Origin of the sequence: Burkholderia sp. 9775_39, from assembly GCF_015712225.1 — a bacterium.
Lineage (GTDB): Bacteria > Pseudomonadota > Gammaproteobacteria > Burkholderiales > Burkholderiaceae > Burkholderia > Burkholderia cenocepacia.
On record NZ_JACCQC010000039.1, the window covers coordinates 1 to 55,609 of the forward strand.

Genomic DNA, 55,609 nt, shown 5'->3' on the forward strand with positions numbered 1-55,609 from the left:
TTGTAGAACGGCAGTTCCTGGATCTGGCGATACGCGGCGTCGGCGAGTTCCTTGCGGCCGTAGCCGACGTTCACGCACCACAGGCCGGCCATCCCGTCGATCACCTTGTTGCCGTCCGAGTCCCACAGATAGACGCCGTCGGCCTTCACGATCACGCGGCTGCCGGCACGATTGAGCGCGCCCATGTCCGAGAACGGATGGATGTGGTGCGCGGCGTCGAGCGCGCGAAAATCGGCGGTCGAGCGCGGCGAAAAAGCTTCGTTTCGATCGGTCATGTTTTCTCCGTCAAACAGCGCCGCACGCTTACACGTGCAGCAGCAGGTGCCTGCGTTCCCACGAGCTGATCACGCGGAAGAACGCTTCGTATTCGGTTTCCTTCAACGCCAGGTAAGCCTTCACGAACTTGTCGCCGAGAATGCCGGCGAGCGGCTCGCATGCGGCCATCAGCGAGATGCCCTCCTCGAGATTGCGCGGCAGCTGATACGGCAGGTCGTAGCCGTCCGACGCGATCGGCTCGGTCGGCGCAAGCTGTTGCGTCATGCCGAGATAGCCGGCGGCAAGCGTTGCCGCGAATGCCAGATACGGATTGCAGTCGACGCCCGGAATCCGGTTCTCGATGCGTCGCGCGACGGGGCTCGACTGCGGAATGCGAAAGCCCACCGTGCGGTTGTCGTAGCCCCACTGCACGTTGATCGGCGCGGCCATGAAGCGCGACAGGCGGCGGTACGAATTGATGTACGGCGCGAAGATCGGCATCAGCGCCGGCGTGTACTTCTGCAGTCCCGCCAGGTAGCTGTGGAACAGCGGCGACACGGCGCCGCCTTCGTCGGCGAACAAATTGCGCCCGGTGCGCGCATCGGCCAGGCTCTGGTGAATGTGCATCGCGGAGCCCGGCTCGCCTTCCATCGGCTTGGCCATGAACGTCGCGTACATGTTGTGACGCAGCGCGGCCTCGCGCACCGTGCGCTTGAACAGGAACACCTGGTCGGCGAGCGGCAGCGCGTCGCCGTGCACGAAGTTGATCTCCATTTGCGCGGCGCCGACTTCGTGAATCAGCGTCTCGATGTCGAGGCCCTGCATTTCGCAGTATTCGTAGATGTCCTCGAACAGCGGATCGAACTCGTTGACGGCCTCGATCGAATACGACTGGCGGCCGGTTTCCGCCCGCCCGGTGCGGCCGACGGGCGGACGCAGCGGCAGGTCGGGATCGGCGTTCATGTCGACCAGGTAGAACTCCAGCTCGGGCGCGACGACCGGCTTCCAGCCCTTCGCCTCGTACAGGTCGAGCACGCGGCGCAGCACGTAGCGCGGCGAGATCTCGACCGGCGAGCCGTCGAAGTGCACGCAGTCGTGGATCACCTGCGCGGTCGGGTCGACCGCCCACGGGATCAGGCAGATCGTCGACGGATCGGGCACGCACACCATGTCGGGATCGGTCACGCCGGTCAGCGTGCCGTCCTCCGGATAGTCGCCGGTGACGGTCTGCACCATCACGGCCTGCGGCAGGCGCATCGATTCGCCGGATTCGAACTTGTTGCGTGGAATGATCTTGCCGCGCGCGATGCCGGCCATGTCGGGAATGATGGCCTCGACTTCGGTGATGCGGTGCTGTCGCAGGAATTCGCTCAGTTCGGGTTGCATGATCGGCCTCGTTCAGTCGATGTCGGATGCGGCCGGCGACGGCATCGCGCCGCCGGTCGCATGAATGCGATGTGTCATGTGCGCGCGGCACGCCGCGCCGAATGCCGCGAAGATGTCGCGCGACAGCGGCTGCTCTGCGTAGCGCCATTCGGGATGCCACTGCACGCCCAGCGCGAACGCACGCGCGCCGCGCACGCTGACGGCCTCGATCAGCCCGTCGGGTGCGCTCGCTTCGACGGCGAGCCCCGCGCCCAGACGCGCGATGCCCTGGTCGTGCAGCGAGTTGACCGTCGCCTCGTGCGCACCGCGCGCGACCCGCTGCAGCAGACCGTCGGGCGCGAGTTGCACCACGTGCGCGGGACCGTACTGCCGCTCGAGCGGATCGGCCGGCCGTTCGCGATGATCGTCGAAGCCGGTCGTCGCGTGCAGCCGCTGATGCAGCGTGCCGCCGTACGCGACGTTCAGCTCCTGCATGCCGCGGCAGATCGCGAGCACCGGCACGCCCGCGTCGATCGCCGCGCGAATCAGCGGCAACGCGGTCGCATCGCGCGCCGGATCGTGCAGCGTGTCGGGCGCGCTCGCGGCGCCGCCGTAATGATGCGGTTCGACGTTCGAATAGCTGCCGGTCAACAGCAGCCCGTCGATTGCCGCGACGATCGCGTCGGCCGGCTGCCGCGCGCCGAGCGCAGGCAGCACGAACGCCAGCGCACCGGCGCCGTCGACGACGGCGGCGAGGTACTTCTCGCCCGCCGTGTGGTTTGGATGGGCGCCGCGCAGGATGCGGTCGGCGGTGACGGCTACGATCGGTCGTGCGCGCATCGGCGTCTCTCCGGTAATGGCGCGCGACATGCTTGCGCGCGCAACGAGGCGGGTTCGCGGGTACGCCGCACGCGCGTGCCATCCCGCCGCGCAGGCGCGATCCTGCCGCGCGGATGCCGCGGCAACAGGCGGTACGGCCCGGGACGGAAGCGGAAAGGGACGCTAGGGCAACAACGATGCGCTGCCGTCGCACTGCACCGCGCTGCACAGGTGCGCGGTCACGAGATTGAAGCGGCGCGGGCCGCGATGAGAAATGGCGAAGAAGCGAGGCTCGCGTAACGGGGCGGCGCGCGTGCCGCGATCAGCATGCCGGTTCGGCCCGGCCTGAGGCGGCGCGCCCGCCGACGGACTTCGGGTCCGGCGTATCGAAGGGCTGGCGGCTTTCACGATCGTACTCGACTGACTGATGGAGACAGGACACGTGTCGCAATGCCGCGTGGCGACACGTCAGCAAGATGTCTCGCAGCGGATTCGGCGTAGCACGGCCATCGTCGAGGGCCTCGCCGCCGGTGCGCGCGTGACGACTTCCTGACATTCAGCTTATATCACCTAAAAATTGCGTCAACTTTTCGGGGGCGGACGACGATATCGATCAGACGAAAAAAACGGCATCGATCGCGCGGATCGATGCCGTTTTGTGCGTTGCATCGGCTTGCCTGCTACGTGCCGGCGGGGCGGCACGCATCGTCGCGCCGCGCCGCCGCATGGACGCGGCCCGTGCTCAACGATGCGCGAGTACGGTTTCGACGAGCGTCTGCAATAGCGGCGCGATCCGTGCTGCACGCGCTTCGTCGTACGCGTACGGACGCGTCTCCTCCATGTAGGTGATCTGCGACAGTTCGAGTTGCACGGCCTCGACGCCGGTATCGGGCACGCCATAGTGTCGCGTGATGTAGCCGCCCTTGAAGCGCCCGTTCGCGACGGCCGTATAGCCGCCGTGCGCGAGCACGCGCGCGGCCAGTGCCTCCGCGAGGCCCGGCGCCGCACTCGCGCCGCTCGACGTGCCGAAGTTGAAGTCCGGCAGGCGGCCGTCGAAGAAACGCGGCACGTGCGAGCGGATCGAATGCGCTTCCCACACGAGCACGCGGCCGTGTTCGCCCTTCAGCCGCGCGATCTCGCGTTGCAGCGCGTCGTGATACGGCACCCAGTAGCGGTCGCGGCGACGCATGATCTCGTCGTTGCCGGGCAGCGCGTTCGCCGGATACAGCGGCGCCTTGTCGAACGTATCGACCGGCACGAGCCCCGTCGTGTCCTGCCCCGGATACAGGTTCTCGTTGTCGGGCGGACGGTTCAGGTCGACGACGTAACGCGCGTGCGACGGCACGAGGATCGACGCGCCGAGATCGGCCGCGAACCCGTACAGCCGCTCGAGATGCCAGTCGCAATCGTCGACGAAGCGCGCGTCGGGCGTCATCGTCGCGGCGATGTCGTCGGGGATGTGCGTACCTGCGTGCGGAATCGAGATCAGCAGCGGCAACGTGCCCTGCTTCAGCGTGAATACAGCCGGTTGTTCAGTCATGTCGCCTCACCGTAAGAGTCGGCCGGCGCACGCATGCGGCGTGCGCCGGTTGCCGCGCGTCAGCGCAGCAGTTGCGCCAGCGCGGCGCGGTAGTCGGCATACGCGGCGGCTTCGTCGCGATGGCGGCGGCCGCTCACGACGCGCTCGCCGCCCGTGTAGACGTCGAGCACCGGCGTCTCGCCGTGCTCGGCGAACACGATGCCCGACAGCCATGCCGCGCTGCCATGTTCGGCGATCGCCGGGTGATCGGGATCGAGCACGAGCCAGTCGGCGCGACAACCTTCGCGCAGCGCGCCGATGCGTCGCCCGCTCGCCTGCGCGCCGCCCGCGAGCGACGCATCGAACAGGCGATCGGCGACGTGCGCCTGCGTGTCGCTTGCCAGCACGTTGCGCGCGCGGTGCACGAGCCGCTGCCCGTATTCGAGCAGGCGCAGCTCCGAGCGCCAGTCGACCGACGCGTGGCTGTCCGAGCCGATGCCGATCACGCCGCCTTGCGCGAGATAGTCGACGGCCGGGAACACGCCGTCGCCGAGGTTCGCTTCGGTCGTCAGGCACAGCCCGGCGACCGCGCGGCGCTTCGCGAGCGCCGCCGTCTCGACCGCGTCGACGTGCGTCGCGTGCACGAGACACCAGCGCGCATCGACGTCGAAGCGATCGAGCAGCCATTGTACGGGGCGTGCGCCGTACGCGCGAACGCAGTCGTCGACTTCGGCCGTCTGCTCGGCGATATGGATATGCACCGGCGCATCGTCGGGCAATCCTTCGAGCAGCGCACGCAACCCGTTTTCGGATACCGCGCGCAGCGAATGCGGCGCGACGCCGTAGCGCAGCCCGCCATGCTCGGGCGCCGCGCGACGCATCGCATCGAGCAGTTCGAGCACGCCGTCGGGCGTGTTGATGAAGCGGCGCTGGTCGTCGCGCGGCGGCTTGTTGCCGAAGCCGGCGAACTGGTACGACACGGGCAGCATCGTGATGCCGACGCCGGCCGAGCGCGCGGCATCGATCACGCGCGTGCCGAGCTCCGCGATCTGCGGATAGCGCGAGCCGTCCTGCGCGTGATGCACGTAGTGGAATTCGCACACCGACGTGTAGCCGCACTTGAGCATCTCGACATACAGCCAGCGTGCAATCGCCGCGAGCGCGTCGGGCGTGATCTTCAGCGCGAAGCGGTACATCAGGTCGCGCCAGCTCCAGAAGCTGTCGGCGGGATTCGCGCGGTATTCGGTGAGCCCCGCCATCGCGCGCTGGAACGCGTGCGAATGCAGGTTCGGCATGCCGGGCAGCACCGGCCCGGCCGCGCGTGCGACGCCTGCCGGCGCGTCGGTGTCGGGCGTGACGTCGGTCAGCGTGCCGCTCGCGTCCCAGCGCAGCAGCACGTTGCGGCGCCAGCCATCGGGCAGGTAGGCATGGTCCGCGAACAACAGGGTGTCGGTCATTGCGAGTCCTTATCGACCGGTTCAGGCGCGTCAGCGTCTCGTCCGGTCCGGTGCCGCGGCCGGCAGGCGTGAGCGCGTCGCGCTTGCCCCTGCCTCGCGGCGATCGACCGGAGTGCGCCGTTGCGCCGGGTCCGGTCCCATGCAAAACGTCGGCCGGACCGGGTCCGTCACGACCCGGCCCGATCCGTCGCCAAACTTATCCGTTCATCCGGCGAAACACGGTCGTGCCGCCGCGTACGACCTGTTCGCACAGCGGCCGGCCGATCCAGTACGCCAGCTCGGCCAGCGAGCCGACCGACCAGACGGCGAAGTCGGCCTGGCGACCGACCTCGAGCGCGCCGTGGCGATCCGCGCGGCCGAGCGCCGCGGCCGCATGGCGCGTGACGCCCTGCAGCACCTCGGGCACCGTCATGCGGAACAGCGTGCAGCCCATGTTCAACGTCAGCAGCAGCGATTCGAGCGGCGACGTGCCCGGGTTGTGATCGGTCGCGAGCGCGATCGGCACGCCGTGCTTGCGCAGCAGCTCGATCGGCGGCAGTTGCGTTTCGCGGATGAAGTAGTACGCGCCGGGCAGCAGCACGGCGACCGTGCCGGCCGCCTTCATCGCCTCGATGCCGGCTTCGTCGAGAAATTCGAGGTGATCGGCGGACAGCGCGCGGTAACGCGCGGCGAGCGCCGTCCCGCCCGCATTCGACAGTTGCTCCGCATGCAGCTTCACCGGCAGCCCCCGTCGCGTCGCGGCCTCGAACACGCGCTCGGTTTGCGCGAGCGAAAAGCCGATGCGTTCGCAGAACACGTCGACCGCGTCGACGAGCCCTTCGTCGGCCAGCGTCGGCAGCATGCGGTCGCACACTTCGTCGATGTACGCATCCGCGCGCCCCGCATATTCGGGCGGCAATGCGTGCGCGCCGAGGAAGGTCGTATGGACGGTGACCGGGAAGCGTTCGCCGAGCTGGCGCGCGACGCGCAGCATCTTGCGCTCGCTCGCGAGGTCGAGCCCGTAGCCGGACTTGATCTCGATCGCGGTCACGCCTTCGGCGAGCAGCGGCTGCAGGCGCGCGGCGGCCTGCACGAACAGCGTCGTCTCGTCGGCCGCGCGCGTCGCGCGCACCGTCGACACGATCCCGCCGCCCTGCCGCGCGATTTCCTCGTAGCTGACGCCCGCGAGGCGCTGCGCGAACTCGTCGGCACGCGTGCCGCCGTACACGAGATGCGTATGGCAGTCGACGAGGCCCGGCGTCACCCACGCGCCGTGCAGGTCCTCGCGCCGCCAGTGCGCATAACCGTGCGGCAGCGCGGACAGCGCGCCGAGCCACGCGATCGTGCCGGTTTCGTCGACGGCGATCGCCGCGTCGTCGATCGTCTCGTCGGGATGGCCGTGCGGACACAGCCTCAGGTGATGCCAGACAGTCGGTTTCATGCGTTCAGTCTCGTTCGCCGACGGCAAGCGAGACGGCGAGCAGCGCGCCGCCTCCGCTCACGACGACGTCAAACGCACGCCGCGGCCCGTCGAGCCGCAACGTGTCCATGTCTTCCAGCGCGTAGTGCGTGCCGTCGAGGTCGACGCCCACCGCACCGGCCGCGCAAAACAGCAGCACGGTATCGGCCGGCGCAAGGCGGTGAGCCCCCGCGCGCCACACGTCGAGCGTGCCACGCGCGGCCGAACGGCGCGTCATCAGGTTGAAGTCGCGCGTCGCGCCGTCGTGCAGCGTCGCGTCGATCGCCGTCTCGCCCGCGAAATCCGCACGGGCCAGCGGTGCGTCGAGCACGTGCCGCGGGCCGCCCGCCTCGGCGAGCGTCATGCCCGCGCCGGACAGCAGCACGAGCGTGCGGTCGATCCCGTCGAAACGCGAGAACGGGCCGGCCGTGCCGACGTCCGCGACGCTCACGCGCCACGCGAACGCATCGAGTGCCGCGCCGGGCGGAAACGCGCCGATCTCGCGCGTCACGCCGCCGCCGTTCTTCCACGGCGACGCAACGAGATCCGCCGCGCGGATCATCGTTGCGTGCAGCGGCGCCTGGTCGAGCGCCGTCATGCTCAGCGGCCGAGCATCGGCAGCTTCAGGCCGGCTTCGCGAGCCGTCTGCTGCGCGAGTTCGTAGCCGGCATCCGCATGGCGCATCACACCCGTGGCCGGATCGTTCAGCAGCACGCGGCCGAGACGCTCGTGCGCGTCGGCGGTGCCGTCGGCGACGATCACGACGCCCGAGTGCTGCGAGAAGCCCATTCCGACGCCGCCGCCATGGTGCAGCGACACCCACGATGCACCGCCCGCGGTATTCAGCAGCGCGTTCAGCAGCGGCCAGTCGCTGACGGCGTCCGAACCGTCCTTCATCGATTCCGTCTCGCGGTTCGGGCTCGCGACCGAACCGGTGTCGAGGTGATCGCGGCCGATCACGATCGGCGCCTTCAGTTCGCCGTTCTTCACCATCTCGTTGAACGCCTGGCCGAGGCGGTAGCGATCCTTCACGCCGACCCAGCAGATCCGCGCCGGCAGGCCCTGGAACGCGATGCGCTCACGCGCCATGTCGAGCCAGTTGTGCAGGTGCGGATCGTCGGGGATCAGCTCCTTCACCTTCTGGTCGGTCTTGTAGATGTCTTCCGGATCGCCGGACAGCGCGACCCAGCGGAACGGGCCCTTGCCCTCGCAGAACAGCGGGCGGATGTACGCCGGCACGAAGCCCGGGAAGTCGAACGCGTTCTCGACGCCCATTTCCAGCGCCATCTGGCGGATGTTGTTGCCGTAGTCGAGCGTCGCCGCGCCGCGTTCCTGCAGCGCCAGCATCGCGCGCACCTGGACGGCCATCGACTGCTTCGCGACCTTCACGATGCTCTGCGGATCGACCTTCTGCGCTTCGCGCCATTGCGCGACGGTCCAGCCTTGCGGCAGGTAACCGTTGATCGGGTCGTGCGCGCTCGTCTGGTCGGTCACGCAGTCCGGCGTGATGCCGCGCTTGACGAGTTCCGGGAACACGTCGGCCGCGTTTCCGAGCAGGCCGATCGACACCGGCTTGCCGGTGCGCTTCGCTTCGTCGATCATGGCGAGCGCTTCGTCGAGCGTCGTCGCCTTCTTGTCGACGTAGCGGGTCTTCAGGCGGAAGTCGATGCGCGTCTCGTCGCATTCGACCGCGATCATCGAGAAGCCGGCCATCGTCGCGGCGAGCGGCTGCGCGCCGCCCATCCCGCCCAGGCCGCCCGTCAGGATCCAGCGGCCCGACGGATCGCCGTTGAAGTGCTGGTTCGCGACCGAGAAGAAGGTTTCATAGGTGCCCTGCACGATGCCCTGGCTGCCGATGTAGATCCAGCTGCCGGCCGTCATCTGGCCGTACATCATCAGGCCCTTGCGGTCGAGCTCGTGGAAGTGATCCCAGTTCGCCCAGTGCGGCACCAGGTTCGAGTTCGCGAGCAGCACGCGCGGCGCATCCTTGTGGGTGCGGAACACGCCGACCGGCTTGCCCGACTGGATCAGCAGCGTTTCGTTTTCCTCGAGATCCTTCAGCGACGCGAGGATCTGGTCGTAGCATTCCCAGTTGCGCGCAGCACGCCCGATGCCGCCGTACACGACGAGCGCATGCGGATGCTCGGCGACTTCCGGGTCGAGGTTGTTCTGGATCATCCGGTAGGCCGCTTCGGCCAGCCAGGTCTTGCAGGTCTTCTCGCTGCCGCGCGGCGCGCGGATCGTGCGCGTCGGATCGAGACGGGGATCGATGTGTTTCGGATGGTTCATGACGACTGCTCCCGAAGGAAAATGACTATCAAATAGGAATCAGAAATGCCCGGTGAAGCGATAACGGCTGCCGGGATGCCACAGATTCGCCACCGAGGCGACGACGCCCTGCGACCAGGTGCGCCGATGTAAAACCAGACACGGCTCGACGTCGTCCATCCGCAGCTGCTCGCGCCGCTCCGGCGCCGGGGCCGCCGCTTCGATCCGGTACTCGACGCGCTGCAGCGGCGCCGCGCGCATCAGGTACAGGTTCGGCGTCGTGTTCGTGAAATCCTGCTCGGCGTAATCCGGCGCGACCGCCGGATTCACCCATCGTTCTTCGAGCTGCACCGGCTCGTCGTTCTCGAAGTGCAGCACCTGCGAATGAAACAGCTTGGTGCGCACGGCCACCTGCATCTCGTCGGCGAGGGCATCGTCGGCGCGAATCGTGTCGAGCCCGAGCACGCTGGCGCGGTACGCATGCCCGCGCGCGCCGACTTCCTCGGAGATGCTGCGGATCGCGACCAGCGTCGACTCGTACTTCGGCCGCGCGACGTAGGTGCCCGCGCCCTTCATGCGCGTGAGCACCTGCTCGGCCGTCAACTCGCGCAGCGCGCGGTTGACGGTCATGCGCGCCACCTTGAACTCGCGCGCCAGCTCGTTCTCGGACGGCACCTGGTCGCCCTCCTCCCACTCGCCGGCATGGATGCGGGCCAGGATGAAATCCTTGATCTCCTGGTAGACCGGCGCACTCATCGGCTTACTGTTCCGATGCGAACGAGAACGGCGCGACCTTCGCGAACGCGCGCTCGCCGACCAGCTTCGCGATCACCGCGATGTCCGGTGCGAAGTAGTGGTCGAGTTCGTAGTGCGCGACCTGGCTGCGGATCGTCTCCATCACCGGCGCGAGCTTCGGGCTCGTGTGGTACGGCGCGCGCAGGTCGACGCCCTGCGCGGCGGCCAGCAGTTCGATCGCGAGGATGTGCTTCGTGTTGTCCGCGATGTCGGCGAGCTTGCGCGCGGCGAACGTCGCCATCGACACGTGGTCTTCCTGGTTCGCCGAGGTCGGCAACGAGTCGACCGACGCCGGGTGCGCGAGCGTCTTGTTTTCCGATGCGAGCGCGGCTGCCGTCACGTGAGCGATCATGAAGCCGGAGTTCACGCCGCCGTCCTTCACGAGGAACGGGGGCAGGCCCGACAGCGTCGCGTCGATCAGCAGCGCGATGCGGCGTTCGGCCAGCGCACCGATTTCCGATGCGGCGAGCGCGAGGTTGTCGGCCGCGAACGCGACGGGCTCCGCGTGGAAGTTGCCGCCCGACAGCACTTCGCCGGTGTCCGGGAAGATCAGCGGGTTGTCCGACACGGCATTCGCTTCGACCAGCAACACGTCGGCCGCATGACGCATCTGGTCCAGGCACGCGCCCATCACCTGCGGCTGGCAGCGCAGGCTGTACGGGTCCTGCACCTTGTCGCAGTCGCGGTGCGACTGGTTGATCGGCGAGCCTTCGAGCAGTTCGCGGTACGACGCGGCCGCGTCGATCTGGCCTTGATGGCCGCGCAGTTCGTGGATGCGTGCGTCGAACGGCTTCACCGACCCGGCTGCCGCGTCGACCGACAGCGCGCCGGCGACGAGCGCGGTGCGGTACAGGTCTTCGATCGCGAACATGTTGTCGAGCGCCAGCGCGGTCGATGCCTGCGTGCCGTTCAGGAGCGCCAGGCCTTCCTTCGCCTGCAGCGTCAGCGGCGCGAGGCCCGCGACGCGCAGGCCGTCGAGCGCACTCGCGCGCTCGCCGCGGATGAACACTTCGCCGACGCCGAGCAGCACGGCCGACATGTGCGCGAGCGGCGCGAGGTCGCCCGACGCGCCGACCGAGCCCTTCACCGGGATCAGCGGCAGCACGTCGGCGTTGAACAGCGTGATCAGCGCATCCATCACTTCACGGCGGATGCCCGAGTGGCCGCGGCCGAGGCTCGACAGCTTCAGCGCCATCAGCAGGCGCACCGACGAACGCGCCATCGGCTCGCCGACGCCGACCGCGTGCGACAGCACGAGGTTCTTCTGCAGCAGTTCGAGCTGGTCGTGCGGGATGTGGGTGCTGGCCAGGCGACCGAAGCCCGTGTTGATGCCGTAGGCCGGCTCGCCCTTCGCGGCGATGTCGGCGACGGCCTTCGCGCCGGCGTCGATCTTCGCAAAGCTCGCCGGATCGAGCTTCAGTTGCACGGATTCGCGTGCGATCTGGCGCAGTTGCGGGAGGGTCAGATGGCCGGGGGTCAACGTAATCATGTGAGCAATCCTGTCTAGACAAGTTCGGAATGGATTGAAGTGTAGCCACATCAACTTGTCTAGACAACCCGTTTTTCACCGAATTCGACTCGGGAGTTTCCCTGATGTCCGGCGCGGCCCGCCCGGCCGGCCGGCGACGCACGGGGGATTAACATGTGTTGCAATTATTTTGTTTTTGGCAACATACGGATCACCACTCGCCCCGGAGACCGTCATGCCCTTCCCGTCCCGCTTCGCCGCCCGCCTCGGCCGCTCCCTGCTCGTCGCCGCATGCGTGCTCGCGTGCGGCGCATCCGTCGCCGCGGAACCGCTGTCCGGCACGCTCGAGAAGATCCGGCAGGCCAACCTGATTTCGATCGGTCATCGCGAAACGTCGGTGCCGTTCTCCTACGTCGATGCGGGCGGCAAGGTCATCGGCTTCTCGCAGGACCTGTGCGAGCGCGTGATCGCCGCGGTGAAGGCGCGCACCGGCAAGCCCGACCTGCAGGTGCGCTTCATTCCGGTCACGTCGCAGAACCGCATTCCGCTCGTGCAGAACGGCACCGTCGATCTCGAATGCGGCGTGACGACCAACCTCGCCGCACGCCATGCGCAGGTCGCGTTCTCGACCACCTTCTTCGTCGCGACGACGCGCCTGCTCACCCGCACCACGTCGGGCATCCGCGACTTCCCCGATATGGCCGGCAAGACGGTCGTGACGAACCAGGGCACGACGTCCGAACGCCTGCTGCGCAAGATGAACGAGGAAAAGAAGATGAACATGCAGATCATCAGCGCGAAGGACTACGGCGAAGGGCGCCTGACGCTCGAATCGGGCCGCGCGGCCGCGTACATGATGGACGACGTGCTGCTCGCGGGCGTGCGCCAGCTCGCCGCGAAACCGGCCGACTGGCGGCTCGTCGGCACGCCGCAATCGTCGGAAGCCTACGGGTTCATGCTGCGCAAGGACGATCCGCAGTTCAAGGCGCTCGTCGACGGCGTGCTCGTGCAGTTGATGAAAAGCGGCGAGATCGACGCGCTGTACGACAAATGGTTCATGAAGCCGGTGCCGCCGAAGGGGCTGTCGTTCGACTTCCCGATGAGCGACGTGATCAAGGCGCGCTATGCGGCGCCGAACGACGCGCCGCTCGAGTAAGCGCCGCGCGTCGACCCCGGCTTACGCGCGCGTCCACGCGACGCATGCCGCGTAGCCGGGCGCCGCGTCGAGCCACGCCGCGTCGAACGCCGCGACGCCGGCAGCAGGCGCGGCCGGCTCGACGATCGTCGTCGCGGGCGTCGTGGCGTCGCGCGGCGGCACGACCGCGAACGCGCGCAGCCCGCCGACGATGCCGGTGCCGAGCGCCTTGAGCAGCGCCTCCTTCGCGGACCACACCCGCATGAATTCGCGCTCGCGCGTGCCGCCCGGCAGGCTGTCGAGATACGCGACCTCCGCGGGGGCGCACACTTCGCGCGTCAGCGCGCGCCAGTCGGCCGCGCGGTTGCAGCCCTCGATATCGACGCCGACGCGGCCTGCCGGCGCCCACGCGATCAGCGCATGATCGCCTGCGTGCGATACGTTGAAGTCGAGCGACGCGCGATGCGCGCGGTCCAGCAACGGCCGCCCCGATGCGTCGACGACGATCGCGACCGCTCGTGGTGCGATGCCGAGCGCCGCGCCGAGCACGTCGCGCAGTGCGGCGCGCGTCGCGGCGCTGCGTACCGCATCCTCGTGCCGCAGGAAGCGCGCGGCGCGTGCGCGCTCGTCGCCGCTCAGCGCCGCATACGCGGGCGACGCGAGCGGCACGCGCCAGTCGAAATCGACGCGCGCGATCCGCACGCCGGCGCGCGCCGCGGCGGGCGGCACGTCGAGTGCGTGCACGCGCCATGCGCGGGGCGCTTCAACGGGAGACGCGGAATCGGACGGAATGGACATCGGCGCGCGGCAGCCTGTGCTGTGAAACGAAACGTCCGATGTTAATCGATCGCGGCCGCCCGAGGCCGCCGCGACACGATCGGGAATTGAACGGGGGCGGCGTGACGCGTTCGTGTCTGCCCCCGATCACCCGTTCGCGGCCCTACCCGGCACGCCGCTCCCCGTCACTCGTCCACGCGAAGCCGGATGCAGCGCATGCACGGCGCCCGGCGCGTCGGCGGGCAGCACGCCGTGTTGCAGCCAGTACAGCGCGACGGGCCACAGCGTATCGGTGAAGCGGCTGTGGAAAAACGCGAAATGGCCGATCGCGTCGACGCCGATGTCGGCCGGCGCGATCCGCAGATGCGTGACGTTGCTGCCCGTGTAGTAGCCGACCAGCCGCTCGATCGCGTCGACCGTGCCGAACGCGTCGTCGTCGAGGCCGATCGCGAGCATCGGCGCCGACAGCCCCGCGAAGCGGGCCGGCAACGCGGCGCGGCTCGCGCCGCTGTCGTCGAGCTCGCGGCCGATGTAGCCGTCCTCGAAACGCGGCTGCGAACGCGCCCACGACAGCGCGATACCACGCGGCGTGTCCTCCATCCAGCCGAGCCGCTTCGCGGGCACGTAGCCGAACACGGTCGCGAGCGCCGGCATCGCGACATGCCACTTCCACCACATGCGGCGCCGCTCGGCCGGCAGGTAATCGCGCCAGTACGCATACTGCGCGCCGACGGTCACCGCATGCCGCACATGCACGTTCGATGGCGCGAGGCCGAGCACGCAGCCGCCGATGCTGTGCGCGACCACATCGAGCGGCTGGCCCGGAAACGCGTCGCGCGCGTAGTGCAGCGCGGCCTCGCAATCGAGCCGCCCCCAGTCGAGCCAGTTCGCGCGCAGCTTCGCAAGCTGCGCCGGGCGCGACCCGCCGATGCCGCGATAGTCGTAGACGAGCACGTCGCGCCCTTGCGCGAACAGCCAGGCCGCGAAGCGGAAGTAGTAGTCGCAGCGCACCGACGTCGCGCAATTGATCACCGTGACCGGCCGCACGGCGCCGCCGCCCCGATGGCGCCAGACGTGGCCGCGCAATGCGTAACCGTCGGCTGCGCGCAGCGTCACGGGCTCGGGCGGCAACGCCCCCGCCGCGCGACTGCCCTGCGCCGCCGCCCCGCCTGCTTCGTTCGAAATCGTCATCGTGTCTCCTGTCGACCTCAGTTAGCGCTTTGGCGCTTACTGAAGTCCCATGCATGGCTGTCGGTCCGAGTGAGCGCTTCAGCGCCGATTCGGACCCGATGCATCGCGGTCGGCCCGGTGGGCGCTTCGGCGCCTGCTCGGCCCCTTCATTCGCGATCAACCGGCCTCCATTGAACTTGACGCGTGCCGCGTTCTCAACCAATCTTGCTGCTCCGTTCGCATGAGTCACGCGCATGTCAACGCCACTCGTCCGTCTCCCGTCGCTCGATCTCGTCCGCGGTTTCGTCGCCGTCGGCCGCCGCATGAGCATCACGCTCGCCGCGCAGGACCTGTGCGTCACGCAGTCGGCGGTCAGCCGTCAGATCCATGCGCTCGAAGCGCATCTCGGCGTCGCGCTGCTGCAGCGCGGCTACCGGAAGATCGCGTTCACGCCGGAAGGCGAGCGACTGTTCCGCGTCGCCGATGCCGCGCTGCACGGCCTGCAGGACACCGTCGCGTCGCTCGCCGCCGCGCGCGAGCGTCAGCCCGTGACGATCACCGCCAGCATCGGCGTCACCGCGCTGTGGCTGCTGCCGCGGCTCGGGCGACTGCAGGCGCGGCTGCCCGGGATCGACCTGCGCGTCGCCGCGAACGACAAGGTACTCGATTTGCGCGCCGAAGGCATCGACCTCGGCATCCGCTACTGCCCGCGCGAGCGCGCGCCGGCCGGCGCGCTGCGCCTGTTCGACGAGATCGTCGTGCCGGTCGCGCACCCCGCGCTCGCCGCGCGGCCGGTCACGAGCGCGGCCGCGATCGCCGATCACGTGCTGCTCGAATTCGACGGGCCGCCGCAACCGCAACTGCAGTGGCACGCGCATCTGCATGCGGCCGGGCTCGACGACGCGCGCCCGAAAGGCGTGCTGCGCTTCAACCAGTACGACCAGGTGATCCAGGCCGCGATCGCCGGCCAGGGCATCGCGCTCGGCCGGCTCGCGCTGGTCGCGCCGATGCTCGCCGACGGCCGGCTCGCGGTGCTCGGGCCGCACACGCAGACGCTGTCGGAAACGTACGGCTACTGGCTGTTCCAGCACGATCCGGCCCCGCGCCGCGAAGTCGCCGACGTGCGCGACTGGATGCTCGCCGAAGCGGCCGAATGCGACGCGGCGATGCACGCGCACGATACGACGTCGGCCTGAGCCGGCCGCGCGGAGACCCGTGCGGACAGGCAAGCGCGCCCTCGCATTCCCGCTGCGCATGCGAACCTGACCGAATGATCGCTTGAGCGACGGCAGCCGCGATCGTCTAATCGGATCGAGCGCGGCCGTTTCGCCGCGCGCCTTCATCCGGAGACACGCATGACCCCGATCGAGCAGGAAGTCCGGCGCCGCTGGCTGCCCGTGCTGGCAGGCGGCCTGATCATGGGCGCCGCGCTCGGCATCCGTCACGTGCAGGGCCTGTTCCTTGCGCCCGTCTCGCTCGACCACGGCTGGTCGCGCGAAGCGTTCGGGCTGGCGCTGGCGCTGCAGAACCTGATCTGGGGCGTCGCGCAGCCGTTCACCGGGATGGTGGCCGACCGCTTCGGCTCGGTGCGCGTGATCGTCGCCGGCATGCTGCTGTACGCGGCCGGGCTCGTCACGATGGCGCACGCGGCCACGACCGGCCTGTTCACGGTCGGCGCCGGCCTCGTGATCGGCATCGCGCTGTCGGGCTCGGCGTTCGCGTCGATCTACGGCGCGCTGAGCCGCCTGTTTCCACCCGACCGGCGCGGCTGGGCGCTCGGTGTCGCCGGCGCGATCGGCGGGCTCGGCCAGTTCTGCATGGTGCCCGTCGCGCAGGCACTGATCGGCGGCATCGGCTGGCGCCACGCGTTCATCGCGCTGGCGCTCGTCGCCGCGCTGCTCGCGCCGCTCGCGGTGCTGCTGCGCGACCGGCCCGCGCAGGTGGCCAGCGCCGCCGCCGGCCCCGACCAGTCGATCGGCGAAGCCGTGCGCGAGGCGTTCGCGCATCGCGGCTTCTGGCTGCTGAACGCGGGCTTCTTCGCGTGCGGCTTCCAGCTCGCGTTCATCGCGACGCACCTGCCCGCGTACCTGCTCGACCACGGGCTGCCGGCGCGCCACGCGAGCGTCGCGCTCGCGCTGATCGCGCTGACCAACGTGGCCGGCACCTACGCGTGCGGCCATCTCGGCGGGCTGCTACGGCGCAAGTACGTGCTGTCGGTGCTGTATCTCGTGCGCGCGCTCGCGATGGCCGCGTTCGTCGCCGCGCCGCTGTCGCCCGCGAGCGTCTACGTGTTCGCGGCCGTGATGGGGTTCACATGGCTCGGCACGGTGCCGCTGACGAACGGCGTGATCTCGCAGGTGTTCGGCGTGCGCTACATCGCGACGCTGTTCGGCTTCGTGTTCTTCGGACACCAGCTCGGCAGCTTCTTCGGCGTGTGGCTCGGCGCGCTCGTGTACGACGCGACGCATTCGTACCTGCCGCTGTGGCTCGGCTCGATCGCGCTCGGCGTGCTCGCGGCGCTGCTGCACCTGCCGATCGACGACGCGCGCGTCGCCCGCCCGGCGTCGGGCCGCGCGGCATGGGCCTGATCCGTGCGGCGCTGACCGCCGGCACGCTCGCGTTCGTCGCGTGGTGCGGCGCGGCCTACTTCGGTTCCGACGTCGCCTACGCGCTGCTCGAGCACGTCGCGTTCTGCAGTTGAGGCGGCGAACCGCGGCGTACGGTCAGCGGCGCTTCGGCAACGCGGCCAGCGCGTCGAGCGCACGGGCACGCGCGGCCGCGTGTTCGACGAGCGGCGCCGGATAGTCGATGCCGAGCCGGATGCCGGCCGCTTCGAGCGCCAGCGGCGACGCTTCCCACGGCGCATGGATCGACGCATCGTCGAGGCCGGCAAGCTCGGGCACCCAGCGCCGTACGTACGCGCCGTCCGGATCGAACTTCTGCCCCTGCGCGACCGGATTGAAGATGCGGAAATACGGCGCGGCATCGGCACCGCAGCCAGCCACCCACTGCCAGCTCGCCGCGTTGTTCGCGGGATCGGCGTCGACCAGCGTATCGCGGAACCATGCTTCGCCCGCGCGCCAGTCGATCAGCAGGTGCTTGATCAGGAACGACGCGACGACCATCCGCACGCGGTTGTGCATCCAGCCGGTCGTCCACAGCTCGCGCAGGCCCGCATCGACGAGCGGGTAGCCGGTCCGGCCGCGCTGCCATGCACGTAACGCGGCGGGATCGTCGCGCCACGGCATCGCATCGAATTGCGCGCGGAAGTTGTCGGTCGCGAGCGTCGGGAAGTGATACAGCAGCGTGTAGCTGAATTCGCGCCAGCCGAGCTCGCTCAGGAACTTGTCGGCATCGGCCGCGTATGCCGCGCCGCCCGCGCTCGCCGCGCCCTGCACCGCATGCCACACCTGCCTGGGCGACACGTTGCCGAAGCGCAGGAACGGCGACAGCCGGCTCGTCGCCGGGCGGTCGGGACGGTCGCGCGCATCCGCATAGCCGGCGAGCGATGTCGTGAGAAACGCATCGAGCTGTGCATGCGCACCGGCTTCGTCGGGCGCCGGCCACGCATCGCGCAGTCCGCCGGCCCAGTCCGGCGCATGCGGACGCAACGCGAGCGCGTCGAGCGCCAGCGCGCGGTCGCGCACGGCCTTCGGCCACGAATGAAACACGATCTGCCCGGGTGCCGGCAGCGGCGCGGCGACCGCGCGATCGCGGCGCGCCGCGCGCCAGTACGCGGTGAATACCTGATACGGGCCGCCACTGCCCGTCAGCACCTCCCACGGCTCGTTCAGCAGGCTGCCGTTGCTGCTCTCGACCGCCACGCCGCGCGCCTTGAGCGACGTCTTCAGCGCCGCGTCGGCGTCGCGCTGCGGCTGCGCATAGCGGCGGTTCCAGTACACGGCCGCCGCGCCCGTGTCGCGAACGAGTCGCTCGATCTCGCGCTGCGCGTCGCCGCGCAACAGCAGCAGGCGCCCGCCATGCCGCGCGAGCGCGGCGTCGAGCCCCGCCAGCGACCCGTGCAGCCACCAGCGCGCCGCCCCGCCGAGCGCGGGCCCGGCGCCGGCGCCCGTGTCGTCGACGAAGACGCACACGAGCGGCCGGCCGGATTCGACCGCACGCGTCAGCGCGGGCTGATCGGTCACGCGCAGATCGTCGCGGAACCAGACGATCGCGGGAGCAACGGACGACTGGGCGGGCACGGGCACCTCGATGACGAAAGCGAAAAGAGATGCGTATTGTCGCGGCTGCGCGGCGCGGTGTCGACGCCGCCGACGGTCGGGCCAATCCTGCCGCCCCGCCGCGCCCGGTGAAACGCCTTAGTCCGTTCCGACGATTCTTCACCGTGCGCGCCGGCCTACGCTCGATGTCGGGTGCGCCGCGCGGCGCCGCACGTCGCCGGCCGCGACCGGCCCCGCCTGCTCCGCGCCGCACCCGTCGCGCGCGCCGGCCGATACCGGCGCGATTCCTTCCGACCGCTGCACCGCCTGAAGCCACGCGGGCGCGCAGCCTGATCCGATCCGCCGCCATGACCAAACCCTCGAATCTCGTCACCTCGATCACCGTCGACATCGATGCGCCGGCCGCCGTCGTCTGGGAAGTGCTGACCGACTTCCCGCGCTACGGCGAATGGAACACGTTCTGCATCGGCTTCGAAACGACCGGCAAACTCGGCGATTTCGTGCACATGCAGATTCGCATTCCGGGCACGGAGACCGTGATTCCCGTCGACGAAATCCTCGTCGCATACGAGCCCGAACGCCTGCTGTCGTGGGAGCAACGCCCGACCGACGACAACAAGGACGCCGCGCGCCGCGACCAGTACATCGACGCGACGGGCGCGGAGCGCTGCCGCTACTTCACGACCGACCAGTTCCTCGGCGTCAACGCGGACACGATCATGCAGCACCACGGCGCGTGGGTGAAACAGGGTTTCGATCAGTGCGCGCGCGACGTGAAGCGGCGCGCCGAAGCGCTGCATGCGGCACGCACGCGCAAAAGCAGCTGAGCGGGAGCGGTCGATGCCCGATCTGCACACGCTGTCCGATCATCACGACATCCGCGAGCGGGTCGTCCCGTATTCGAGCGCGATCGACTCGTGCGACTTCGATGCGCTCGACACGGTATTCACGCCCGACGCGGCGATCGACTGTCGCGCAATGGGCGGCATCGCCGGTCGCTATCCGGACGTGAAAGCGTGGCTGCGCACCGTGCTGCCGCGATTTCCGCGGTATCAGCATCTGGTCGGCAACCTGTCGATCCGGCTCGACGGCGACACCGCGCGCGGCCGCACGATCTGCTTCAATCCGATGGAAGTCGCGCTGCCGGACGGCGGCACGCAGGTGATGTTTCTCGGGCTGTGGTACGTCGACCGGTTCGTGCGTACCGCGCACGGCTCGCGCATCGCCGAGCGCGTCGAGGCGCGCTGCTACGGCCACAACGTGCCGGCCGCGCTCGCCGGGACGATCGGCTGATCCGGTCATGCTGCGCGCGCCGTGCGATGGCTGCGCGACGCGCGCAGCGTCGATGCATTGCTTCGATCGCGGCGTCAGTCGAGCCGGAACGCGGCCTCGAAACGCTCGGCGAATGCGTCGAACTCGGCTTCCGGCAGATGGTTGATGCCGCCCGCGCGCTTGCGCCCGCCGCCCGTCGCGAAACCGCGGCAGAACTCGTCCGCGCCGATCGGCCGGCCGTCGGGCACGCGCACGCTGACGACCAACCCGCCGTCCGCGCGCGGCGACAGCACCGCGAGCGCCGCATGCGGCGCATTGCGCATCCGCTCGTTCGCGAGCATGCCGGTCGCGCGCCGCGCCCACGGGTGGTCGGGCATCCGGACCAGCGTCGCGCCCGGCACCTCGCGCAGCGGCGCGAGTGCGCACGCGCGCGCCATGTCGTCGCGGTAGCCGTCGCGCAACGCGGCGAACACGGCCGTCTCGCGCACGAACTCGAGCGGATCGGTGCACGGCAGCATCGCGTCCGCGAGCGCCGCCGGATCGAAATGCAGATCGCCGACGCACTCGCCGTACGCGTTGTAGTTCAGGTAGAGCCCGAGCTCGGCCAGCACGCAACGCTCGGCTTCGTCGACGCCATGCTCGCGCGCGAGCGCGTCGCCGAGCGCCGGCAGTTCGTCGCCGAACGCCGCGACGATCGCCCAGCGCACGTACCGGCCGCCGAGATAGCGATTCACGATCGCGCTCGTGCAGACATCGGCTGCCGTGTCGATATGCGCGTCGAAGCGCGGATCGTCGGGCAGCGCGCCCGCGAAGTGATGGTCGAAATAACGGACCGTCGCGCCGTCACGCAGCAATCGCGCGCACGCGTCGCGGTTCTGGTCGTGCGATACGTCGAGCACGGTGACGAGGTCGCCCACGCGCGCGTCGATGCGCTCGAGCAGCCCGATGTCGCGCTTCACGCCGGTCACGAGCGTGCCGTGCACGCGTTCCGCGAGCCGCAGTTGCTGAAGCGCGCACAGGCCGTCCGCGTCGCCGTTGAACGCGAAGACGTGCCGCGCGTACTGGTTGTCCTGCATGATCCGTGGCTCCATCGTCAAGGCATGAACTCGCCGCCGTTCGCGTCGAGCGTCGCGCCCGTCACCGCGTTCGCGTAGTCGGACGCGAGGAACAGCGCCGCACGCGCGCAATCGTCGTCGGTCGGCAGCTTCGCGAGCGCGATGTTCGACGCGATCGGCGCAACGATCTGCGCCTCCGTCATCCCGTAGTCGGCGGCCGCCTGCCGGAAATAGGTCTGCGTCGGCACGCCCCACATCCAGCCCATGTGGATGCTGTTCGCGCGAATGCCGTGCACGCCGAGTTCGCGCGCCAGGTATTTTGCCGCAACCGCGAGCGCGCCCTTCGATACAGCGTAGCCGCCCTCCCCTGCAAACGGCTTGCGGGTCGCCTGCGTGTTGATCATCACGATCGCGCCGCGCTGCTGCCGCTTCATGTGCGGCACGACTTCCTGCGTGAGCGCCATCGTACCGAACACGTTGGTCTCGAACACCGCGCGCCAGCCGTCGAGGTCGGCTTGCTCCACCGGCTCCGGAAACGTCCCATGCACGAACGCGCTGTTCACGAGCGCGTCGATCCGGCCGAAGCGCTCGACGGCCCGCGTCGCGAGCTGCCGGCATTGTGCCCGATCGGTGATGTCGGTCTGCACCTTCAGCACCGCGCAATCGACATCGAGCGCACGGATTCGCGCGTCGGCGTCGTCGAGCTTTTCCATCGTGCGCGCCGCGACCACCACGCCGCGTGCGCCCTCGCGCGCGGCTTCGACCGCGAGCTTCACGCCGAGCCCCGGCCCGATTCCGGAAATCACGACGATCTTGTCCTTCAGCAACATGGGTTGTCTCCTGGTTGTCGTTCGTCTTGCGTACGCGGCCGTCAGACGGCGGCCTGCAGGTGCCGCGCGCGATACGCGGCGAAGTCGCGCGCGAGCTGCGCGTCGGTGAAGCCGAAGCGGGCGATCGAATAGTCGTGCGCGGCGCGCTTGTCGCGGCCGTTGCGCGCGATCCAGTCGGCCATCGCCGCACGCTGCCGCGCATCGACGGACATGCCGGCGAACGCATACACGGCGTGCGCCACCCCCAGCGGATTCGACACGGTGTCCTCGAACCGCACGTCGAGAAACCGGTGGGCTGGCAGCGCATCGCGCGCCGCCATCGCCGCACCGATCGCGCGCGCCATCCCCGCGTTCCACTGCGCGCCGACGGCGAGCGGATCGGGATCGTCCGCGTACAGTTGCCACAGCGTGTGCGCCATGCTCGCCATCGACGGAATCGTCTGCGCCGGATCGCGGTGCGTGAGCACGACCTGCGCACGCGGAAACACGCGGCACAGCACGTCGAGCGCATGCAGGTGCTGCGGCGTTTTCAGCAGCCAGCGCTCGGCCGGCGCGACGCCGCGCCGCGCCTTCTGCCACTGCAGGAACTGCAGCATCCGTTTCAGGTACGTGTAGACCGGCGTGAGATCCTGCCGCGCGAGCCAGGCCGTATAGCGCGGCACGTTCGCGTACGAATCCATCGCGCACACGAACGAATGCTCCATCAGCATGAATTCCTCGTCGGCGAGCATCGCGTCGAGCGGATGGATCGTCAGGATCTGCGGGATGCAGTCGATCATCGTCGCGACCTCGGCCTGCGCGCGCGCGATGCGCACGGCCGGCGCGTCGAGCGTCTCGCCGGCAAGCGGCGCCGGGTAGCGCGTTTCCCACCACGCGGCCGAATGAAAGCGCGGGTCGACGGCCAGTAGCCGCTGCAGCAGCGTCGTGCCCGTACGCGGCAGGCCGACGATCACGAGCGGATCGTCGATTGCAATGTCCGCGATCTCCGGATGGCGCCGGAAGTAATCCTCGACGACGAGCCGGTTCACGAGCTGGCCGACGAGCTTTTCGCGCATCATCGCCGCGCCGCGCGCGGACAGCGCCGCTTCGTCGATCAGCGACGCGCACATCACGTCGAGCGCGTCGCGATACGGCCCGTCGCCGAACGCGGTGAGCCCGCCCGTGCGCGACACGGCCTCGGCCATCAAGCCGTCGGGGGCGAGCAGCGTGCGAGCCTGGTCGAGCGGCGCGTTCATGCGGCCTCCTTCAGTGCGGCGAGCTTCACGACGCGCGTGCGCGGATGCACCGGTTGCGCGGCGCCCACCCAGCGCCAGCAGATCGTGCCGGTGCGATGCCCGGCGGTATCGAGCCAGTTCGCGCTGCCCGGCCGCGTGGCCGCGACGATCACCGTCACCCCGCCGTCCGCATTGGGCCGAGCGCTGTGCTTGTTCACGCAGATGTCGAAGTGCCGATAGTCGAGCGACTCCATCCAGTAGTTGTTGAGCTGCACGTTCCAGAAATCGCAGTCCGGCACGGTATCGACGTCGATCACGAGCGCCTCGTCGGCGGCGAGCGACCAGCACGAGTGGTAGTAGTAGATGTTCGGATCGCCGCCGACCGACTGGCACAGCGCCTGGTCGGCGGGCGGCAGCGCGTTCACGTGCGGGCGATAGCTCGCGGCCCAGTCCGCGAACAGCTTCGACGTCTGCTCGACGAACTGCGCGGCGCGCATCAGGCCGCCCTGCAGCGCGAGCGGATCGAGCGGCGCGGGGCGCGCCTGCGCATCGATGCGTTCGATCTTCAGTTGCGCGGGCGTCTCCGTGCGCCGGTCGAGGAAGGTCTGGCGCACCAGCAGCGCGTTGGTGTCCGGCTCCATCCGCACCCAGTTGCCCGCGCGCGGCGTCGCGCTCAACACGATCTCGACGCTGCCGTCCGGCGCAATCTCGAGCTGCTTCGCGTCGAGAAAGCCTGTCTGCAGCATCTTGCCGTCGGTCTCGTAGCCGCCCTTCTGCGTGCCGAAGCTCAGGTATGCGACCGTGCCGCGTCGTCCCGTCACGCGGTATTCGCAGCGGCCGTCGACGCGCGCGTACTGGTACAGGTTGTCGGGGTTGTCGGCGCCGATCTTCGCGGTCTCGTGGGACGGCGAGAAGAAGCCCGGCCACGCGCCGTCCGCGAACTCGACGTGCATTTCCAGCGCGATGCGCATCAGTCGGCTCAGGTAGCGGAAGCCTTCCGCACGCGTGAGCGGATCGTCCGGCGCGTCGGTGCGCAGGATCTGTTCTCCGCTGCGTTTCAGGGTGTCGCAGAAATCGGCCCAGGTCCGGCCCGAAAGCAATTGCGTGGCGCGTGTGTCATCCGTCATGTGTCGTCTCCGCCGATGGTCGAGCGCTCACCTTAAGCGGCGCCGCCGCGCGCCACTTCGTCCGGGTGGACTAAGGAAAGATCCGCTCCACGGCCGCGTGCCGGTTTAGTCCACCCGGACGAAGAGCGGCATGCCGCCCGCTCGATACCGTTGGCGCCATGCCCGCAACGCCGCACATGTCGCGCGGCGCCGGCATGAAACAAGGAGACGAACGATGTTGACCCACCTGGAGCGGCTGGAGGCCGAAAGCATCCACATCATGCGCGAGGTCGTGGCCGAGAGCGAGAACCCGGTGATGCTGTATTCGATCGGCAAGGACAGCTCGGTCATGCTGCATCTCGCGATGAAGGCGTTCTACCCGGCGAAGCCGCCCTTTCCGCTACTGCACGTCGATACGACGTGGAAATTCCGCGAGATGATCGCGTTTCGCGACGAGACGGCCGCGCGCCTCGGCCTCGACCTGCGCGTGCACGTCAACCCCGACGGCATCGCGAACGGCATCAATCCGTTCACGCACGGCTCGGCCGTGCACACCGACGTGTGGAAGACGCAAGGGCTCAAGCAGGCGCTCGATCACTACGGTTTCGACGCCGCGTTCGGCGGCGCACGCCGCGACGAGGAGAAATCGCGCGCGAAGGAGCGCATCGTGTCGCTGCGTTCGGACCAGCACCGCTGGGACCCGAAGCGCCAGCGCCCCGAGCTCTGGTCGCTGTACAACGCGCGCAAGCGCAAGGGCGAAAGCCTGCGCGTGTTCCCGATCTCGAACTGGACCGAGCTCGATATCTGGCAGTACATCCGGCTTCACGACATCCCGATCGTGCCGCTCTACTTCGCGAAGGAACGGCCCGTCGTCGAACGCGACGGCGCGCTGATCATGGTCGACGACGAACGCCTGCCGCTGCGTGACGGCGAAGTGCCGCGGATGCGCAACGTGCGCTTTCGCACGCTCGGCTGCTATCCGCTCACCGGCGCGATCGACAGCGACGCGACGACGCTCGACGACATCCTGCGGGAGATGCGCGACACGCGGACGTCCGAACGCCAGGGACGGCTGATCGACAGCGATTCGGCCGGTTCGATGGAAAAGAAGAAACAGGAGGGATATTTCTGATGGCACACGTACTCGCCGCGCCCGAGGCGCCCCCTATCCACGCCGACGAGACGCGAACGAAGGACCTGCTGCGTTTCATCACCTGCGGCAGCGTCGACGACGGCAAGAGCACGCTGATCGGCCGCCTGCTCTACGAATCGAACATGCTGTTCGACGACCAGCTCACGCAGCTCGAAGCCGATTCGAAGAAGGTCGGCACGCAGGGCGGCGAACTCGACTTCGCGCTGCTCGTCGACGGCCTGTCGGCCGAACGCGAGCAAGGCATCACGATCGACGTCGCGTACCGCTTCTTCGCGACCGCGCGGCGCAAGTTCATCGTCGCCGATACGCCCGGCCACGAACAGTACACGCGCAACATGATCACCGGCGCGTCGACCGCCGATCTCGCGGTGATCCTGATCGACGCGCGCAAGGGCGTGCTCACGCAGACGCGCCGTCACAGCCATCTCGTCGCGCTGATCGGCATCAAGCGCGTCGTGCTCGCGATCAACAAGATGGACCTGGTCGACTACGACCGGGCCGTGTTCGAGCGTATCGATGCGGACTACCGCGCGTTCGCGGCCGAGCTCGGGTTCGCCGAGATCGTCAGCATTCCGATGTCCGCGCTGCGCGGCGACAACGTGATCGCGCCGAGCGCACGGATGCCGTGGTACGCGGGCCCGCCGCTGATGCAGCATCTCGACCGCCTGCCGCTCGCCGCGCGCGTGACGCACGACGAACCGTTCCGGCTGCCGGTGCAATGGGTCAACCGTCCGCACCTGAATTTCCGCGGCTACGCGGGCAGCATCGCATCGGGCGAGATTCGCGTCGGCGAACGCGTGCGCGTGCTGCCGTCCGGCAGGGAAAGCCGCGTCGCGTCGGTGATCACGCCGGCCGGCGAAGCCGGCATCGCCCGCGCCGGCGAAGCGGTGACGCTCACGCTCGCCGACGAAATCGACATCAGCCGCGGCGACCTGATCGCGCGTGCGGACGCGCCGCCGGAAGTCGCCGACCAGTTCGAGGCGACGCTCGTGTGGATGCACGACGAGCCGCTGCTGCCCGGCCGCCCGTATCTCGTGAAGCTCGGCACGCAGACGGTCGGCGCGACCTGCGCGACGCCGAAGTACAAGATCGACGTGAACACGCGCGAGCATCTCGCCGCGCGCACGCTCGCGCTGAACGAGATCGGCGTGTGCAACCTGAGCTTCGACCGGCCCGTCGCGTTCGATCCGTACGACCGGAACCGTCATACGGGCGGCTTCATCGTGATCGACCGCTTCAGCAACGACACGGTCGGCGCCGGGATGCTGCACTTCGCGCTGCGCCGCGCGCACAACGTGCACTGGCAGGCCGTCGACGTCGATCGCGACGCGCGCGCGCGGCAGAAGGCGCAGACGCCGCGCATCGTGTGGCTGACGGGGCTGTCGGGCGCCGGCAAGTCGACGATCGCGAACCTCGTCGAGCAACGGCTGCACGCGCTCGGCAAGCATACGTACCTGCTCGACGGCGACAACGTGCGGCACGGCCTCAACCGCGATCTCGGCTTCACCGAGGCCGACCGCGTGGAGAACATCCGGCGCGTCGCCGAAGTCGCGCGGCTGATGCTCGACGCGGGGCTCATCACGCTCGTGTCGTTCATCTCGCCGTTCCGCGCCGAGCGCGACATGGCGCGCGCGCTGGCGGGCCCGGACGAATTCGTCGAAGTGTTCGTCGACACGCCGCTCGCGGTCGCGGAGGAGCGCGATCCGAAGGGCTTGTACAAGAAGGCGCGGCGCGGCGAGCTGAAGCACTTCACCGGCATCGATTCGCCGTACGAGCCGCCCGTGCAGCCGGAGTTGCGTGTCGACACGGTGACCGAGTCGCCGGAGGTCGCGGCGGATCGCATCGTCACGTACCTGCTGCGCGAACGCGCGGCGTAAGCGGCGCCCGCCTGCCCGCGTCGCCTACTCCGTTCGGATGACGCGCGCGGCAGGCGGGCCGCTATGCTGGTTCGGAATCCTTCATCCGGACCAGGAGAACACGAGCATGCGGATCGCGCTGGCGCCCGGCGACACGGCCGCGCACGATGGTTTCGACGACGCGGCATGGAGCGCGCGCGAGCTCAGCGCATGGCTCGGGCTCGTCTATCAGGGTCCGTCTGAAACCACGCCGTGGGCCGGCTTTCTCGAAGCGGTTCGCGTGCGACTCGATGCGAGCTTCACGACGCTCGTGCTGCGCAATCCGGGCGGCGCGCGACACGGGCTGATCATCAACGCGTCCGCACACGGCCCGCTGCTGCCCGGCGAACCGTCGTACAGCGAGCAGTTCTATGCGCTGTGCCCGTTTCTCGACCACCCGCCCGGCCAGGTGTTCACGGCCGACCGCCTGTTCGGCGACGCCGCGTGGCGCGCGCACGATTTCTACCGGCAATACCTGCAGCCGCTCGACCTGCGCTACATCCTCGGCGCGAACCTGCGCGGCGAACGCGGCGTCGAGTGCGCGTTCTTCGTGAGCCGCCCGCACGGCGGCCGCGATTTCGACGCGACCGAGCGCGCGCAGGTCGCGACGCTGCTGCCGCACCTGCAACGCGCGGTCGAGCTGCACGCGGCGCTCGACGTCCTCGATGCCGAACGCGCGCTGTATGCGGGCACCGTCGACCGGCTCGACGTCGGCACCGCGATCGTCGACGAGGACGGCCGCGTGATCAAGCGCAACCGCATCGCCGAACGGCTGATCGACCAGCAGGACGGGCTGTGCGTGCGGCAGGAGCGGCTTCACGCGTCGTGCCCGCTCGACGAGCGCCGGCTGCAGAAGGCGCTGCAGGCCGCGCTCGAGCATTTCCGCGCCGGGGCGCTCACGCGCATCGAGGCCACCACGCTGTCGCGTCCCGGCGGCGCGATGCCGTTGAGCGTGCTGCTGCGCCCGCTCGCGCCCTATCGCGGCGCCGAGGACCGCCAGCATCGGCCGGCCGTCGCGGTGTTCGTCCGCGATCCGGCCGCGTCGCCGCAGACATCACGCGACATGCTGCACCGGCTGTTCCGGCTCACGCCGATGGAAACCGAAATCGCGCTGCTGCTGGTCGACGGGCTGACGCTCGACGAAGCGGCGGCCGCGACCGGCATCACGAAGAACACTGCCCGCGCGCACCTGCGCGGCATTTTCGCGAAAACGGGTGCGACGCGGCAGGCCGTGCTCGTGAAGACGCTGCTCAACAGCGTGGTGTCGATGGCGTAGCGCGCCGTGCCGGCACTCGGCACGATCTCATTTCACGTCATACGTCATCAGACGTTGTCGAATGACGCGTCGATCACCGGCATTCGCCAAATTTTAGGAAATTTCCGGGTAAACCCGCGACGTCATCGTCGATGCTCCGGCGTACCATGTCATACGATGACATACTACATCGACCGCCAACCAGACGTCGACGCGGGGCTGCCGCCCCGTCCGCCGCCGCCCGACCGGAGACACCCTTGAACCCGCCCTCGTCCGCCCTGCCCGGCCGCGACCCGCTCGCGTCGGCCGTCTCGAAAGTGAAGTGGCACGTGCTGCCGCTCGTGCTGATCATGTTCATCGCGAACTACATCGACCGCGTGAACGTCGGCTTCGTCGATCGCCATCTCGAAGCGTCGATCGGCATCGGCGCGGCCGCGTACGGGCTCGGCGCCGGGCTGTTCTTCGTCGGCTATGCGCTGTTCGAAGTGCCGTCGAACCTGCTGATGCAGCGCTACGGCGCGCGCGTCTGGCTGGCACGGATCATGGCGACGTGGGGCATCGTCGCGGCCGCGATGGCGTTCGTGTGGAACGACACGTCGTTCTACACGCTGCGCTTCCTGCTCGGCGCGGCCGAGGCCGGCTTCTTCCCCGGCGTCGTGCTGTACCTGTCGCAATGGCTGCCGCCGCAGGAACGCGGCAAGGCGATGGCGATCTTCCTCGGCGGCTCCGCGTTCGCGTCGGTGCTGTCCGGGCCCGTGACCGGCGCGCTGCTGTCGATCCGCGGCTTCGGCCTGCAGGGCTGGCAATGGATGTTCCTGATCGAAGGGCTGTTCTCGGTCGCGCTGTGCGGCGCGAGCTGGCTGCTGCTGAAATCGCATATCCGCGACGCGACGTGGCTCACGGCCGAGGAACGCACGGCGCTCCAGCACGCGCTCGACGCGGAACGTGCGACGCGCGACGTCCGCTCGAACGTGCCGGTGCGCGCCACCGCGCTGCTGCGCGATCCGCAGATCATGCTGTTCTGCTTCCTGTATTTCGCGATCCAGCTGACGATCTACGCGGCCACGTTCTGGCTGCCGACCATCATCCGCAGGATGGGCGGCCTCACCGATTTCCAGGTCGGCCTGTACAACACGATTCCGTGGATGATCGCGATCGGCGCGATGTACGGCTTCGCGGTGCTGTCGTCGAAGTGGAAGCATCCGCAGCGCTGGCTCGCGTTCTCGCTCGTGCTCGCCGCGTGCGGGCTGTTCGCGTCGACGTCGCCCAGTCCGGTGTGGTCGTTCGCGTCGATCTGCTTCGCCGCGCTCGGTTTCAAGGCCGCGGCGTCGCTGTTCTGGCCGATCCCGCAGGGCTATCTCGACACGCGCGTGGCCGCGGCCGTGATCGCGCTGATCAACTCGGTCGGCAACCTCGGCGGCTTCGTCGCGCCGACGGCCTTCGGCTATCTGAAGCAACATACGGGTTCGATCACGGGCGGGCTGTATGCGCTCGCGATCGCTTCGCTCGTCGCCGCGGTCGCCGCGCTGTTCGCGCGCACGCACCGGCGCAGCGAGCCGCCGCGCGGCCAGCCGGCCGACGAATCCTTCACGCACGCTCCGATGCTCCGCCATGCCGAACACTGACCGCCTGACCGTCGTCGTCTCGAATGCCGTCGACGGCGACCTCGCCACGTTCTCCCTCGCAGGCGACGGCACGCTCGCGCCGCTCGCCCGCTATCCCGCCGCCGACGTCGCGATGCCGATCGCCGTGCAGGCCGACCGCACGCGGCTCTACGTCGCGACCCGCGGCGAACAGCCGACGATCGTCGCGTTCCGCGTCGCGGCCACGGGCGCGCTCGCGCGCATCGGCACGACCGCGATCGACGCGAGTCACGCGTACCTGTCGCTCGACCGCGGCGGCCGCTGGCTGCTCGGCGCGTCGTACGGCGGCCATTCGCTGAGCCTTTACGACGCCGCGCGCGTGCGCGACGGCGACGGTACGCCGCTGCAGGTCGCGGGCGGCATCGCGAACGCGCACGCGGTGATCGTGTCGCCGGACAACCGCTTCGCGTACGTCAGCTCGCTCGGCTCGGACCGCGTGTTCGGCTTCGCGCTCGTCGAGGACGCCGCCGGGTTGCGCGCGGTCGAACACGGCGAAACGCGCGTGCCGGCCGGCTTCGGTCCGCGTCACCTGCGATTCGCGGATGACGGCCGCACGCTCGTCGTCGTCAGCGAATTCCAGGCCACGCTCGCCACCTTCGCCCGCGACACCGCCACCGGCCGGCTCGGCGACGCACACGTGAGCGCGCGTCACCCGGCCGTCGCCGCGCTCGCGCAAGGCCATGCGCGCCCGCCCGCTCCTGTCGAGCCGTCCGTGTGGGCCGCGGACCTGCACCTGACGCCCGACGAGCGCTTCGCGTACGTCAGCGAACGCACGTCGAGCCGGTTGCTCGGCTATCGCCGCAACGACGACGGGTCGTTCGCCCCCGCGCACGCGACGGCCACCGAAGCGCAGCCGCGCGGGTTCGCGATCGATCCGTCGGGACACTGGCTGATCGCCTGCGGCGAGCAGTCCGAACACGTCGCGGGGTATGCGATCGCGCCGGACGACGGCACGCTGTCGCTGCACGCGCGCGTGCCGGGCGGCCGCGGCGCGAACTGGGTCGCGATCGTCTGAAGTCTGGCGGTCTGAAGAAGAAACGGCGCCCGTACGGGAACCTGCACGCCGATGCGGGTGCGGCGTTCAGCGCCGCTCGCTCGGCGCGACGCCCGTCCAGCGCTTGAACGCGCGCGTGAAATTGGCGCGATCGGTATAGCCGACGCGCGCCGCGATCTCGTCGACCGGCAGCCGCGTGCCTTCGAGCAGCCGCAGCGCGTCGCGCAGCCGGATCTCGTCGAGCAGCGCCGAATAGGTCGCGCCGTATTCGGCGAGCTTGCGCTTGAGCGTGCGCGCCGACACATGCAGCTCGCGCGCGACGTCGTCGACCGACGGATAGCCGCCTTCGCCGCAGATCAGCAGGTTGCGCACGCGCTCGACGATGCTCTCCGCATAGCCGAGCCGCGCGAGTTCCGCCTCGCACTGCTGGACGATCATCTGCGCGGTCTGCGCGTTCGCGGTGCCGATCGGCTCGTCGAGCAGCGCGGCGTCGCAGCGGATGCGGTTCGCGCTCGCATCGAAATGGCAGCGCGGCAGCCGCGCGCGATAACGCTCGAACCACGGCGGCTCGGGCCATTCGAAATGGAGTTCGGCACGCGACTGGAGCGTGCGGCCCGGCGTCGGATACAGCAGCGAATTGAACAGGATCGCGGTTTCGACCAGAAAGTTTTCCACCGCGAACTGGCGCAGCCGGCCGAGCGGAAACGCTTCGAGCACGTCGATGTCGACGATGCCGTCGAGTTGCGCGAGCCGCACCGAGAAAAACGGCACGCGCGTCGGCAGGTAGCGGATGCCGAGCGCGATCGCCTCGCCGAGCGTCGCGCAGCTCATCAGCCCGAAGCCGATCAGTCCCGCTTTCGTGAGGCTGCTGCGCAGGCCGATCTCGATCGCGATCGACGGATCGTCGGTCGCGTCGAGCAGGTTGAACACGATCGCCGCCTGCTGCAGCGGCGTGATGCGCGCATCGGGCTGCGCGAGCCGGTCGCGCTCGACGCCCGAGCCGGCGAGAATGCGACCGCCGTCGATGCCGCGCTCCTCGGCCAGCATCAGCATGAACAGCGCATACGCGGACGACACCGTCGCCTTGTTCAACTGGCGCGCGGCATCCGGAACGGACAGGGCCATGCGGCTAACTCCGGAGCGGTTTCGGCGGATTGTAGCGTCGCTGGCCCGCAATGACACCGCGGCGGCACTCTAGCCACGCGACGGCATCGGCCACCGGAGCGCCGGCCAACGTGGCCCGAAATGACACCGCCATTGGCACCGACGGCCCTCGCATGCGCGCCGGCACGCGCCTATGCTTGTCACATCGGCATTGCGCCCCACTCTTTCCGCATGGATTCCGGTCGATGAGCCAACCCGCACGAACCGCCTTTCGCCACGACGCCGACAAGGTCGCGTACGTCCGCCGCGAAGTGAACGCCGCGAGCGACGCGATCCGCGCACGCTTTCCGCTGCTCGACAACCAGAACCTCGTCGGCGCGACCGTGATGGCCGTGTCGGTGAGCGCGATGCTCGCGATCGCGTGGCTGTATGCGCGCGGCGCGATCGCGTGGTACGTCGCGCTGCCGCTCGCCGCGTTCGTCACGTCGCTGATCCACGAGCTCGAGCACGACCTGATCCACCTGATGTACTTCAAGAAGACGCCGTGGGCCTATCACCTGATGATGGCGCTGTGCTGGCTCACGCGGCCCGGCACGATCAACCCGTGGACGCGCCGGCGCATGCACCTGCATCACCACAAGGTGTCGGGCGGCGAATCGGATCTCGAGGAATTCGGCATCACCAACGGCGAGCGCTGGGGCGTGAAGCGCCTGCTGATGATCGCGGACGGCATGCTCGCCGTCGTGCTGCGGCCGGCCGCGATGCGCCGCAAGGTGAAGCAGTACGTGGCCGCGCAGCCGGTGCAGGATCCGTCCGAGCGCCTGCAGTTGCGCATCGAGCAGGTGTCGTCGTACATGCCGGTCGGTCACCTGTACTACACGCTGTGGCACGCGTTCATCGTCTATCACGTCGGCCTGTTCGCGCTGCCTGCGTTCGGTTACGCGGTGACGGTGCCGGCCGTCGTCGAACGCGTGATGAGCGTCGTCGATTTCCTGGCGGTGGTGTGGCTCGGGCCGAACTTCGTGCGCAGCTTCTGCATCAACTTCGTCAGCTCGAACATGCACTATTTCGGCGACATCGACTCGCGCAACGTGATCCAGCAGACGCAGGTGCTGAACCCGTGGTGGATGCTGCCGTTCCAGCTGTTCTGCTTCAATTTCGGCAGCACGCACGCGATCCATCACTTCGTGGTGCGCGATCCGTTCTACATCCGGCAACTGACCGCCCGCACCGCGCACGCGGCGCTGCGCGAAGTCGGCGTGCGCTTCAACGACGTCGGCACGTTCGCCCGTGCGAATCGCTGGGGCGGCTATCGCCCGTCTCGCGGCGCGCACCACGCGCAGGCCGACGCGTAACGCCGGCGACGCGCGGCATCAGCGCCTCGTCACTCGCCGATCGGCGGCATCGGCCCCTGCCCGCGGATCCACGACCAGTTCGCGAGTTCGGCCATTTCCTTGTCGCCGCGGCTGTCGCCGTACGCGAACAACTGCTTCGGCGGCCGGTTGCCCCACCATCCGCGCAGCCGCACGACCTTCTGCGGCCCCCAGCAGTTCTCGCCGTCGAGCCGGCCGGCGAAGACGCCGCGCTCGAACGCGAGCCGCGTCGCGAGCACGGCGTCGAAGCCGGCCGTCTTCGCCCACTTCTCCAGATACAGCGACGGCGACGCGCTGACCAGCACGACTTCATGCCCGCGCGCCCGATGCTCGCGGACACGCTCGAGCATTTCCGGACGCACGAGGTTCGGCAGATAGCTATCGACGAACCGGCGCGCCTGCGCGTCGAGCACGTCCTCGCGGATCGGCCCGAACGCGAACGACGCGAACTTCGCCTTCGCGTCGCCGCGCGACAGCAGCCCGGCCTTCATCGCGACGATCCACGGCAGCGCGCGCAGCCCGGCCCACGCGAAACGCGGCGTGCCGACCGCCTGGCGGACGAAATGGCGAAAGCTGTCGGTGGTCGTGATGGTGCCGTCGAAATCGAAGGCGGCGACGATGCGGTCGGTCATGGAGAATCGGCGGGAAAGCGATGAGATGCCCGGGAAGATAGCAGACTCGCGGCCGCCCGCGCGAAACCGTCGCGCCCGACACGCGACTGCGCGCGCCGCAGCGCGTGCGGTCGCATCGTTCGCTCAGCGCGACGGCCGCGCGGCCAGCGCCGCCGGCAGCACGACGTTCATCAGGTGATCGGCACGCGACAGCAGGTCGGTCACGCGCTCGTCGAGCCCGCGCAGTTGCGCCGGCTGCATCCGGATCTGCTGGACGGCCTGTCCGACGATGTTGCGGCGGTCGAACAGCGTGCGCTCGACGCCCGCATCGTCCGGCGCGCGCACGACGTCCGACACCGCGCTCAGCGCGGCGAGCACGACCACGAGGTTTTCCTCCGCATGGCGGATCTTGGCGGCGAGTTCCTCGGTACGGCGCGGGAAAAAGCCGAGCGACTGCTTGAGCGCACCGAGCGCCGCGCGATAGTCGACATGGCCGGACGCCGCCCCGAACCAGCGTTCGAACATGCCGGCCTTGCGCGTCGCTTGCGCGAGCATCCCGGCCATCATGTCGGCCGCGCCGAGTTCGTTGAATTCGCGCGTCGTCGCCGCGACCGCTTCGACGAGGTTGCCGGCCGTCTCCAGCGCGCCGTCGCCGATCGTCGCGACCGTCGCGAGCTTCAGCGGCACCAGTTGCCGGATATGCCGCTCGATGCGCGGCGCGTAGTCGGGATAGAGATTCGGAAAGCTGGCCTGCGCGGCGCGGAAGCACGCTTCGAGCTGCGGATGGTTCGATGCGCCGAACAGCGCACGGCCGATTGCGTCGGCGGGCGCCGCACGCACGGCGTGATCGGACGCGGGCGCCGGCCCGAACTCGAGCGCCTGCGGGGCGGGCCGCGCCGGCGCACGCGCGACCGGCGCAGCGGGCGCGGCCGGCGCGTCGAACGCAAGACGCCCGGGCGTGCGCTCGGGCGTCGTATCGAACTCGAGCCGCTTCGGCTCGTCGGACGGATTCGTCATCGCTGCTTCCTGCCCGGCGCGGCGGTGTTCCGCGCGCCGGGCTGCCGCCAGTCAGACCGCGCCGCCGTACGCGCGGACGAAATCGCCGAGGCCACGGTTGTAGCCCGCGCCGACCGCCTTGAACATGAAGTGGCCGTCGCGGCGATAGAAGCTGCCGACCTGCACCGACGTCTCCATCGAGAAGTCTTCCTCGAGCGCGTACTTCGCGATCACCGCGCCCGACACCTCGTCGGCGATCTGGATGTAGCTGTTGCGAACCTGCCCGAAATTCTGCCGGCGCGCTTCGGCCTGGTCGATCGTCACGACCACCGAGATTTCCTCGACGTCGGCCGCAAGCTTCGTCATGTCGATGAAGATCACCTCATCGTCGCCGTCGCCGCTGCCCGTGCGGTTGTCGCCGCTATGCACGACGCCCAGGCACTTCGACGAAGGCATCCCGCGCTTCGGGAAATCGTCGCCGGGCTGGATGAAGGTTTCCTTGCGCTCCATCGTGCGCACTTCGCTGTTGTAGAACACGAAATGCTGATCCGAGATCAGCTTCGGATTGCTCTGCGCGTCGTACTTGCACAGGAACACCGACACGTCGAGATCGAAATCCGTGCCGGTGTCCGTCGCGTTCGCGTCCCAACCGAGACCGATGCGGAATTTCTGCGTGCCGGGCGCTTCCTTCGACAGGTTGACGCGACCGCCTTTCGACAAATTGATCATCTGAACCTCTCCTGCTGGAACCGCCGTAGCGCCGGCGGCGATGCCGGGCCGCACACGGCGGCCCTTCGTTGATGGTGTTCGCGCCGCGTGACGCGCGCTTACTTGCCCGCCACCGCCGCGCGGTCTTCCTTGCGCTGCACGACGATCGACGACCACACGGCCGCGGCAATCATCGCCGCGCCGATCAGGCCCGTGACGACCTCCGGCACCTCGAACTTCACGCCCAGGAACATGATCGTCGCGAGCGCGCCGATCGCCCAGAACGCGCCGTGCTCGAGAAAGCGGTACTGCGCGAGCGTGCCCTTCTTCAGCAGCACGAGCGTCATCTCCCGGATGTAGGCCGCGCCGACGCCGAGGCCGAGCGCGATCAGGAAAATGTTGTTCGACAGCGCAAACGCGCCGATCACGCCGTCGAAGCTGAACGACGAATCGAGCACTTCCAGATACATGAACCCCGCGACGCCTTCGCGCACCACGCGCGTGCCCGTGTCCTCGCCGCCGACCAGGTCGCCCACGCCGTGCGCGATCACGAAGCCGATCACGCCGAACGCACCCGCGAGCAGAAAGCTGACCTGCTCGGTCGCCGGCACGTAGAACGACGCGACGATCACGATCGCGAGCGTCAGCGCCACTTCCAGTGCGGTGATGCGGCCGAGATGGCGCATCGGGCCTTCGAGGAAGCCGATCCAGTGCTCGTCCTTCTCGGTGTCGAGCATGAACTTGAAGAACACCATCAGCAGGAACGCGCCGCCGAACGCCGATACCTCATGATGCGCGGACGTCAGCACCGCCGCGTACTTGTCCGGCGATTCGATCGCGAGCGTCAGCGCGTCCCACAGACCGATATGGCCGATCACCGCGACGATCAGCAGCGGAAACACGAGCCGCATGCCGAACACCGCGACCGGCAGGCCGAACACCATGAAGCGGTTGCGCCACTTCTCCGACCAGTTCTTCAGCACCGACGCGTTGACGACCGCGTTGTCGAGCGACAGCGAAATTTCGAGCACGCACAGGACCGCGACGATCAGCATGTCCCTCACGCCGCCGAGGAGATAGGCCGCGATCAGCGCGAGCGCCGTGAGCGACAACGGGATCTTGAAGTCTTTCAACATGATGGGGTAATCGAGTTCAGAAAAATGGGCAGGCGGGCCGCGCTTACTTCGCGCGCACCCAGTCGCAGAATTCCTGCGTGATCAGCTGTTCGTAGATCTGTTCGTCGCTGAGGTCGAGCGATTCGAGATGCAGGAAGCCGACGTTCGGCATTTCGTCCGCGACTTCCGCAAGGAAGTCGAATTCGCTCGGATCGCCGACGCCGACGAGCGACCAGTACAGCGGGAAATGTTGCGATTCGGTCAGCAACTGGCGCACGCGCTTGCGGTCGTTCTTCGGGTTCTGGCCGTCGGTGACGAACAGCACCCATGCGGGCAGATGGCCGTTCACGGGCGCGGAGGCGGCCGGCGCGGACGGGTCGTCCGCACCGCCGAACAGCCGGCTCAGGAAGCCGCGCTTTTCTTCGCGCTTCGGCTCCGGCGCGCGGAAGAAGAAATCGACGATGTCGTTCATCACCGGCGCGTACTGCGTGCCGCCCCACTTGTCGATCCGCGCGTTGAGCACATGATCGGAAATGTACGAGCCGTAGTTGTCCGGCGTCGCGGTCGGCAGCCGGTCGTAGCCTTCGGTGAAGGTCCACGTGTCGACTTCGCCGTTGTCGTCGAACTTCAGTGCAATGCCGAGAATCCGGTCGTGCGTCTCCTGGATCACGCCCGACTGGTACAGCGGCTTCGCGGAGCCCGAGATGTCGAGCGCCGCGCCGACGCGCACGACCGGCGGCTTCAGGATCTGACGTTTTTCGAGGACGATCGCGACCTTCGCCGCGCGTTTCTCAAGCGTAATCATGCGGTGTTCTCTCAGTTCTCTTAGTTGTGCTTCGGAGCGAATCGGGTGATCAGGTCCTGTTCGAGCTGGCGCAGGCGCGGCGCGTCCTGCTCGCGCTGGCGGCGGCCGTCGGCAATGATCTGCGTGATGTCGTCGAACGCGCCGAACAGCTGCTGCTGCGCGTATTCGAACGTGTCGGTCGAGATCACCGGGCGCTGGCCGAGCTTCGCGACTTCCTGCGCGTTCTGGCGATTCAGGTCGGCCTGCGCGCGGATCGCCTCGTCGGCGGCGTCGTACGTCGCGTTCGCGAGCGCCGCCGCGCGCTTGGTGCTGAGCTGCTCGAGGTAGAGCGCGAACGCATTGGTCCACGCGGGAATCAGCACGGTCTTGATCGTCATGAACTTCGACGTCAGCGTGCGTTTCTGGTCCTGCTCCATCCGGATCTGCGGCGCGAGCTGCTTCGACATCAGCATCGCGCGGTCGAGGTCGTCGAGCTTGCTTTCGAGCGCGTCGACCTTGCGCTTCACGTCGAGCAGGCGCTGCGCGGCGAACGCATCGTCCGCCGGCTGCTGGCCGGCCGCGAGATGCGCGCGCAGCGCCGCGAGCGCCGTTTCGCCGTGCGCCTTCGACTGCGCGAGCTCCTGGTGCAGCGCGTAGTTGTCGTTGTACATCCGCTCGAGCTCGTCGATGCCGGCCTTCTGGCGCTGCGCATGGTTTTCGAGCTCGACGACGAGCGTATCCATCCGCTTGCTCACCGACTCGTATTGCGACAGCAGCTTCTCCTTGGTCGAGCGGAACAGCCGCGTGACCTGCGTGAGCAGCCCGCCCTTGTCTGCGCCGCGCGGGTCGAGCCCCTTCGCGGTCGCGATCAGCTCGTTGAGCTTGTCGCCGAACTGGTCGGCGTCCGACGCCCGGACGCTTGCGAGAATCTGCTGGGAGAAGGCGGCGATCCGCGTGCCCTGCGTCGCGCCGAGCTGGTCGATCTCGTCGACGGTGATCAGGCGCGCGTGTTCCGTCGGCTGCGCTGCCGGCACGACGACGTTGGCGACGGCGGCTGGCACGGCGACGGGCGACAAGGACGGCATGGAAGGACGATCGCTGACCGCATTGGATTTGTTGTCGTCGAATAGCGGCTTCATGTGGCTACCACGTTCCTTTTCTGCTTTTTGCTACGTGTGTTGTCGTGCGCGCAACGCGCGCTTCCGCGATTGCCGCCGTGCTCTCTCACGGGCGGCAGACGGACAATAAATGGCGACGGTGCGGCGCGTCAAGCCAGGCAAGTCTTTCAATTTACATACGCTTTGTAATATATACGACGGCCATCTCGATACTGCTTCCGGCAATGTAAGGACATATGCGTTGATGGAGCATGAATCCGGAATTCTCGGCACGCGCCGACGGAGAGAAATGGAAAGTATTTTGAAAGAATTGGCCTGTCGCTATTCCGCTGATTGTTACAGATTGCTTAACGGGGGCGTCGCGCCCTAGTACGAGTAGCCTTGCGACGCCGGGCGCGCGTCGTGGCGGCGGCCCCACCACGGCAAGTACGCGTTGTTCTCCCCGCGTGCGCGGAACCAGTCCTTGCCGGGATCGATCGGCGTCAGCTTCGACGGTGCGACCACCACCACGGCCGTCGGATGTTCGGTGTCCGTCGTGCCCGCCACAAGCACGTTGCCGCCGAGATGATTTGCGCGGCCGATCGCGAGCGCCACATCGGTCAGCGCCGCGCCGGCCCCCATGTCACCGAGCAGTGCCGACGTGTTGAAGGTTTCGCCGCGAAGATCGCTTTCCGGCACGGCTTCGGCGAGCCCTTGCGACAGGGACGCGGCCCTTGACGACGCGGCCGCGCTGCCCTTGCCCGCATCGTGGATAACGTAGTTCAGCGACGAGACCGCGACGCCCGCATTGGCTGCGGCTGCGTCGATCGTCGACTTCCATGCCGGCACCGCGCGGCCCTCGCCTTGCTTCGCGTCGAAATCCTGGACGCTGCCTTGCGCCGCCTTGCCGATCCAGGCCAGCGGTTCGCGCTCGGTCTTCAGATCCGGGCCGGCGAGGAACAACACCACCATGTTCTCGTTGATCTGTTCATCCTGCGGCGGAAAGCTTGGCGCGTCCCAGTTCATCACCCACACGCTTTTGTCGGGATGCGCGGCCAGGTAGTCCAGCGCGGCGTTCAACGACGTGAAGCCGGCATTGCCGTGGCCCGACGTCACGTGCACGTCGGGCGGTATGTCGCGGATCCATAGATTTTTTGCGGAGGGGTTGCCGATTTCATACATATTTACCATCTCGTCGCGCAAGAACGCTCCGGCGCCTTCCGGGTCGAGACGGCCGGCAGGAAGTGCGAGTTCGACATGCACCCCCGCCAGTTCACGCCACTCCCGCTTGTACTTCGAGCCGATGGTGTAAAAATAATCGGGGTTCATCACGTAGCGCGTCCGAAACAACACGAGAAGTTCGCGCACATATTTCTTGTAAAAACCCGCGAACGACTCACGCCCCCGCCGCCCGTCCGCGACGATGGAAACCGCCTGCAAGGTCGAGTATTTTTTGGGGTTTGTGCGCACCATGTCGTCGTTGGCGTTCGGCTTCACCAACCCGAGCGTCCACAGCAATTGCCACTCGGTCGGATAGTCACGACGCTGCAGCGGATTGAGCCATTCAAGTCCGACAACTTGGGCAACAAACGGCGCGGCAGACGCACCTTCGACGGATTGCGTCGATGCGGCGCGCATCTCAGCCCGCAATGGCGGGCTCGACAAGAGTGTCGCCATCACGATCGAGACGCACCCGATACGTCTGGCAAGAGTGAAGCAGTGCATGAATACCCCGATCGAACCGGCCAACCCCGCGCGCCGGTCCGGCAATTCATTCCCGCCCGGACGACGCCAGACTCGAAATCAGCGTCGCACCGCACGACGTCTTGTGTCCATCGAATGCAGCCGGTTTCCCGTCGACAATGACCTGCGGATCGCCTTCGGCGATAAAGCAGGCCTGATGGCCCGCGATCGGACAGACGCACGTATCGCCGAGCCGGGCGACCGGCCGCCCCATCACTTCGCTGACCGCGCTGCCGGTCACGACCTGACCGCCGTGGCTCGTTGCGTCGCCGACTCGAATGATTCCGCGCATGCGTATTCCTTATTCCGAATAGCCTTGCGACGCAGGGCGCGCGTCGTGACGGCGCCCCCACCACGGCAAGTACGCGTTGTTCTCACCGCGTGCGCGGAACCAGTCCTTGCCGGCGTCGATCGGCGTCAGCTTCGACGGCGCGACGACGACGACTGCCGTCGGATGCTCGGGGTCCGTCGTTCCGGCTACGAGCACATTTCCACCGAGGTGATTCGCTCGGCCGATCGCCAGCACCACATCGGTCAGCGCCGCGCCGGCGCCCATGTCACCGAGCAGTGCCGACGTATTGAAGGTCTGCGTACGGAAATCGTATTCCGGCAGTACTTCCGTCAGCGTCTGCGACAGCGATGCAATTCTTGTCGATGCAGCATCACTGCCCTTGCCCGCGTCGTGCACGATGTAATTCAATGACGATACCGGCACGCCTGCATTAGTCGCCGCCGTATCGATCGTCGACTTCCATGCCTGCACCGCGCGACTCGCGCCTTGCTTTGCGTCGAAATCCTTGACGTTGCTTCGAGCGGCTTTACCGATCCAGGCCAGCGGCTCGCGCTCGGTCTTCAGATCCGGGCCGGCAAGGAACAGCACCACCATGTTCTCGTTGATCTGTTCGTCGTTCGGCGGGAAGCTCGGTGCATCCCAGTTCATCACCCACGCGCTTTTGTCGGGGTGGGCGGCCAGATAGTCCAGCGCCGCATTCAACGACGTGAAGCCGGCATTCCCCTGCCCCGATGTCACGTGCACATCCGGCGGTGTGTCGTGGCTCCACAGATCTTTTGCCGATGAATTTCCGATCTCGAACGTGCTGATTATTTGATCACGCAAATATGCCTTTGCCTTGATGGGATCAAGACGACCAGAAATTGCCAGTTCAACATGCACGCCAGCCAGCTCACGCCATCTACTTCTGTCACCAGGTTTCACGGTATAGAAATAGTTGGAATCGGTAAAATATCTAGTACGGAACAATACGAGCAACTCGTCGATATATTTCTCGTAAAATCCACCAAATGATTCACGTCCAGAGCTGCCATCCGCAATGATTGAGATCGCTTGAACGGCAGAGTACTTTTTAGGGTTGGCGCGCACCATATCGTCATTCTTGTTCGCAGAAGCCAGGCCCAACGTCCACAGCAATTGCCACTCCGTCGGATAGTCACGACGCTGCAGCGGATTGAGCCATTCAAGTCCGACAACTTGGGCAACAAACGGCGCGGCAGACGCACCTTCGACGGATTGCGTCGATGCGGCGCGCGTCTCAGCCCGCAATGGTGGGCTCGACAAGAATGTCGCCATCACGATCGAGACGCACCCGATACGTCTGGCAAGAGTGAAGCAGTGCATGAATACCCCGATCGAACCGGCCACCCCCGCGCGCCGGTCCGGCAATTCATTCCCGCCCGGACGACGCCAGGCTCGAAATCAGCGTCGCACCGCACGACGTCTTGTGTCCATCGAATGCAGCCGGTTTCCCGTCGACAATGACCTGCGGATCGCCTTCGGCGATAAAGCAGGCCTGATGGCCCGCGATCGGACAGATACACGTATCACCGAGCCGGGCGACCGGCCGCCCCATCACTTCGCTGACCGCGCTGCCGGTCACGACCTGACCGCCGTGGCTCGTTGCGTCGCCGACTCGAATGATTCCGCGCATGCGTGTTCCTTATTTTGAATAGCCTTGAGTCGTAGGGCTCGCATCGTGACGACGTCCCCACCAAGGTAGATAGGCGTTGTTTCCGCCGCGTGCGCGAAACCAGTTCTTAGTTGCATCGATCGGCGTCAGTTTCGAAGGCGCGACCACCACCACCGCTGTCGGGTGCTCGGCGTCGGTCGTTCCGGCTACGAGTACATTTCCCCCGAGGTGATTCGCTCGCCCGATCGCCAGCACCACATCGGTCAGCGCTGCGCCGGCCCCCATGTCACCGAGCAACGCCGATGTATTGAAGGTCTGCGTACGGAAATCGTATTCGGGCAGTACTTCCGTCAACGTCTGCGACAGGGACGCAATGCGTGTCGACGCAGCATCACTGCCCTTGCCCGCATCGTGCACGATGTAATTCACCGACGACACCGGCACGCCAGCATTACTCGCCGCCGTATCGATTGTCGACTTCCATGCCTGCACCGCGCGACTCGCGCCTTGCTTTGCGTCGAAATCCTTGACGTTGCTTCGAGCGGCTTTACCGATCCACGCCAGCGGCTCGCGCTCGGTCTTCAGATCCGGGCCTGCAAGGAACAGCACCACCATGTTCTCGTTGATCTGTTCGTCGTTCGGCGGGAAGCTCGGTGCATCCCAGTTCATCACCCACGCGCTTTTGTCAGGATGCGTAGCCAGATAGTCCAGCGCGGCGTTCAGCGATGTGAAGCCGGCATTGCCGTGGCCCGTCGTCACGTGCACATCCGGCGGTGTGTCGCGACTCCATAGATTCTTTGCGGACGGGTTGCCGATTTCGAATATATTGACAATGCGATTACGCAGATATGACGCAGCCGATGCAGGCTCAATTCGTTCGGAAGGAATAGCCAACTCCACATGCACGCCAGCCAGCTCACGCCACTTTCTTTTGTCATCCGAGCTCACGGTGTAAAAATAATCTTCACCCGTAAAATATGGAGCTCGGAAGAGCAACAATAGTTTATCGACATATTTCTCATAAAATCCAGCAAAAGATTCACCTCCTCCATTACCATCCGCGACAATGGAAATTGCCTGCAACGTCGAATATTTCTTCGGATTCGTTCTAACCATATCATCGTTGACATTTGGCTTGACCAGACCAAGCGTCCACAATATTTGCCACTCGGTAGGGTAGTCCCTGCGCTGGAGGGGATTCATCCATCCAAGGCCTACAACCTGCGCAACGAAAGGCTTGGATGAACTGGCCCCAGCGATCGGGACTGCCTTATCGGCCGATGAGGCGGCCATCGCGCGAGGAGCAGCAATCACTGTTGCGAACGCAAACACCATGATTGCCACGAGCCCCGGGACCAACACCAATCGTTTCAACAGATTACCCATACCCAATAACTCCCCTGCCGGCTTGCCAGACGAAATCAATATCAAAAACGACGCCCCTAAAGCAAAAAACAACGCAAGGCTCGCAACTCCGACTCGACGCGGCCAGGTGGCAATGACCGCCTTCATAAAATACCTCCCAACTTCATGAAAAAGCCACCATCTCGCTCGTCATGTATTTTCCCCGGCATTGCGGCACTTTCGTCTTTTTTAACCCAGTCAGGCAAAAATAGGTCGCCGTGCTTGCCGGTATTTATATAATCCATCAAATGAAAATTAGGATCACCCTTCTTGGAATCACTGGCAAATCTCCAATCAGCCTGGATTCTGAGATATTTGAAATCATCTTCAGTTAAATAACAAAGCCCAATTGCCACATCATAAGCCAACGCCCTTTCAGCATGATCCTTGTTGGTCATGATGGTCGAATGGTTAGTGGGGTTATTCTTGTCCCCGCCGTTCAGAATCTGGAATATCTCGTTGTTCCGCCATTCGGTATAGTCAGCACTCGCTGCCTCCGGATTGTCCTCCCCGATCACATTCCCTTCCTTGTCGACCCAGCGGCGATTTCCGGACCTTCTCGCTTCCATCCGAAGAATGGAATGATCCTCATACCGCTGCGCAGCCTCGGACGCCGCGTCCCCCTGCGCCTTCAGCGCATCACCCTCGGTCTTGAATTTTTCCGACTTCGCGTCGAAGTTGTCGTATGGATCGTCATCACGCTTGTTCTCCTTGTTGGCGTCACGCCCAGCCGACGGCGGATCGTAACCCTCGTTGAAGCGCCCTTCCTCAATCGGTTTCCCTTGCGCATCGCAAGCGCCCGACGGCTTACCGTAGCGCAACGCCTGCGGGAGGAAGCGCGTTTCCTTGTCGAGCATCGGCGCCGTAATCGGGATTTCCCAATTTTTCGGTGGCTCGGCATTGACTGCCATGTCCGTCAAATTGAACAGGTAGAAGACCGGACTCGTTGCAAGCGTGAAAATCTTCGCGATCCACCCTTCATTGGAATGCATCCCTCGTCCAAGACCATACCGCGCCGGTGGTGATGGCGGATACCAGAAACCTTCCTTCTGGTTCTTGTCCTTGCGCCAGTCATCCTGCCAGTACCGATAGAGCTTGCTCTCTCCGCCCACCTCGAAATTCGACGCGAACACGCGTTGCGAAAAAACGCCCCACGCATTCGTCGCACTGATTTCATCGATACTCATCCCGCGCCAGCCGATTCCCTGAACGGTCAGGGCGGAAATGACCTGATCGTGCGGGCAGCAGTACAGCGTCACTCTTCCGTAGGTGTTTTTCTGGTACAGCCCATGCGCCTCCCGGTCCTTGGCTGCGCTATACGGTTTGCCTCCATCCTTCGACGGTCTCGCGCTTTCCATCGCGCGATCGAGATCCTCCGCAGGCATCTCGAGCTCGGCCCGGGCACGCAGGATATCGAAGTACGCCCTCAACGTCTCCTTGCGCGCCACATAGGTCTCGCGCCCCACGTGCCCGTTCTTGTCGCGCACCCCGCGCTGGGCCCATGAGTCGGTCATGTTGGCCTCGACGAGACTGTACGGAGGATTGGCGAGCACATAAGTGTCGGCGACGCAGCGCCCTTTCTTGCCCCACTGATCCGTCACCTCGGGCAACCGGTCGCCGAGGAATGCGGCGGCAAGGCCGATCATGTTTCCCTGGCTGTGGCACACGATCGTGATCGGCGCGTCGGCCTGTCGTTTACGGATCGACTCGACCAGGCGTGCCAGCCGCAGCGCGCCAAGCACGCCGTAAGTGCGCGGCGGCGTGGAGTAGATTTTTCGATTGCCGATGCTGTTCATGTGCTGAACGGTCAGCCACAGAAAGAGCCGATCGTTCAATCCGTCGTTCCACAGATCCGGCAGGCTCGAACACCCGCCCGCGAACGGACCACCGCCCCAGTAATTCTTCTCGTTGAGCATGATCTTGTCGCCATACTCCTTCAGCTCCTGCGCATTCGCGGCATAGCCCCACCGAAAGTGGATGACGGGCGAAAAGGACGGATCGGGCTTGATGTACGTCTTCGACGACATTTCCGGATTCAGGAAGCCGTCCGGCGTCAGGCTTTCGATATAGCTGACCGGCGTCATCTGCCCGGCCACCGGCCCCCAATGGAACAGCTGATCGTCATAACGCCCCATGCGCCGGTTCAACCCGGCACACAGCCCCTTCTCGGCCTCCTGGAACCATTCCCCTTCCGAATTCACCCCGTGCACGAAAATGACGACGCCCGGCAGCGGCATCTGCATCACGCACTCGAGGTCGTTGCGGTTGAACAGCGTCGTCCCCAGTCCACCACCCACCGGAGTCTGCGACGGGTCGTCCGTCGACGGTTGCCCGCCCGGGTTCTGCGCAAAGTTGTAGTTGAACATGTTGTTTTTCTTGAAGACTCGGCTCAGGTTCTCGACTTGAAGAAGCGAACCGCCAATTGTTCGAACTGGTCGCTGCTGACCGGCGCCAGCTTGCCTTGCGCGTCGGTCTTCCCCTTGATCAATTCGCCCGACGCCTTTCGCACCTCGGCTTCCATGCCCTCGACCGGCTGTCCGTCGGTGGCCCGGACCAGCTTCGGCACCCGCCCCAGCGAGCCCTGGTCGAACTTCGGAAAGTCGGCGCTCATGCTCGCCGGCCCGGCCCACGTATGCGACGCCGACTTGACGGTGAAACTCCCCGGACACCCGAGCTCGATATCGCCGCCCTGCAGCTTCAGGTACGCGCCGCCCGACGTCACGAACACGACCTGCTCGCTGGCCATGCCCGCGAGCTTGCCGCCGCCCGCCGTCATCTGGATGTTCTTCGCCGAATCGATCTGCGTGTCGTCGTTCTGGCTCTGCAGCGCCACTTTCCCCTGGTTGGCGATCGCCGACACGCCCTCGCTGTGCGCGAACATCGCCACGCCACGCCCGGCCTGCAGGTTGATCCGCTGCCCGCTCGTGTACTGCAGGTGGTTCTGCGCGACGACATCGACGTTGCCGCCCGCATGGGTCGTCACGGTCTTCGGCGTCGCCATGCTGATGCCGGCCGGCGCGGTGATGCCGATCGCGGCCATCGACGCGCCTGACGACTCACCGCCGTCGGACGCCTTGCCATTCGGCCAGCCTTTCACCGTGGTCATGAGCGCATCGTGCGGCTGCGTATCCGGCGCGACGCCTTGATGCTGGCCCGCATAGTCGCCGAGACTCTTGAACAGTTCGACGCATTCCTGCATCAGTTGCAGATACTCGTCGCGCGCGAGGTGGCCGTCGCTCGCGCGCAGCCGCTCCCAGGCCGAAATCAGCATCGCCTTGCCGCTGCGAATCGCCACGTGCGCATCGCTGCGCAACTCCGCGCCTTCGCCGCGCGCCGTACCCTGCCCGTTGTCGCGCGGCTGCGTCAGATAGCCGAGGTTCAGCTGACTGTACGCATGCTCGCTCGCCAGCTGGCTGCTGATCTGCCCGGGCGTATCGTCGAAGCGGATCTGGTTGTAGCGCTGCCCCTTGATTTCCTTCGTCTTCGTGCCGGAAAGATAGCGGTTGCCCGGCAGTGCGCCGGTATGGCTGAAGGTCGCCGGCATGTTCGGCCCGTTGGCCAGCACACCCATCACGACCAGCCGGTCCGGATCGCCGCCGATATGGCCGATCAGCACTTCCATGCCGACGCGCGGCAACGTATTCGCGCCGAAGCTGGGCCCGGCGAGCGCGCAGGCGACGCGCACCGGCGCGCTGTCGGACGGCGTGCCGCTCGTGCCGGCGCCCTGCGCGTGCGCATGATCGTCCGCGCTGAGCCCCTGGATCCGCACCCGGATGCGGCCCATTTCATCGCAGAACACCTCCTCGCCCTCCGGCCCGACGACGACCGCCGTCATCGGATGAACCGGCGGCAAGTCGACGTGGGGATCGTAGGCCGGCGTCAGCGGCACGCCGCGCCGCACGCACGAGAACGTATTCTCGTAGCGCCTGTCGCTTTCGTCGCCCGGCTTGCCGCTCAGGTCGGCCGGCACCGCGTTGAACAGCACGCGGCTTGCCGCGAACAGCGATTGCGCGCGCTCGTTCAGTTCCTTCGGCAGGTTATTGCGCACGCAATGATGAAGCGACGTGACGACGAACTGCCGCTGTTCGGCCGGCAACGTATCGAGTTGCGGATGCTCGGCGAGCGCAAACCAGTGACCGACGGCAAGATCACGCACATTGCTCACGCCGTCGACGGATTCGGCACGCAGTTCATGCGCCAGCATCCGGTCCTTGCCGATCCGGTCGAGATCGGACGACGAATCCCCGGCATGCGGGATATCGATGACGACGTCGGCCAGCAAATGCCCGAGGTCGTTGCCGCCGTCGCCCTGATCGACGATCGTCGCCTGCTCGGTTTGCGACATCCGGCCGCTCTTGTAGTCCCACGTCGGCCGGACGACCTTGCCCGGGATCAATCGGCGGCTCGTCGCCCACAGCGTGATCGAGTCGCGCGCCTCGGTGGCGGCGTCGCGATGGTATCGGATCGTGCCGGCGACCGTCTCCGGCAACTTCATCGAGTCATCGGCAAAGACGAGCGTATGCACCGGCGTGTCGTGCGCTTGGCCGCTCGCCCGCTCGCCTGCCTTCCCCGCCTTGACGAATACGGTCGCCCCGTCCCGTCGCAACAGCCGCCGGATGAAGTGCGCGTCCGACTCGTTGACCTGCCGCGTGAGTTCACGCGCGGGGTAACGCGCGGCTTGCAGACCGGACAGGTCGAACTCGAATGCGCCCGCGAGCGCCGAGCTGCGCTGGCGCCATTCCTGAAGCAGCACACCCAGGATGTCGGGCAGGCTCTTGGACCGAAACAACCGCGAATTGGTCCGCCGCTCCATCACGGACAGCACGTCGCGAATCGTCAGCTGGTAGCAGGTCAGCGAACCGTCCGACTGCCCGGTGCGGACGTCGGTGACGATGCCGTTGATGGGATGAAGACGCCCGCGATCGGTCGTCATCTCGACGGAAACCGGCAGTCCGATGAAGCTGCGGATCGGCAGATCGGCCCGTGCCGACACGCAGGTCAGATGCCCCTCGATACCCGTCATCAGCCCTTCCCGGATATCGGCATACTGGAGCGCAAGCACTTGCTCGAGCGTTTTCTGGGCAGGCCCCCAGTTCATGCGAACCGGTCGATTGTTCTGATCGACCACCCCCGACGCAAACGTGCGTAGTAATTCGGCTGTATTCACAGCGTGACTCTCAGGATTTTGTTTGACTTCGTTGTTCGGCGAGCAATCACGCCCGCTGGTCCGTCCTGGGAGTGCCGCCCGTCTGGTTTTCGGCGAGCATAGCAAATTTGTCAGGTTGGTGACGGCTTTTTGACAGGATTTAGAATCCTTTTTGCACGGCGCGCAACGGGCTCAACCGTTCACTTTCTTTCGAAGTCGGCCGATCCCGTCCCGCGCCCCTCGAGCGTCGTCGCGGTGTCGGTCCCGTCCGTGCCGCACTCCCGATACGGGCCGGACGAACTGCACCGCCAAGTCACGAATCGTGAATCCCATCGTCCGTCGATACCGGCGAACGTCGCGGCCGAAATGCAGATCCTCGGCCGACGTCATCTCGTCCGGATGGCACGAGGCTACGATGCTTCCCCGCTGCGCCACCGCGTCAATGCACGGCCTTGCGATACAGCGCAACGTACCCCGCGAGCATCAGCAGCAACGATCCGCTGACCCGGTTCAGCCACTTCTCCCCCGCGGCCTTCCATACGCGGACCGAATGCACGCCCAGCAGCGCGTAACCGGTCATCCCGATCACGTCGATCGCGACGATCGTCGCCGCGAGAATCGCGTACTGCGGCGCGATCGCATGCGACCGGTCGACGAACTGCGGCAGCAGCGCCGACATGAACAGGTAGTACTTCGGGTTGCTCATCGCGACGAAGAAGCTCTTCAGAAAGGCGCTCCGGCGATCGGGCGTCGCAGGCACGCAAGGCTGCGCAGCCGCGGCCCCGCCGCTCGACATCAGCATCCGGATGCCGACATACGCGAGCCACGCCGCGCCGAGCAGCTTCAGCGTCACGAACGCCGTTTCCGACGCGTCGAGCAGCACGCCGAGGCCGAACCCGACCAGCGCGACGAGCACGACGTCGGCGGTGACGGCGCCGAGCATGCCGACCATCGCGTGACGCAATCCGTAGCGCGAACCGTTGCTCATCGCGAGCAACACCGTCGGGCCCGGCGTCGCGACACCGACGGACAGGATCAGCGCAAAGGCGAGCAAGGCGGAGAGCGACATGGCGTGGCGTTCCTTTTGAAGAGTGCGGTGCGGACGGACGGCATCGTCGTCGTGATCGGGCCACCCGGCCGCAACCGGTGCGCACGGTTTGTTACGACGAATGCGGTCTTCGCATGATCGCATGCTCGCCCCGACGCCCGCTCGGCGGTTGTGCACCGTCGCCGGTGAACCGCACCCAGTTATCTCAAATAGTGGGCTGACCCCTCCGTAAACGACAATGATTCTCGTTTACGTTAGACTCCGCCGCTCGATAAAAATACGTCCGCGACAGCACGGACGCGTCACGCCGCCCGGATTCCGACTTGCCGCCCTGGGATGGATCACCGACCACACCCGATTTGCGTCCCATGTCGACACTTTCGTTACCCGTCCTGCGTCTCACGCCGATTGCCTTCGGCATTGCGCTCGCCTGCACCTTCCCGGCCGCCGCCGGGGCCCAGCAGGCCACTTCCGCCGCCAACGCCGCGCCCGACGCCACCGTGCTGCCGTCGATCAACGTGACCGGCGCGGCCGAGCCGCTGCCCGGCGACCTCGCGCCGACCTACGCCGGCGGCCAGGTCGCGCGCGGCGCGGATTTCGGCGTGCTCGGCCGGCAAAAGGCGAGCGACGTGCCGTTCAGCATGACCACCTATACGTCGAAACTGATCGAGGACCAGCAGGCGCGCACGCTCGCCGACGTGCTCGACAACGATCCGGCCGTGCGCAGCGCATCGGGCTACGGCAACTTCTCGCAGGTGTTCGTCATCCGCGGTTTCGCGCTCGCCGGCGACGACGTGTCGCTGAACGGCCTGTACGGCGTCACGCCGCGGCAGCTCGTCCAGACCGATGCGGTCGAGCGTGTCGACGTGTTCAAGGGCGCGAATGCATTCCTGAACGGTGCATCGCCGAACGGCTCGGCGGTCGGCGGCGGCGTGAACCTGCAACTGAAGCACGCGGACGACAAGCCGCTCACGCGCGTCACCGTCGACGGCGCGACATCCGGCTCGCTCGGCACGCATGTCGACCTCGGCCGCCGCTTCGGCAGCGAAGGCCAGTTCGGCGTGCGCGTGAACCAGTCGATCAGCGGCGGCGACACCGCCGTCGACGACGAGCGCCGCCGCAGCAACGTGACCGCCGTGTCGCTGGACTGGCGCGGCGACACATTGCGTCTGTCCGGCGACTTCCTGTATCAGCGGCAGCGCATCGACAACGGCCGCCCGATCGTGCTGGTCAGCGGCAGCCCGTTGCCCGCCGTGCCGTCCGCGACGCACAACTATGCGCAGCCGTGGAGCTTCAGCGAACTCGAGGACACGGTCGGCATCGTGCGCGCCGAGTACGACTTCCTGCCCGCGTGGACGGCCTACGTATCGGCCGGCGCACGCCATACGAACGAGCACGGCGACTACTACACGCCGACCTACTCGTCGTCCGGCACGACCGGCTCGCGCCTGAGCGTGCCGCACAAGGAAGATGCGCAGTCGGCCGAGGCCGGCGTGCGCGGCCGCTTCACGACCGGCCCCGTGTCGCACTTCGTGACCGCCGGCGCGTCGTTCATCCGCATCGACAGCCAGTCCGCTTACACGATGTCGAACGCGTTCCCGACGACGCTCTACGATCCGGCGCCGGTCGCGTCGCCGCCCACCGCCTACGCGGGCGGCGACATGAACGATCCGGGCACGGTCACGAAGACCTGGCTGCGCAGCCTCGCGGTGTCCGATACGCTCGGCTTCCTCGACGACCGCGTGCTGTTCACGCTCGGCGCGCGGCGCCAGTCGATCTCGGTCGACAACTTCGACTACACGGGCGCGGTCACCAACACCTACAGCAACGCGATCACGACGCCGGTATTCGGTCTCGTCGTGAAGCCGTGGCGCAACGTGTCGATCTTCGCGAACCGCAGCGAAGCGCTCGCGCAGGGCGAGATCGCGCCCAACACCGCGCGCAACGCGGGCCAGGCGCTGTCACCGTACCGGTCGAAGCAATATGAAGCCGGCGTCCGCTACGACACCGACAAGTACGGCGCGTCGCTCGCGCTGTTCCAGATCGAGAAGCCGATGGCGTACACCGATCCGGCGACGAACCTGTTCGGCGCCGACGGCACGCAGCGGCACCGCGGCATCGAGACGGCCGTGTACGGCGAGCCGTGGAAAGGCGTGCGGCTGATCGCCGGCGCCACGTACCTCGACGCGACGCTGCAGAACACGGCCGGCGGCACGAACGACGGCCACCGGCCGATCGGCGTGCCGTCGTTCCTGCTCAACGCGGGCGCCGAATACGACGTGCCGATGCTGCGCGGGCTCACGCTGACCGCGCGCTGGATCCACACCGGGCCGCAGTACCTGGACGTCGCGAATACGATGTCGATCCAGGCGTGGGACCGCTTCGACCTCGGTGCGCGTTACGCGACGGACGTGTTCGGCAAGAAGACGACGTTCCGCGCGACCGTGCGCAACGTCGCGAACAAGTCGTACTGGTCGTCGACGATCGGCGGATACCTGACGCAGGGCGACCCGCGCTCGGTGTGGCTGTCGATGACGACGGATTTCTGACGGGCGCCGAAGGGAGTGGCGGGCTGCCGCCAGAGTTTGCTATACTCTCGGTCTTCCGGAGAGATGGATGAGTGGTTTAAGTCGCACGCCTGGAAAGCGTGTATAGGTTAATCGCCTATCGGGGGTTCGAATCCCCCTCTCTCCGCCAGGATTCAAATGCCCGCGCCCGCGGGCATTTTCGTTTCCGGACGCACGTCGATACGCGCTCCCCCCGCCCCGCTGATCACGGGTGCCGAATGTAATCCACCAGCGCCCGCGTGTATTCATCCGGCCGCTTGTCGCACAGACTCACCGCGATCGCCACCGCAAACCCCGCCGGCACGCCAAACACGCCTGAGCTGATCGGTTCGATCCCGAACCACGGGCGCCCGGCGAACCCGGTCAGTTGCGTGAAGAACGGATAAGTCGACACGATGTAGTACACGCACACCGCCAACCCGGTCACCATCCCGGCAATCGCGCCGCGCGTCGTGGTGCGCTTCCAGAACACCCCCAGCACCAGCACCGGAAAGAAGCTCGACGCCGCCAGCGAAAACGCGGCGCCGACGAGAAACAGGATCTTCCCGGTATTGAGCGACGCGACATACGACGCGAACAGCGCCACCCCCAGCAGCAGCACCTTCGAAATCGTCACGCGCCGCTGGCTCGACGCATCGGGCGCGACCATGCAGTAATAGACGTCGTGCGACAGCGCGTTCGCGATCGTCAGCAGCAGCCCGTCCGCGGTCGACAGCGCCGCGGCCAGCGCACCGGCCGCGATCAGCCCCGACACCACGTACGGCAGCCCCGCGATCTCCGGCGCGGCCAGGACCACCATGTCCGGCTGCATCTGGATTTCCGACCAGTGCACGATGCCGTCCCGGATCACTTCGACGACACTGATCAGGTCGGGTTCGAAGTGATGCCACTGCGTAACCCACGCCGGCAATTCGGCGAACGGCCGCCCGACGAGATTCGCGAGGATCTCGTACTTGATCAGCACCGCGAGCACCGGCACGCTCAGGTAGAACAGCGCGATGAAGAACAGCGTCCAGCCGACCGAGCGCCGTGCCGACGCGACCGACGTGGTCGTGTTGTAGCGCGTCAGGATGTGCGGCAGGCTCGCGGTGCCGAGCGACAGGCACAGCAGCAGCGCGAGGAAGTTCCGCTCGCGCGGCTTGCGTTCATCCTCGTTCGCGGCCGGAAACGGCTCGTGCATCGGCACGGGCGGCTCGGCCCGCGCGAGCAGGTCGTCACGCACCTGCGTCCACGCCACGCGCGCCGCCGCGGGATCGCGCGGGAAATCGGCCAACTCGCGCTCGCGCAGGCTGATCTCGCGCAGCGGCCCGTTGTGGCGCCGCAGGTCCGCGAGCTGGTCGACGAGATGCCGGCGCGCATCCGCGTACGACGCCGGCAACCGGTCGAGCCGCGTCTGGATATCCGCGGCCTGCCGGCGGTATGCATCACGCACCTGCTGCTCGTCGCGCGCGTCGCGCACCTGCGCCTCGCGCGCCGCGACGCGCTCCATCAGCGTGCCGTAATTGAACTGCGGCACGGGGCCGAGCCCGTTCTTCATCGCGATCAGCGAGACCGGAATCAGGATCGCGCTGATCAGGATGATGTACTGCGCGACCTGGGTCCACGTGACCGCGCGCATTCCGCCGAGAAACGAGCACACGAGAATGCCCGCGAGCCCGCAGAAGATCCCGATCGCGAAATCGACGCCGATGAAACGCGTCGCGATCAGGCCGATCCCCTGGATCTGCGCGACGAGGTACACGAACGAACACAGGATCGCCGCGCCGGCCGCGAGCGCGCGCACGGCCGTGCTCGAAAAACGCGTGCCGAGAAAATCCGGAATCGTGTAGCGCGCGAGCTTGCGCACATACGGCGCGAGCAGGAACGCGACGAGGCAGAATCCGCCCGTCCAGCCCATCACGTACGCGAGCGCGTCGTAACCGGTGGCGTAGAGCGAGCCGGCCAGGCCGATGAAGGACGCGGCCGACAGCCAGTCGGCCGCCGTCGCCATCCCGTTGAACGCGGACGGCACGCGCCGCCCGGCCACGTAGTACTCGACGAGATCGGACGTGCGCGACAACAACCCGATCACCGCGTACACGGCGATCGGCACGAACAGGAACACGTAACCGATCCAGACGCCCGAGCCGGTCGCGCGCTCGATCCGCCACATCAGCAGCACGAAGCCGAGAAACCCGAGCGTATAAAGCGCGTATGCGCGTATCAGTCGACGCGTCAACATGAATCAGCGCCCGCCGTTCGGATGGCCGGCGCGTGCCGCATGCTCGTCGTACGCGCGGCGCAGCGTGCGGTCCGCGCGCTGCATCAGCCCGATGTAGACGACGATCAGCACGAGGTAGACGAGAATCGCGCCCTGCGCGCCGACATAGAACGGCAGGCTGAAGCCGGCGAAGCGAATCCCGGCGAGCGCGGGCCCGAAGAACGGCACGATGAACGACACCGCGAAGCCGATCACCATCAGCACCGCGATCAGCGCGACGTTGAAGCGCCAGTAGCGCGCATGCGCACGCGCGAGCGGCTCGGGAACGGGGGGTGGCGCGGCGGGCGCCGAACGGGTCGGAACGGTCATGCCGTTATGTAGCAAAAAGCCCCTGCGCGGGCAATCGGGATTGCCGCGCAGGGGCTCGCGCGTGACGCGCAACCGGCAGGCGCTCAGCGCACTTCGGTGAGCTGCTCGAGGATGGCCGGGTTCTCGAGCGTGGACGTGTCCTGCGTGATCGCCTCGCCCTTCGCGAGCGAGCGCAGCAGGCGCCGCATGATCTTGCCCGAGCGCGTTTTCGGCAGGTTGTCGCCGAAACGGATGTCCTTCGGCTTCGCGATCGGTCCGATCTGCTTGCCGACCCAGTCGCGCAGCGTCTTCGCGAGCGCCGCCGCTTCGTCGCCTTCCGGGCGCGAACGCTTCAGCACCACGAACGCCACGACCG

General features: G+C 67.2%; 47 protein-coding genes, 1 tRNA gene and 1 pseudogene. 14 read left to right on the plus strand and 35 right to left on the minus strand.

Annotated elements, in window-relative coordinates:
• The 10 genes from H0X90_RS32350 to hutH form a co-directional block, all read right to left on the minus strand.
• Positions 1-275, minus strand: a 275-nt coding sequence (locus tag H0X90_RS32350; protein ID WP_196438380.1) for an aminotransferase class III-fold pyridoxal phosphate-dependent enzyme, incomplete at its 3' end; no start/stop codon positions are given.
• Between the two features lie 28 nt (positions 276-303).
• On the minus strand, positions 304-1,641 hold the full coding sequence (locus tag H0X90_RS32355) for a glutamine synthetase family protein (RefSeq protein ID WP_006497799.1): 1,338 nt from the start codon (positions 1,639-1,641) through the stop codon (positions 304-306).
• Positions 1,642-1,653: 12 nt separating this feature from the next.
• The gene (locus tag H0X90_RS32360) at positions 1,654-2,460 is read right to left on the minus strand and encodes a gamma-glutamyl-gamma-aminobutyrate hydrolase family protein (protein WP_069353717.1); all 807 of its coding nucleotides are present in this window, start codon (positions 2,458-2,460) and stop codon (positions 1,654-1,656) included.
• Positions 2,461-3,181: 721 nt separating this feature from the next.
• Positions 3,182-3,979, minus strand: a complete 798-nt coding sequence (gene hutG / locus H0X90_RS32365; RefSeq protein WP_077190148.1) for an N-formylglutamate deformylase — start codon at positions 3,977-3,979, stop codon at positions 3,182-3,184.
• Positions 3,980-4,038: 59 nt separating this feature from the next.
• Entirely contained in the window at positions 4,039-5,415 is a 1,377-nt protein-coding gene (locus H0X90_RS32370) for a formimidoylglutamate deiminase (RefSeq protein ID WP_060211736.1), read from the minus strand.
• A 196-nt stretch (positions 5,416-5,611) separates the two neighbouring features.
• Positions 5,612-6,835 carry an imidazolonepropionase gene (gene hutI / locus H0X90_RS32375; protein WP_006488078.1) on the minus strand — a complete coding sequence of 408 codons (1,224 nt, stop codon included), beginning with the start codon at positions 6,833-6,835 and terminating at the stop codon, positions 5,612-5,614.
• A 4-nt stretch (positions 6,836-6,839) separates the two neighbouring features.
• Positions 6,840-7,451 carry a HutD family protein gene (locus H0X90_RS32380; RefSeq protein WP_006488093.1) on the minus strand — a complete coding sequence of 204 codons (612 nt, stop codon included), beginning with the start codon at positions 7,449-7,451 and terminating at the stop codon, positions 6,840-6,842.
• 2 nt (positions 7,452-7,453) lie between these two features.
• Complete coding sequence (hutU, locus tag H0X90_RS32385) at positions 7,454-9,142, minus strand: urocanate hydratase (RefSeq protein ID WP_006488101.1); 1,689 nt, start codon at positions 9,140-9,142, stop codon at positions 7,454-7,456.
• A 39-nt stretch (positions 9,143-9,181) separates the two neighbouring features.
• On the minus strand, positions 9,182-9,877 hold the full coding sequence (gene hutC / locus H0X90_RS32390; protein WP_006488107.1) for a histidine utilization repressor: 696 nt from the start codon (positions 9,875-9,877) through the stop codon (positions 9,182-9,184).
• A 4-nt stretch (positions 9,878-9,881) separates the two neighbouring features.
• A complete protein-coding gene (gene hutH, locus H0X90_RS32395; protein WP_006488089.1) occupies positions 9,882-11,405 on the minus strand; it encodes a histidine ammonia-lyase in 1,524 nt (507 codons plus the stop codon).
• A 214-nt stretch (positions 11,406-11,619) separates the two neighbouring features.
• Between hutH and H0X90_RS32400 the strand changes: the two genes are divergently transcribed.
• The gene (locus H0X90_RS32400; protein ID WP_077190149.1) at positions 11,620-12,540 is read left to right on the plus strand and encodes a glutamate/aspartate ABC transporter substrate-binding protein; all 921 of its coding nucleotides are present in this window, start codon (positions 11,620-11,622) and stop codon (positions 12,538-12,540) included.
• A 21-nt stretch (positions 12,541-12,561) separates the two neighbouring features.
• Here H0X90_RS32400 and H0X90_RS32405 read toward each other — a convergent pair whose 3' ends face one another.
• Positions 12,562-13,317, minus strand: coding sequence for a 4'-phosphopantetheinyl transferase superfamily protein (locus tag H0X90_RS32405; protein ID WP_077190150.1), 756 nt, complete (start codon positions 13,315-13,317; stop codon positions 12,562-12,564).
• Positions 13,318-13,443: 126 nt separating this feature from the next.
• On the minus strand, positions 13,444-14,487 hold the full coding sequence (locus tag H0X90_RS32410) for an alpha/beta fold hydrolase (RefSeq protein ID WP_077190151.1): 1,044 nt from the start codon (positions 14,485-14,487) through the stop codon (positions 13,444-13,446).
• A 233-nt stretch (positions 14,488-14,720) separates the two neighbouring features.
• Between H0X90_RS32410 and H0X90_RS32415 the strand changes: the two genes are divergently transcribed.
• The 3 genes from H0X90_RS32415 (at position 14,721) to H0X90_RS36100 (ending at position 17,167) form a co-directional block, all read left to right on the plus strand.
• The gene (locus tag H0X90_RS32415) at positions 14,721-15,662 is read left to right on the plus strand and encodes a LysR substrate-binding domain-containing protein (RefSeq protein WP_006497790.1); all 942 of its coding nucleotides are present in this window, start codon (positions 14,721-14,723) and stop codon (positions 15,660-15,662) included.
• 159 nt (positions 15,663-15,821) lie between these two features.
• Entirely contained in the window at positions 15,822-17,054 is a 1,233-nt protein-coding gene (locus tag H0X90_RS32420) for an MFS transporter (protein WP_034201534.1), read from the plus strand.
• Positions 17,045-17,167: a hypothetical protein gene (locus H0X90_RS36100; protein ID WP_256858328.1), complete on the plus strand. Its 123-nt coding sequence runs from the start codon at positions 17,045-17,047 to the stop codon at positions 17,165-17,167. The genes H0X90_RS32420 and H0X90_RS36100 overlap by 10 nt, the downstream gene beginning before the upstream one ends.
• A gap of 22 nt (positions 17,168-17,189) precedes the next feature.
• On the opposite strand, the gene H0X90_RS32425 is transcribed toward H0X90_RS36100, so the two are convergent.
• A complete protein-coding gene (locus H0X90_RS32425; RefSeq protein ID WP_077190152.1) occupies positions 17,190-18,668 on the minus strand; it encodes a deoxyribodipyrimidine photo-lyase in 1,479 nt (492 codons plus the stop codon).
• A 326-nt stretch (positions 18,669-18,994) separates the two neighbouring features.
• On the opposite strand from H0X90_RS32425, the gene H0X90_RS32430 reads away from it, so the two are divergent.
• Positions 18,995-19,474, plus strand: coding sequence for an SRPBCC domain-containing protein (locus H0X90_RS32430; protein ID WP_006486060.1), 480 nt, complete (start codon positions 18,995-18,997; stop codon positions 19,472-19,474).
• 13 nt (positions 19,475-19,487) lie between these two features.
• Entirely contained in the window at positions 19,488-19,940 is a 453-nt protein-coding gene (locus H0X90_RS32435) for a nuclear transport factor 2 family protein (RefSeq protein ID WP_006486058.1), read from the plus strand.
• A 74-nt stretch (positions 19,941-20,014) separates the two neighbouring features.
• Here H0X90_RS32435 and H0X90_RS32440 read toward each other — a convergent pair whose 3' ends face one another.
• Genes H0X90_RS32440 through H0X90_RS32455 form a run of 4 tightly spaced genes read right to left on the minus strand, consistent with a single transcriptional unit; the run spans position 20,015 to position 24,145 of the window.
• Positions 20,015-20,995: an acetyltransferase gene (locus H0X90_RS32440; RefSeq protein WP_077190153.1), complete on the minus strand. Its 981-nt coding sequence runs from the start codon at positions 20,993-20,995 to the stop codon at positions 20,015-20,017.
• 17 nt (positions 20,996-21,012) lie between these two features.
• Complete coding sequence (locus tag H0X90_RS32445) at positions 21,013-21,804, minus strand: SDR family oxidoreductase (RefSeq protein ID WP_077190154.1); 792 nt, start codon at positions 21,802-21,804, stop codon at positions 21,013-21,015.
• 41 nt (positions 21,805-21,845) lie between these two features.
• Positions 21,846-23,039, minus strand: coding sequence for a sulfotransferase (locus H0X90_RS32450; protein WP_034201529.1), 1,194 nt, complete (start codon positions 23,037-23,039; stop codon positions 21,846-21,848).
• Positions 23,036-24,145, minus strand: a complete 1,110-nt coding sequence (locus H0X90_RS32455; protein WP_006497784.1) for a DUF1214 domain-containing protein — start codon at positions 24,143-24,145, stop codon at positions 23,036-23,038. The genes H0X90_RS32450 and H0X90_RS32455 overlap by 4 nt, the downstream gene beginning before the upstream one ends.
• A gap of 130 nt (positions 24,146-24,275) precedes the next feature.
• Here H0X90_RS32455 and cysD point away from each other — a divergent pair, with 130 nt between their 5' ends.
• The 5 genes from cysD to H0X90_RS32480 all read left to right on the plus strand — a co-directional run bounded on the left by cysD (position 24,276) and on the right by H0X90_RS32480 (position 31,085).
• Entirely contained in the window at positions 24,276-25,256 is a 981-nt protein-coding gene (cysD, locus tag H0X90_RS32460; RefSeq protein ID WP_226244775.1) for a sulfate adenylyltransferase subunit CysD, read from the plus strand.
• Positions 25,256-27,154, plus strand: coding sequence for a sulfate adenylyltransferase subunit CysN (gene cysN, locus H0X90_RS32465; protein WP_060211732.1), 1,899 nt, complete (start codon positions 25,256-25,258; stop codon positions 27,152-27,154). Before cysD ends, cysN begins: the two co-directional genes overlap by 1 nt.
• A 106-nt stretch (positions 27,155-27,260) precedes the next feature.
• Positions 27,261-28,448: a helix-turn-helix transcriptional regulator gene (locus H0X90_RS32470; RefSeq protein WP_006486068.1), complete on the plus strand. Its 1,188-nt coding sequence runs from the start codon at positions 27,261-27,263 to the stop codon at positions 28,446-28,448.
• Between the two features lie 236 nt (positions 28,449-28,684).
• The gene (locus H0X90_RS32475) at positions 28,685-30,052 is read left to right on the plus strand and encodes an MFS transporter (protein WP_006486057.1); all 1,368 of its coding nucleotides are present in this window, start codon (positions 28,685-28,687) and stop codon (positions 30,050-30,052) included.
• Entirely contained in the window at positions 30,039-31,085 is a 1,047-nt protein-coding gene (locus H0X90_RS32480) for a beta-propeller fold lactonase family protein (protein WP_077190156.1), read from the plus strand. Before H0X90_RS32475 ends, H0X90_RS32480 begins: the two co-directional genes overlap by 14 nt.
• Positions 31,086-31,151: 66 nt before the next feature.
• On the opposite strand, the gene H0X90_RS32485 is transcribed toward H0X90_RS32480, so the two are convergent.
• Positions 31,152-32,189 (minus strand): AraC family transcriptional regulator, encoded by a 1,038-nt coding sequence (locus H0X90_RS32485; RefSeq protein ID WP_006486061.1) that lies wholly within the window; start codon positions 32,187-32,189, stop codon positions 31,152-31,154.
• Between the two features lie 224 nt (positions 32,190-32,413).
• Between H0X90_RS32485 and H0X90_RS32490 the strand changes: the two genes are divergently transcribed.
• Positions 32,414-33,523 carry a fatty acid desaturase gene (locus H0X90_RS32490; protein WP_077190157.1) on the plus strand — a complete coding sequence of 370 codons (1,110 nt, stop codon included), beginning with the start codon at positions 32,414-32,416 and terminating at the stop codon, positions 33,521-33,523.
• A gap of 29 nt (positions 33,524-33,552) precedes the next feature.
• Here the strand turns inward: H0X90_RS32490 and H0X90_RS32495 are convergent, their stop codons facing one another.
• The 14 genes from H0X90_RS32495 to H0X90_RS32560 form a co-directional block, all read right to left on the minus strand.
• Entirely contained in the window at positions 33,553-34,173 is a 621-nt protein-coding gene (locus tag H0X90_RS32495; protein ID WP_006486065.1) for an HAD family hydrolase, read from the minus strand.
• A gap of 123 nt (positions 34,174-34,296) precedes the next feature.
• Entirely contained in the window at positions 34,297-35,169 is an 873-nt protein-coding gene (locus H0X90_RS32500) for a hypothetical protein (protein ID WP_058901633.1), read from the minus strand.
• A 51-nt stretch (positions 35,170-35,220) separates the two neighbouring features.
• Positions 35,221-35,877 (minus strand): TerD family protein, encoded by a 657-nt coding sequence (locus H0X90_RS32505; protein WP_006482759.1) that lies wholly within the window; start codon positions 35,875-35,877, stop codon positions 35,221-35,223.
• A gap of 98 nt (positions 35,878-35,975) precedes the next feature.
• Positions 35,976-36,992, minus strand: coding sequence for a DUF475 domain-containing protein (locus H0X90_RS32510; RefSeq protein ID WP_006497778.1), 1,017 nt, complete (start codon positions 36,990-36,992; stop codon positions 35,976-35,978).
• Positions 36,993-37,035: 43 nt separating this feature from the next.
• The gene (locus tag H0X90_RS32515) at positions 37,036-37,776 is read right to left on the minus strand and encodes a VWA domain-containing protein (protein ID WP_006482762.1); all 741 of its coding nucleotides are present in this window, start codon (positions 37,774-37,776) and stop codon (positions 37,036-37,038) included.
• Positions 37,777-37,796: 20 nt separating this feature from the next.
• Entirely contained in the window at positions 37,797-38,894 is a 1,098-nt protein-coding gene (locus H0X90_RS32520; RefSeq protein ID WP_058901634.1) for a toxic anion resistance protein, read from the minus strand.
• A gap of 345 nt (positions 38,895-39,239) precedes the next feature.
• Complete coding sequence (locus tag H0X90_RS32525) at positions 39,240-40,601, minus strand: virulence factor (RefSeq protein ID WP_306172361.1); 1,362 nt, start codon at positions 40,599-40,601, stop codon at positions 39,240-39,242.
• Positions 40,602-40,623: 22 nt separating this feature from the next.
• Entirely contained in the window at positions 40,624-40,887 is a 264-nt protein-coding gene (locus tag H0X90_RS32530; RefSeq protein WP_027784933.1) for a PAAR domain-containing protein, read from the minus strand.
• A gap of 9 nt (positions 40,888-40,896) precedes the next feature.
• Positions 40,897-42,231: a virulence factor gene (locus tag H0X90_RS32535; protein WP_077190161.1), complete on the minus strand. Its 1,335-nt coding sequence runs from the start codon at positions 42,229-42,231 to the stop codon at positions 40,897-40,899.
• Between the two features lie 46 nt (positions 42,232-42,277).
• Complete coding sequence (locus tag H0X90_RS32540; RefSeq protein WP_006482760.1) at positions 42,278-42,541, minus strand: PAAR domain-containing protein; 264 nt, start codon at positions 42,539-42,541, stop codon at positions 42,278-42,280.
• 9 nt (positions 42,542-42,550) lie between these two features.
• Positions 42,551-44,032: a hypothetical protein gene (locus tag H0X90_RS32545; RefSeq protein ID WP_012492725.1), complete on the minus strand. Its 1,482-nt coding sequence runs from the start codon at positions 44,030-44,032 to the stop codon at positions 42,551-42,553.
• On the minus strand, positions 44,029-46,290 hold the full coding sequence (locus tag H0X90_RS32550) for a DUF3274 domain-containing protein (RefSeq protein ID WP_006482740.1): 2,262 nt from the start codon (positions 46,288-46,290) through the stop codon (positions 44,029-44,031). The genes H0X90_RS32545 and H0X90_RS32550 overlap by 4 nt, the downstream gene beginning before the upstream one ends.
• A 23-nt stretch (positions 46,291-46,313) precedes the next feature.
• Positions 46,314-49,091 (minus strand): type VI secretion system Vgr family protein, encoded by a 2,778-nt coding sequence (locus H0X90_RS32555; RefSeq protein ID WP_058901636.1) that lies wholly within the window; start codon positions 49,089-49,091, stop codon positions 46,314-46,316.
• 418 nt (positions 49,092-49,509) lie between these two features.
• Positions 49,510-50,139: a LysE family translocator gene (locus H0X90_RS32560; protein ID WP_006482752.1), complete on the minus strand. Its 630-nt coding sequence runs from the start codon at positions 50,137-50,139 to the stop codon at positions 49,510-49,512.
• A 347-nt stretch (positions 50,140-50,486) separates the two neighbouring features.
• On the opposite strand from H0X90_RS32560, the gene H0X90_RS32565 reads away from it, so the two are divergent.
• Positions 50,487-52,667 carry a TonB-dependent siderophore receptor gene (locus tag H0X90_RS32565; protein ID WP_077190158.1) on the plus strand — a complete coding sequence of 727 codons (2,181 nt, stop codon included), beginning with the start codon at positions 50,487-50,489 and terminating at the stop codon, positions 52,665-52,667.
• Positions 52,668-52,724: 57 nt separating this feature from the next.
• Positions 52,725-52,815 (plus strand) — tRNA-Ser (locus H0X90_RS32570).
• A 75-nt stretch (positions 52,816-52,890) separates the two neighbouring features.
• Here H0X90_RS32570 and H0X90_RS32575 read toward each other — a convergent pair.
• From H0X90_RS32575 to H0X90_RS32585, 3 genes and pseudogenes are all read right to left on the minus strand, one after another.
• Positions 52,891-54,906, minus strand: coding sequence for a sodium:solute symporter family protein (locus H0X90_RS32575; RefSeq protein WP_077190159.1), 2,016 nt, complete (start codon positions 54,904-54,906; stop codon positions 52,891-52,893).
• 3 nt (positions 54,907-54,909) lie between these two features.
• Positions 54,910-55,254 carry a DUF4212 domain-containing protein gene (locus tag H0X90_RS32580; RefSeq protein ID WP_006482758.1) on the minus strand — a complete coding sequence of 115 codons (345 nt, stop codon included), beginning with the start codon at positions 55,252-55,254 and terminating at the stop codon, positions 54,910-54,912.
• An 83-nt stretch (positions 55,255-55,337) separates the two neighbouring features.
• Positions 55,338-55,609 (minus strand): annotated as a pseudogene (locus tag H0X90_RS32585) (acetyl-coenzyme A synthetase); the annotation flags it as partial.

Excerpts from the sequence above, each read along its gene's own strand:
- H0X90_RS32515 (WP_006482762.1), bottom strand. The coding sequence starts at position 37,776 with ATGATTACGCTTGAGAAACGCGCGGCGAAGGTCGCGATCGTCCTCGAA.
- H0X90_RS32440 (WP_077190153.1), bottom strand. The coding sequence starts at position 20,995 with ATGCAGGACAACCAGTACGCGCGGCACGTCTTCGCGTTCAACGGCGAC.
- H0X90_RS32505 (WP_006482759.1), bottom strand. The coding sequence starts at position 35,877 with ATGATCAATTTGTCGAAAGGCGGTCGCGTCAACCTGTCGAAGGAAGCG.
- H0X90_RS32380 (WP_006488093.1), bottom strand. The coding sequence starts at position 7,451 with ATGACGGCGCTCGACCAGGCGCCGCTGCACGCAACGATGATCCGCGCG.
- H0X90_RS32360 (WP_069353717.1), bottom strand. The coding sequence starts at position 2,460 with ATGCGCGCACGACCGATCGTAGCCGTCACCGCCGACCGCATCCTGCGC.
- H0X90_RS32550 (WP_006482740.1), bottom strand. The coding sequence starts at position 46,290 with ATGTTCAACTACAACTTTGCGCAGAACCCGGGCGGGCAACCGTCGACG.
- H0X90_RS32580 (WP_006482758.1), bottom strand. The coding sequence starts at position 55,254 with ATGACCGTTCCGACCCGTTCGGCGCCCGCCGCGCCACCCCCCGTTCCC.
- H0X90_RS32445 (WP_077190154.1), bottom strand. The coding sequence starts at position 21,804 with ATGTTGCTGAAGGACAAGATCGTCGTGATTTCCGGAATCGGGCCGGGG.
- H0X90_RS32485 (WP_006486061.1), bottom strand. The coding sequence starts at position 32,189 with ATGGCCCTGTCCGTTCCGGATGCCGCGCGCCAGTTGAACAAGGCGACG.
- H0X90_RS32560 (WP_006482752.1), bottom strand. The coding sequence starts at position 50,139 with ATGTCGCTCTCCGCCTTGCTCGCCTTTGCGCTGATCCTGTCCGTCGGT.
- H0X90_RS32435 (WP_006486058.1), top strand. The coding sequence starts at position 19,488 with ATGCCCGATCTGCACACGCTGTCCGATCATCACGACATCCGCGAGCGG.
- H0X90_RS32405 (WP_077190150.1), bottom strand. The coding sequence starts at position 13,317 with ATGTCCATTCCGTCCGATTCCGCGTCTCCCGTTGAAGCGCCCCGCGCA.
- H0X90_RS36100 (WP_256858328.1), top strand. The coding sequence starts at position 17,045 with ATGGGCCTGATCCGTGCGGCGCTGACCGCCGGCACGCTCGCGTTCGTC.
- H0X90_RS32575 (WP_077190159.1), bottom strand. The coding sequence starts at position 54,906 with ATGTTGACGCGTCGACTGATACGCGCATACGCGCTTTATACGCTCGGG.
- H0X90_RS32535 (WP_077190161.1), bottom strand. The coding sequence starts at position 42,231 with ATGCACTGCTTCACTCTTGCCAGACGTATCGGGTGCGTCTCGATCGTG.
- H0X90_RS32520 (WP_058901634.1), bottom strand. The coding sequence starts at position 38,894 with ATGAAGCCGCTATTCGACGACAACAAATCCAATGCGGTCAGCGATCGT.
- cysN (WP_060211732.1), top strand. The coding sequence starts at position 25,256 with ATGGCACACGTACTCGCCGCGCCCGAGGCGCCCCCTATCCACGCCGAC.
- H0X90_RS32540 (WP_006482760.1), bottom strand. The coding sequence starts at position 42,541 with ATGCGCGGAATCATTCGAGTCGGCGACGCAACGAGCCACGGCGGTCAG.
- hutH (WP_006488089.1), bottom strand. The coding sequence starts at position 11,405 with ATGATTACGTTGACCCCCGGCCATCTGACCCTCCCGCAACTGCGCCAG.
- H0X90_RS32455 (WP_006497784.1), bottom strand. The coding sequence starts at position 24,145 with ATGACGGATGACACACGCGCCACGCAATTGCTTTCGGGCCGGACCTGG.
- hutC (WP_006488107.1), bottom strand. The coding sequence starts at position 9,877 with ATGAGTGCGCCGGTCTACCAGGAGATCAAGGATTTCATCCTGGCCCGC.
- H0X90_RS32430 (WP_006486060.1), top strand. The coding sequence starts at position 18,995 with ATGACCAAACCCTCGAATCTCGTCACCTCGATCACCGTCGACATCGAT.
- H0X90_RS32420 (WP_034201534.1), top strand. The coding sequence starts at position 15,822 with ATGACCCCGATCGAGCAGGAAGTCCGGCGCCGCTGGCTGCCCGTGCTG.
- cysD (WP_226244775.1), top strand. The coding sequence starts at position 24,276 with ATGCCGCCCGCTCGATACCGTTGGCGCCATGCCCGCAACGCCGCACAT.
- H0X90_RS32530 (WP_027784933.1), bottom strand. The coding sequence starts at position 40,887 with ATGCGCGGAATCATTCGAGTCGGCGACGCAACGAGCCACGGCGGTCAG.
- H0X90_RS32545 (WP_012492725.1), bottom strand. The coding sequence starts at position 44,032 with ATGAAGGCGGTCATTGCCACCTGGCCGCGTCGAGTCGGAGTTGCGAGC.
- hutU (WP_006488101.1), bottom strand. The coding sequence starts at position 9,142 with ATGAACCATCCGAAACACATCGATCCCCGTCTCGATCCGACGCGCACG.
- H0X90_RS32480 (WP_077190156.1), top strand. The coding sequence starts at position 30,039 with ATGCCGAACACTGACCGCCTGACCGTCGTCGTCTCGAATGCCGTCGAC.
- hutG (WP_077190148.1), bottom strand. The coding sequence starts at position 3,979 with ATGACTGAACAACCGGCTGTATTCACGCTGAAGCAGGGCACGTTGCCG.
- H0X90_RS32370 (WP_060211736.1), bottom strand. The coding sequence starts at position 5,415 with ATGACCGACACCCTGTTGTTCGCGGACCATGCCTACCTGCCCGATGGC.
- H0X90_RS32410 (WP_077190151.1), bottom strand. The coding sequence starts at position 14,487 with ATGACGATTTCGAACGAAGCAGGCGGGGCGGCGGCGCAGGGCAGTCGC.
- H0X90_RS32355 (WP_006497799.1), bottom strand. The coding sequence starts at position 1,641 with ATGCAACCCGAACTGAGCGAATTCCTGCGACAGCACCGCATCACCGAA.
- hutI (WP_006488078.1), bottom strand. The coding sequence starts at position 6,835 with ATGAAACCGACTGTCTGGCATCACCTGAGGCTGTGTCCGCACGGCCAT.
- H0X90_RS32400 (WP_077190149.1), top strand. The coding sequence starts at position 11,620 with ATGCCCTTCCCGTCCCGCTTCGCCGCCCGCCTCGGCCGCTCCCTGCTC.
- H0X90_RS32565 (WP_077190158.1), top strand. The coding sequence starts at position 50,487 with ATGTCGACACTTTCGTTACCCGTCCTGCGTCTCACGCCGATTGCCTTC.
- H0X90_RS32450 (WP_034201529.1), bottom strand. The coding sequence starts at position 23,039 with ATGAACGCGCCGCTCGACCAGGCTCGCACGCTGCTCGCCCCCGACGGC.
- H0X90_RS32500 (WP_058901633.1), bottom strand. The coding sequence starts at position 35,169 with ATGACGAATCCGTCCGACGAGCCGAAGCGGCTCGAGTTCGATACGACG.
- H0X90_RS32490 (WP_077190157.1), top strand. The coding sequence starts at position 32,414 with ATGAGCCAACCCGCACGAACCGCCTTTCGCCACGACGCCGACAAGGTC.
- H0X90_RS32415 (WP_006497790.1), top strand. The coding sequence starts at position 14,721 with ATGTCAACGCCACTCGTCCGTCTCCCGTCGCTCGATCTCGTCCGCGGT.
- H0X90_RS32495 (WP_006486065.1), bottom strand. The coding sequence starts at position 34,173 with ATGACCGACCGCATCGTCGCCGCCTTCGATTTCGACGGCACCATCACG.
- H0X90_RS32510 (WP_006497778.1), bottom strand. The coding sequence starts at position 36,992 with ATGTTGAAAGACTTCAAGATCCCGTTGTCGCTCACGGCGCTCGCGCTG.
- H0X90_RS32470 (WP_006486068.1), top strand. The coding sequence starts at position 27,261 with ATGCGGATCGCGCTGGCGCCCGGCGACACGGCCGCGCACGATGGTTTC.